Origin of the sequence: Pseudomonas sp. B20(2017) (assembly GCF_002113125.1) — a bacterium.
Taxonomy (GTDB): domain Bacteria; phylum Pseudomonadota; class Gammaproteobacteria; order Pseudomonadales; family Pseudomonadaceae; genus Aquipseudomonas.
Genome location: NZ_NEJP01000017.1, coordinates 1 through 57,503, shown reverse-complemented (window position 1 = coordinate 57,503; position 57,503 = coordinate 1). Strand labels below are relative to the sequence as shown.

General features: G+C 62.2%; 51 protein-coding genes (1 of these 51 running past the window's edge). 37 read left to right on the top strand and 14 right to left on the bottom strand.

What is annotated here, in order from left to right; all coding sequences use genetic code 11:
* Positions 1-2,219 carry the 5' portion of a winged helix-turn-helix domain-containing protein gene (locus CAF63_RS22775; protein WP_085689126.1) on the bottom strand. It extends 568 nt beyond the left edge of the window, so 2,219 of the gene's 2,787 nt are visible here — the first part of the coding sequence; the start codon lies at positions 2,217-2,219; its stop codon lies off the left edge, out of view.
* 332 nt (positions 2,220-2,551) lie between these two features.
* Between CAF63_RS22775 and CAF63_RS22770 the strand changes: the two genes are divergently transcribed.
* Entirely contained in the window at positions 2,552-3,121 is a 570-nt protein-coding gene (locus CAF63_RS22770) for a flavodoxin family protein (protein ID WP_085689124.1), read from the top strand.
* A gap of 7 nt (positions 3,122-3,128) precedes the next feature.
* Here the strand turns inward: CAF63_RS22770 and CAF63_RS22765 are convergent, their stop codons facing one another.
* The gene (locus tag CAF63_RS22765; RefSeq protein WP_085689120.1) at positions 3,129-3,530 is read right to left on the bottom strand and encodes a helix-turn-helix domain-containing protein; all 402 of its coding nucleotides are present in this window, start codon (positions 3,528-3,530) and stop codon (positions 3,129-3,131) included.
* Between the two features lie 244 nt (positions 3,531-3,774).
* Between CAF63_RS22765 and CAF63_RS22760 the strand changes: the two genes are divergently transcribed.
* The 7 genes from CAF63_RS22760 (at position 3,775) to ycaC (ending at position 10,275) form a co-directional block, all read left to right on the top strand.
* Entirely contained in the window at positions 3,775-4,758 is a 984-nt protein-coding gene (locus CAF63_RS22760; protein ID WP_085689117.1) for an MBL fold metallo-hydrolase, read from the top strand.
* A 45-nt stretch (positions 4,759-4,803) separates the two neighbouring features.
* Entirely contained in the window at positions 4,804-5,727 is a 924-nt protein-coding gene (locus CAF63_RS22755; RefSeq protein ID WP_085689114.1) for a LysR family transcriptional regulator, read from the top strand.
* A 316-nt stretch (positions 5,728-6,043) separates the two neighbouring features.
* A complete protein-coding gene (locus CAF63_RS22750) occupies positions 6,044-6,415 on the top strand; it encodes a DUF6124 family protein (RefSeq protein ID WP_085689111.1) in 372 nt (123 codons plus the stop codon).
* A gap of 245 nt (positions 6,416-6,660) precedes the next feature.
* Entirely contained in the window at positions 6,661-7,077 is a 417-nt protein-coding gene (locus CAF63_RS22745) for a DoxX family protein (protein ID WP_085689108.1), read from the top strand.
* Positions 7,070-7,696: an antibiotic biosynthesis monooxygenase gene (locus tag CAF63_RS22740; RefSeq protein ID WP_085689104.1), complete on the top strand. Its 627-nt coding sequence runs from the start codon at positions 7,070-7,072 to the stop codon at positions 7,694-7,696. The genes CAF63_RS22745 and CAF63_RS22740 overlap by 8 nt, the downstream gene beginning before the upstream one ends.
* Before the next feature lie 44 nt (positions 7,697-7,740).
* The gene (locus CAF63_RS22735) at positions 7,741-9,579 is read left to right on the top strand and encodes an amidohydrolase (protein WP_085689102.1); all 1,839 of its coding nucleotides are present in this window, start codon (positions 7,741-7,743) and stop codon (positions 9,577-9,579) included.
* 69 nt (positions 9,580-9,648) lie between these two features.
* Positions 9,649-10,275: an isochorismate family cysteine hydrolase YcaC gene (gene ycaC, locus CAF63_RS22730; protein ID WP_085612768.1), complete on the top strand. Its 627-nt coding sequence runs from the start codon at positions 9,649-9,651 to the stop codon at positions 10,273-10,275.
* Positions 10,276-10,333: 58 nt separating this feature from the next.
* Here ycaC and CAF63_RS22725 read toward each other — a convergent pair whose 3' ends face one another.
* Both CAF63_RS22725 and CAF63_RS22720 read right to left on the bottom strand, forming a co-directional pair.
* Entirely contained in the window at positions 10,334-11,761 is a 1,428-nt protein-coding gene (locus tag CAF63_RS22725; RefSeq protein WP_085689099.1) for a mechanosensitive ion channel family protein, read from the bottom strand.
* 63 nt (positions 11,762-11,824) lie between these two features.
* A complete protein-coding gene (locus tag CAF63_RS22720) occupies positions 11,825-12,841 on the bottom strand; it encodes an alpha/beta hydrolase (protein WP_085689096.1) in 1,017 nt (338 codons plus the stop codon).
* Positions 12,842-13,002: 161 nt separating this feature from the next.
* On the opposite strand from CAF63_RS22720, the gene CAF63_RS22715 reads away from it, so the two are divergent.
* Positions 13,003-13,902 (top strand): LysR family transcriptional regulator, encoded by a 900-nt coding sequence (locus CAF63_RS22715; RefSeq protein WP_085689093.1) that lies wholly within the window; start codon positions 13,003-13,005, stop codon positions 13,900-13,902.
* A 152-nt stretch (positions 13,903-14,054) separates the two neighbouring features.
* Here the strand turns inward: CAF63_RS22715 and CAF63_RS29075 are convergent, their stop codons facing one another.
* The 3 genes from CAF63_RS29075 to gspG all read right to left on the bottom strand — a co-directional run bounded on the left by CAF63_RS29075 (position 14,055) and on the right by gspG (position 16,443).
* Positions 14,055-14,735, bottom strand: coding sequence for a hypothetical protein (locus CAF63_RS29075; protein ID WP_085689090.1), 681 nt, complete (start codon positions 14,733-14,735; stop codon positions 14,055-14,057).
* Between the two features lie 77 nt (positions 14,736-14,812).
* The gene (locus CAF63_RS22705) at positions 14,813-16,000 is read right to left on the bottom strand and encodes a type II secretion system F family protein (protein ID WP_085689087.1); all 1,188 of its coding nucleotides are present in this window, start codon (positions 15,998-16,000) and stop codon (positions 14,813-14,815) included.
* A gap of 14 nt (positions 16,001-16,014) precedes the next feature.
* On the bottom strand, positions 16,015-16,443 hold the full coding sequence (gene gspG, locus CAF63_RS22700) for a type II secretion system major pseudopilin GspG (RefSeq protein ID WP_085689084.1): 429 nt from the start codon (positions 16,441-16,443) through the stop codon (positions 16,015-16,017).
* A 203-nt stretch (positions 16,444-16,646) separates the two neighbouring features.
* Here gspG and CAF63_RS22695 point away from each other — a divergent pair, with 203 nt between their 5' ends.
* The 22 genes from CAF63_RS22695 (at position 16,647) to CAF63_RS22590 (ending at position 40,651) form a co-directional block, all read left to right on the top strand.
* On the top strand, positions 16,647-17,258 hold the full coding sequence (locus tag CAF63_RS22695; RefSeq protein ID WP_085689081.1) for a lytic transglycosylase domain-containing protein: 612 nt from the start codon (positions 16,647-16,649) through the stop codon (positions 17,256-17,258).
* Between the two features lie 201 nt (positions 17,259-17,459).
* Entirely contained in the window at positions 17,460-23,294 is a 5,835-nt protein-coding gene (mnxG, locus tag CAF63_RS22690; protein WP_085689078.1) for a manganese-oxidizing multicopper oxidase MnxG, read from the top strand.
* Positions 23,295-23,454: 160 nt separating this feature from the next.
* The gene (locus CAF63_RS22685; RefSeq protein ID WP_085689075.1) at positions 23,455-25,377 is read left to right on the top strand and encodes a YncE family protein; all 1,923 of its coding nucleotides are present in this window, start codon (positions 23,455-23,457) and stop codon (positions 25,375-25,377) included.
* 13 nt (positions 25,378-25,390) lie between these two features.
* Positions 25,391-26,041, top strand: a complete 651-nt coding sequence (locus CAF63_RS22680; protein WP_085689072.1) for an SCO family protein — start codon at positions 25,391-25,393, stop codon at positions 26,039-26,041.
* Entirely contained in the window at positions 26,038-26,664 is a 627-nt protein-coding gene (locus tag CAF63_RS22675) for an SCO family protein (protein WP_085689070.1), read from the top strand. The genes CAF63_RS22680 and CAF63_RS22675 overlap by 4 nt, the downstream gene beginning before the upstream one ends.
* Before the next feature lie 9 nt (positions 26,665-26,673).
* Entirely contained in the window at positions 26,674-28,224 is a 1,551-nt protein-coding gene (locus CAF63_RS22670; RefSeq protein WP_085689067.1) for an ABC transporter substrate-binding protein, read from the top strand.
* 15 nt (positions 28,225-28,239) lie between these two features.
* Positions 28,240-29,193: a peptidylprolyl isomerase gene (locus CAF63_RS22665; protein ID WP_085689064.1), complete on the top strand. Its 954-nt coding sequence runs from the start codon at positions 28,240-28,242 to the stop codon at positions 29,191-29,193.
* A gap of 235 nt (positions 29,194-29,428) precedes the next feature.
* Positions 29,429-29,962 carry a response regulator gene (locus CAF63_RS22660; protein WP_085689062.1) on the top strand — a complete coding sequence of 178 codons (534 nt, stop codon included), beginning with the start codon at positions 29,429-29,431 and terminating at the stop codon, positions 29,960-29,962.
* Positions 29,963-30,045: 83 nt separating this feature from the next.
* Positions 30,046-31,767, top strand: coding sequence for a GspE/PulE family protein (locus tag CAF63_RS22655; protein ID WP_085689059.1), 1,722 nt, complete (start codon positions 30,046-30,048; stop codon positions 31,765-31,767).
* Positions 31,748-32,551, top strand: coding sequence for a hypothetical protein (locus tag CAF63_RS22650; RefSeq protein WP_085689056.1), 804 nt, complete (start codon positions 31,748-31,750; stop codon positions 32,549-32,551). Before CAF63_RS22655 ends, CAF63_RS22650 begins: the two co-directional genes overlap by 20 nt.
* 1 nt (position 32,552) lies before the next feature.
* The gene (locus tag CAF63_RS22645) at positions 32,553-33,098 is read left to right on the top strand and encodes a PilN domain-containing protein (protein ID WP_085689053.1); all 546 of its coding nucleotides are present in this window, start codon (positions 32,553-32,555) and stop codon (positions 33,096-33,098) included.
* Positions 33,085-33,633, top strand: coding sequence for a GspMb/PilO family protein (locus tag CAF63_RS22640; RefSeq protein ID WP_085689050.1), 549 nt, complete (start codon positions 33,085-33,087; stop codon positions 33,631-33,633). The genes CAF63_RS22645 and CAF63_RS22640 overlap by 14 nt, the downstream gene beginning before the upstream one ends.
* Entirely contained in the window at positions 33,633-34,151 is a 519-nt protein-coding gene (locus CAF63_RS22635) for a hypothetical protein (protein ID WP_085689047.1), read from the top strand. Before CAF63_RS22640 ends, CAF63_RS22635 begins: the two co-directional genes overlap by 1 nt.
* On the top strand, positions 34,148-35,998 hold the full coding sequence (locus CAF63_RS22630) for a secretin N-terminal domain-containing protein (protein ID WP_085689044.1): 1,851 nt from the start codon (positions 34,148-34,150) through the stop codon (positions 35,996-35,998). The genes CAF63_RS22635 and CAF63_RS22630 overlap by 4 nt, the downstream gene beginning before the upstream one ends.
* A gap of 2 nt (positions 35,999-36,000) precedes the next feature.
* Positions 36,001-36,474, top strand: coding sequence for a type II secretion system protein (locus CAF63_RS22625; protein ID WP_085689039.1), 474 nt, complete (start codon positions 36,001-36,003; stop codon positions 36,472-36,474).
* Positions 36,475-36,479: 5 nt separating this feature from the next.
* Positions 36,480-36,854, top strand: a complete 375-nt coding sequence (locus CAF63_RS22620) for a type II secretion system protein (RefSeq protein ID WP_085689036.1) — start codon at positions 36,480-36,482, stop codon at positions 36,852-36,854.
* Complete coding sequence (locus CAF63_RS22615; protein WP_085689034.1) at positions 36,829-37,380, top strand: type II secretion system protein; 552 nt, start codon at positions 36,829-36,831, stop codon at positions 37,378-37,380. Before CAF63_RS22620 ends, CAF63_RS22615 begins: the two co-directional genes overlap by 26 nt.
* On the top strand, positions 37,377-37,769 hold the full coding sequence (csgE, locus tag CAF63_RS22610; RefSeq protein ID WP_085689030.1) for a curli production assembly/transport protein CsgE: 393 nt from the start codon (positions 37,377-37,379) through the stop codon (positions 37,767-37,769). The genes CAF63_RS22615 and csgE overlap by 4 nt, the downstream gene beginning before the upstream one ends.
* Entirely contained in the window at positions 37,766-38,197 is a 432-nt protein-coding gene (locus CAF63_RS22605) for a curli assembly protein CsgF (protein ID WP_085689027.1), read from the top strand. The genes csgE and CAF63_RS22605 overlap by 4 nt, the downstream gene beginning before the upstream one ends.
* Before the next feature lie 29 nt (positions 38,198-38,226).
* Entirely contained in the window at positions 38,227-39,087 is an 861-nt protein-coding gene (locus tag CAF63_RS22600; RefSeq protein WP_085689024.1) for a CsgG/HfaB family protein, read from the top strand.
* Between the two features lie 881 nt (positions 39,088-39,968).
* The gene (locus CAF63_RS22595; RefSeq protein WP_085689021.1) at positions 39,969-40,349 is read left to right on the top strand and encodes a DUF6124 family protein; all 381 of its coding nucleotides are present in this window, start codon (positions 39,969-39,971) and stop codon (positions 40,347-40,349) included.
* A 74-nt stretch (positions 40,350-40,423) separates the two neighbouring features.
* Entirely contained in the window at positions 40,424-40,651 is a 228-nt protein-coding gene (locus CAF63_RS22590; protein WP_085689018.1) for an antitoxin, read from the top strand.
* A gap of 210 nt (positions 40,652-40,861) precedes the next feature.
* On the opposite strand, the gene CAF63_RS22585 is transcribed toward CAF63_RS22590, so the two are convergent.
* The 6 genes from CAF63_RS22585 to CAF63_RS22560 form a co-directional block, all read right to left on the bottom strand.
* On the bottom strand, positions 40,862-41,074 hold the full coding sequence (locus CAF63_RS22585; protein ID WP_371807422.1) for a type II toxin-antitoxin system RelE/ParE family toxin: 213 nt from the start codon (positions 41,072-41,074) through the stop codon (positions 40,862-40,864).
* Between the two features lie 45 nt (positions 41,075-41,119).
* The gene (locus tag CAF63_RS22580) at positions 41,120-41,326 is read right to left on the bottom strand and encodes an antitoxin (RefSeq protein ID WP_085689015.1); all 207 of its coding nucleotides are present in this window, start codon (positions 41,324-41,326) and stop codon (positions 41,120-41,122) included.
* Positions 41,327-41,592: 266 nt separating this feature from the next.
* Positions 41,593-43,044: a curlin gene (locus CAF63_RS22575; RefSeq protein ID WP_085689012.1), complete on the bottom strand. Its 1,452-nt coding sequence runs from the start codon at positions 43,042-43,044 to the stop codon at positions 41,593-41,595.
* Positions 43,045-43,070: 26 nt separating this feature from the next.
* Complete coding sequence (locus tag CAF63_RS22570; RefSeq protein WP_085689009.1) at positions 43,071-43,532, bottom strand: curlin; 462 nt, start codon at positions 43,530-43,532, stop codon at positions 43,071-43,073.
* 93 nt (positions 43,533-43,625) lie between these two features.
* The gene (locus tag CAF63_RS22565; protein ID WP_085689006.1) at positions 43,626-45,860 is read right to left on the bottom strand and encodes an Ig-like domain-containing protein; all 2,235 of its coding nucleotides are present in this window, start codon (positions 45,858-45,860) and stop codon (positions 43,626-43,628) included.
* Positions 45,861-45,895: 35 nt separating this feature from the next.
* Entirely contained in the window at positions 45,896-47,242 is a 1,347-nt protein-coding gene (locus tag CAF63_RS22560; protein ID WP_085689003.1) for a hypothetical protein, read from the bottom strand.
* Between the two features lie 285 nt (positions 47,243-47,527).
* Between CAF63_RS22560 and CAF63_RS22555 the strand changes: the two genes are divergently transcribed.
* The 5 genes from CAF63_RS22555 (at position 47,528) to CAF63_RS22535 (ending at position 56,028) form a co-directional block, all read left to right on the top strand.
* Positions 47,528-48,976, top strand: coding sequence for an ATP-binding protein (locus tag CAF63_RS22555; protein WP_085689000.1), 1,449 nt, complete (start codon positions 47,528-47,530; stop codon positions 48,974-48,976).
* Positions 48,977-49,135: 159 nt separating this feature from the next.
* Positions 49,136-51,943 carry a multicopper oxidase domain-containing protein gene (locus CAF63_RS22550; protein ID WP_085688997.1) on the top strand — a complete coding sequence of 936 codons (2,808 nt, stop codon included), beginning with the start codon at positions 49,136-49,138 and terminating at the stop codon, positions 51,941-51,943.
* Positions 51,944-51,960: 17 nt separating this feature from the next.
* On the top strand, positions 51,961-53,031 hold the full coding sequence (locus tag CAF63_RS22545; protein ID WP_256574542.1) for an SCO family protein: 1,071 nt from the start codon (positions 51,961-51,963) through the stop codon (positions 53,029-53,031).
* 104 nt (positions 53,032-53,135) lie between these two features.
* Positions 53,136-54,629, top strand: a complete 1,494-nt coding sequence (locus tag CAF63_RS22540; RefSeq protein WP_085688991.1) for a HAMP domain-containing sensor histidine kinase — start codon at positions 53,136-53,138, stop codon at positions 54,627-54,629.
* Positions 54,598-56,028, top strand: a complete 1,431-nt coding sequence (locus CAF63_RS22535) for a sigma-54 dependent transcriptional regulator (RefSeq protein ID WP_085688989.1) — start codon at positions 54,598-54,600, stop codon at positions 56,026-56,028. The genes CAF63_RS22540 and CAF63_RS22535 overlap by 32 nt, the downstream gene beginning before the upstream one ends.
* On the opposite strand, the gene CAF63_RS22530 is transcribed toward CAF63_RS22535, so the two are convergent.
* Positions 56,019-56,387, bottom strand: a complete 369-nt coding sequence (locus CAF63_RS22530; RefSeq protein ID WP_085688986.1) for a hypothetical protein — start codon at positions 56,385-56,387, stop codon at positions 56,019-56,021. The genes CAF63_RS22535 and CAF63_RS22530 overlap by 10 nt on opposite strands.
* 163 nt (positions 56,388-56,550) lie before the next feature.
* Here CAF63_RS22530 and CAF63_RS22525 point away from each other — a divergent pair, with 163 nt between their 5' ends.
* Positions 56,551-57,357: a class I SAM-dependent methyltransferase gene (locus tag CAF63_RS22525; RefSeq protein WP_085688983.1), complete on the top strand. Its 807-nt coding sequence runs from the start codon at positions 56,551-56,553 to the stop codon at positions 57,355-57,357.
* Positions 57,358-57,503: the final 146 nt, after the last annotated feature.

The following is a 57,503-nucleotide window of genomic DNA, read 5'->3' as shown; positions in this document are numbered from 1 at the left end:
AGTGCCAGGGTGTAACAGATCGAAGTGCCGTGGTTGATTTGCACGGCGATGTCCAGCGCCTGTCGCGCGGTGCGCCAGGCCTGCTCGGGAAAGCCTTGCAGCCACAGCACCCGGGCGAGGACGGTCAGTGACGCGACGCTCTGGTCATACTGCACGCCGAAACCATGGGTGAAGCGATTGAGATGACCGCTGTGGGCCATGCGTTGAATCACCTGCTCGGCGTGAATCCGTGCCTGATGCTGATCCCCGGCGTAATGCAGGGCAAGCACTCTCAACCGGTGCGTACTCAGCGACAATTGCGCATCACCGTGAACGCCGAGACTTTCGAATTGTTCGCTCTGCTGCAGTGCCATCTGGTAATTGCCACAACTGAGATTGACCGCCATGTGTCCCGATACCGCCCGTAGTTGTCCGGCCATGTCATTGTGCTGTTGTGCCAGCAGGCGGGCACTGACAAAGGCATCGATGGTTTCGGCAGTGCCCCCCCAGGTGTGGTAACAGGCACTGCCGAGGGCCAGTTTCAAGGCAATCTGAACTCGCGGGCAGGGTTGATCCGAGGATTCGATCAACGCCAATGCCTGGCGCACATAACCGCCGTACTCCCTCAGCAGTGACAACTCTTGCCAGAGCGGTGCCGACGTTGCGGCCAGCTGTACACCCAGGTGTCGCGAACCCTCTTCGTTCAGCGTCCAGTCCAGTGCGGCGCGCAAATCCTCCAGACCTCGGGTATAGCGCTCGATCCACAGCTCGGTCGGCGTATTTTCCCAATCGGCCTGCGCCTGATGCATCAGTGTCAGGCAGCGTTCTGCGTGACGCTCACGGGTTTCGCCGAGTTCGCCTGCGTGGTCGAGTTTTTCCAGTGCATAGCGGCGAGTGGTGTCGAGCAGTCGATAGAACACTTCCTCATCACCGACCTCGACGTTGAGCAGTGATTTTGCGACCAGTTGCGAAATCGAGGGCAACACTTCATCGGGCTCGATTGCCTGGCCAACAATGACCGCCGCCGCAGATTCCAGTGTGAAGGCCCCGCGAAACACGCCCAGTCGGCGCAGACAGGTTTGCTCGCAACTGTCGAGCAGATTGAAGCTCCAGTCGAGTGTGGCGCGCAGTGTCTCGTGCCGGCCGAGGCGGGTCTGGAGGGCTCCCGGCAATCGGCCCTGAAGCTGTGTCAGCAGACCGTCCAGCCCCAGACTGGCCACTTGGGCGGCAGCCAGTTCCAGCGCCAGGGGAATGCCATCCAGCCGCCGACAGATTTCGACTGCCAACAGCAGCTCGGCATCGTTCGGATCAAAATGTTCATGGGCCGCCGTCGCCCGCTCGACAAACAACTGCAGCGCGGAAAACTCCATCGCTTGTTTGCGATCAAGCACAGCAATCGGCGGAGGACAGTCCAGCGACTCCAGACGTTGCACGAACTCGCCTTCTGCCCGCAGGCTTTCCCGGCTGGTCGCCAGGATATGCACATGGGGTGCACCGCGCAGAATGCTTTCGCTGATCAGCGCCACGGCATCGATCAGGTGTTCGCAGTTGTCGATCACCAGCAACATCTGCCGCTCGCGCAGACTATTGACCAGACAGGTCAGTGGTTCGCTGGCGTGCAATGAAAGATCGAGCAGGCCGGCCAGGTGCGAACAGATGGACGCGGGGTCGTTGATCGGTGCCAGATCCAGCAGGCGAATGCCGTCGCGGTAGCGGCCGATCAACTGTTCGGCAACGCGCAAGGCCACGGTGGTCTTGCCGATCCCGCCAGGGCCGACGAGGGTGATGCAGCGTTGACGCGGCAGTTGCGTCAGCAGGTTTTCGACCAGCGGCTGGCGACCGATCATTCGCGTGCGACGCAGCGGCAGGTTATGCCGACCCATGTTGTCGGCGGCGGGGCGTTGTTCGATGGATTGCAGTATCAGCGGCGCGACAAAACTGTAGCCGCGCTGCGCCACGGTGACGATGTAACGCTGCCCGGCCTGACCGTCGCCGAGGGCCTTGCGCAGCGCCGCCATGTGCACCCGCAAATTGATGTCTTCCACCACGCTGTCCGGCCAGACGCCGGCCATCAGTTGCTGCTTGCTCACGACCTCGCCGGCGCTGGCCAGCAGGATCAGCAAAATGTCCATGGCGCGCTTGCCCAGACGCAAAGGCTGATCGCCTTCCAGCAACAGTCGCTGACCTGGATGGATCCGATAGGGGCCGAAACCGAGGGCCTGATTCGGGGAAAGACTCAACCGCTCACTCCTGTACTGCTTTTTTAATCCTGGCCCTTTGTCGTGAAGAACGTATGACGGGCAGGGCGGACAGCGACTTGAGGGTCACGCAAGCCGTCTGATCCGCGGTATCCGAGCATATTCCTCAGGATTGTGCTTCAAAGCAACTGGCGCGTAGGCCCGGTGTTTCGACATCCGTCAGTTCACCGTTGCAGCCCCACTGTATTCAAAGGCTGAAACCTCTGTCGATTCATCCGATAGCCGGAGAAAATTAACAACGATTAACTCGTCGTGTGACCGTGCTACCCCAAGACTTCGGGGCAATGGAATGCATACGTCCGGGGGACGCTGCAATGAGCAAGGTAGTGGTGGTCTATCACAGTGGCTACGGGCACACCCGGGTCATGGCCGACGCAGTGGCCCAGGGCGTGGAGCGCCATTCGGGCAGCACCTGCCGGTTGATAGCGGTGGAGGAAGTGGAGGCGCATTGGGAGGTTCTGCACCGCGCCGACGCGATCATTTTCGGCGCGCCGACCTACATGGGCAGCGCGTCGGCAGCCTTCAAGCAATTCATGGAGGCCACCGCACCTTTCTACCTGGCCAAGCCCTGGCGCAACAAGCTTGCGGCGGGTTTCACCAACTCCGGCAATCTGTGCGGCGACAAACTCAACACCTTGCTGCAAATGGCCGTGTTCGCCGCTCAGCACTCAATGATCTGGGTCGGTCTTGACCTGCTGCCACCACGCGCTTTCGCTGGCACGTTTGACGGTCAGTTGAACCGCCTCGGCAGCTCGCTGGGTGCCATGTCTCAATCCTGTGTCGAACAACCGCCCGGGCAATCGCCGCCCGTCGAGGATCGGCTGACCGCAGCGCACCTGGGGGAGCGCGTGGCGCAACTGGCTGAACGGCTGGTCGAGCGGTGACAGCGGCTCAGCGGTTTTTCATGACCTGACAGCGCCATGCAAACGGATTGATCCCTTCGCTGCGAGTGAAGATATGGCAGAAGTGCGCCTGATCGCAGAAGCCGCATTCCAGGCTGATCTGCGTGAGGCTGTGGTTGGTGTGCTGGATCAGCAGCTTGGCCCGGGCGATGCGCTGGGTGCGGATCCAGTCTTGCGGCGAATACCCGGTGCTGCATTTGAACGCCCGGGAAAAGTGACTGCGTGACAGTGAGCAGGCACTGGCCAGTTCGGTGACTTCCAGGCTGTCGCCCAGGCGTTCGAGGATCAATTGTTTTACCAGCCGCTCCCGCTGCGGACTGAGCCCGCCTGTGGCGGTTCTGCGTGATTCGATGGCAGGAGCGAGGGCGACGGTTTGCTGTGAATGAGCCATGGCAAGGGTCCGTGTCGGGGGGAATGCGCTGTCGAGCGTTCCCTTGGTTCAAAAAACAACGCTGCGCAGAGAGTTTCATTGTTCGGCGAGGGGCGAGGGCTGACGAGTTAAACGTTGTTAATTACGCTGGCGGAACCTGAACTCAGCACACCGCTGCAAGTCCTCGTGGCGCAGGGCAGGCAGGATGACAAGGACGGGCGGGCCATTGGGGGCCGCAGTTTCGGGCTGGACCAAGGGGATAGGCATGAAAGGATTGTTCAGCGCAGTGACGGGCCTGGCGCTTGCCGGCGTGATGAGCAGTGCCATGGCGCAGGCACCACAGATCGGTACGCAGGCACCCGGTTATTTCCGACTGGCGTTGGGCGATTATGAAGTCACGGCGCTATTCGACGGCTACAACGATCTTTCGCCAAAGCTTTTGCAGGGTATGAGCCAAAGTCAGATCCGCGCGCTGCTGGCCCGCCGCTCGATTGAAACGCCGGGTGTGCAGACGGCGTTCAATGCGTTTCTGGTCAATACCGGCAAGCAACTGATTCTGGTCGATACCGGTGCGGGGCAGTGCATCGGCGCCACCGCCGGCCAGCTCTCGGCAAACATGCAGGCCGCCGGATACAAGCCCGGACAGGTCGATGCGATTCTGCTGACCCATCTGCACCTGGATCACGTTTGTGGACTGGTCGACGGCCAGCAACAGCCGATCTTTGCCAACGCCACGGTCTACGCCGCCAAGGCTGAAGCCGACTACTGGCTCGATCCGCAGGCAATGGCCAAGGTCCCGGCCGGCGCCCGGGAATTCTTCAAGATCGCTCAGGACTCCACCGCGCCCTATAGAGCCGCCGGGCGGTTCAAGACTTTCTCCGCTGGCGAGTCGCCGCTGCCGGGGCTGGTCGAGGCCACGCTTGAAGCTGGGCACACGCCGGGCAGCACGACCTACCGCTTTACCTCGCAGAACCAGAGCATCGTGTTCATGGGCGACCTGGTGCACAACCTCGCAGTACAGTTCGATCATCCCGAAGTGTCGATCAGTTTCGACGTCAACAATCAGCAAGCGATCAAAAGCCGCAACGCGGTGTTCAGTGCAGCGGCGGCGAGCAAAACCTGGGTGACGGCCGCGCATTTGCCGTTTCCGGGTATCGGCCACATCACCACCGTGGAAAAACATTTCCAGTGGGTACCGGTGGAATACGGCCCATACAAACGCGCGGCCAAAGTGCCGCTGATCGAGTAAAGTGCCCAGCTCCCACGTCAGGCTAAAACAAGGAAAACGTGCCCAATGAACCGTAACGATCTGCGCCGCGTCGACATGAACCTGTTGGTGATTTTCGAAGCGCTGATGTTCGAAAAGAACCTGACCCGCGTCGCCGAAAAACTGTTCATGGGCCAGCCGGCGGTCAGTGCGGCGCTGGGGCGACTGCGCGACCTGTTCGACGATCCTTTGCTGCTGCGCAACGGTCGCGGCATGGAGCCGACGGCGCGGGCACTGGCGATTCTCCAGGAGTTGCAACCGGCGATGGACGTGATTTCCGGCGCGGTCAGCCGGGCGAAGGAATTCGATCCGGCCACCAGTTGCGACGTGTTTCGCATCGGCCTGTCGGACGACGCCGAGTTCGGTCTGTTTCCACCGCTGCTTCGTCAGTTGCAGGAGGAGGCGCCGGGGATTGTCGTGGTGGTACGTCGCGCCAATTACCTGTTGATGCCGGGTCTGCTGGCGTCGGGGGAAATCTCCGTCGGCGTGAGCTACACCACCGATCTGCCGGCCAACGCCAAGCGCAAGAAACTGCGCGATATTCCCTGCAAGGTTCTGCGCGGCGATAACCGCCCAGGCCCGCTGACCCTCGACGAATACTGTGAGCGGCCTCATGCGATGGTGTCGTTCTCAGGTGACCTGAGCGGCAACATCGACATGGACCTGGCCAAGGTCGGCCGCACCCGCCGTGTGGTGCTTGGCGTGCCGCAGTTCAGCGGTTTGCGCGCCTTGCTGGCGGGCACCGAGATGATCGCTACCGTCCCGGATTACGCAGCCTGCGCACTGGTCGAAGGCTGTGCGTTGCGGGCTGAAGATCCACCGTTTCCGATTGATGCGGCGCAACTGTCGATGGCCTGGAGCGGGGTGCATGACAACGACCCGGCGGAGAAATGGCTGCGGTCGCGGATCAGTCAGTTCATGTCGGTGACGCTGGACATTCCGGCAGTTTAGCGCGGTGTTGAAAGGTGTTTATGGTTACGTCCGGAGCCACAACGCCTTGCGCCTTTGCCTACGTGTACGCCAGAATCCGCCGGCTTGTGTGCCTTGTAGCTGGGTCTTATCGTTTTCGGGTCGCTGACGAATCAGCGATCGGGTCTCGCAGCCCGCGATCTCTGGACGCACAACATCCTCCGGTTTTATGGCGGCTGTACGTGGGAGACCCTCGGGTCTGCCGGTTCTAGAGTCCCGGTCTGCGACCCGCGTATGGCTGCCACCCCCTTCGTATCGCAGCGAATCGTGGCAGCTCAATGACTCTGGAGATGCGACCATGATCAAACCCACGCCAAACCCGCCTGAAACCGACACAACCTCGCCCTACGAAACCCTCGATTCAAAGAAATTCCACGAAGCCGCCGAACGCGCTCTCGATCACTACCGCAATCCGCTTCTCCCCAGAAAACCTCTGCTCAAACCCAACGCTCGCTACCTCATAGCGCCCGGTATCGACAGCGAAGAACTGCTGGCCGACGCCTGCGAAACCCTGACCTGTGCCAAAACCATGGCCACCGACTTCGCCGGGCTGGTGGACGGATCGCAGCGGCATGTGCTGTTGGGGATTGCGCAGTTGATCATGCTCGGTGAGCTGGCTGTAAACCGGGCGCTGGATGATCTGGAACTGAAGTCTGAGGCGCCGCTGTAACCTGATCCCCTAGTCACCCTGCTCACCTGCTCACCTGATCGTTCCCACGCTCTGCGTGGGAATGCCTCTATGGACGCTCTGCGTCCGCTCTTGGGGACGCGGAGCGTCCCGGGCTGCATTCCCACGCGGAGCGTGGGAACGATCACGGTTCCGGCCCTGAACACGCCAAAGAGAGCACACCCATCCAATTTCCCCCCGATCAATCGTTGCACCATTACCTGCAATGATTGATCAAGGATGGGCCCATGAACGCGGCACAACGCAATGACCAGGCGCAACACCTCGGCCTGCTGTTCCTGCGGGTCACCGGCGGATTGTTTCTGCTGTTCGTCCACGGCTTGCCCAAGCTGCTGGACTTCACCGCGCAGTTGCAACTGATCGAAGACCCGTTCCACCTCGGTGCCCACCTCACGCTCATCCTGGCGATCTTCGCCGAAGTCCTCTGTCCACTGCTGATCGTCGCCGGGTTACTGGTGAGATTGGCCTGCTTGCCTATTCTGTTTGTGCTGCTGGTGGCGCTGCTGCTTGTGCATCCGCAATGGAGTGTGGCCGAAGGGCAGTTCGGCTGGTTGCTGTTGATTCTGTTCACCACTGTTCTGATCGCCGGGCCCGGACGGCTGGCGCTCAATGTTCGTTTGCCCGGAGTGCTCCGTTATGCCTGATACCCAGTCCCTGAAAAAACCGGGAGCCGATGAAACCGTGACGTTGATCGTCAAGCATCGGGTCAAGGCCGGTTTTGAACAGCCGTACGAAGCCTGGCTGCGCAACATCGTCAGTGTGGCGGGGCGCGAAGAAGGGCATTTGGGCGTGGACGTGATGCGCAGCCAGCAGGGCGGGCTCGCGCTGTTCACCTGTGTGCTGCGTTATTGCTCGACCGACGCCATGCAGCGCTGGCTCGACTCGCCGCAGCGTCAGAAACTGATCGATGAAGCCGCGCCGATGCTCGCCGATGGCGACCAGACCGAAGTCAATACCGCCAGCGAATTCTGGTTCACGCCGACGGCCGAGGCCGGTTCGCCACCACCGCGCTGGAAGCAGGCCGTGGTGACGCTGCTGGTTATCCTGCCGCACACCTTGCTGGTGCCGTTGATCTGGGGCCCGCTGCTGCAACTCAACGCGTTTCTGTCCAACTACGTGGTGGCCACGTTCCTGATCACGCTGACCATCGTGCTGTCGGTGGTCTACGTGTTCATGCCACCCGTGACCCGACTGTTCGCGCCGTGGCTTGAAGCCGGTCAGTCACACAAACACCTTGAATCCAATGCCAACCCGCCGCGCTGAGCGGCGCGTCCGGGCTCCGTTTCACTTATCTCGAAGGAACTGCGATGAACGCCGATCTGATTCTTTTCAATGGCCAATTTCATACGGTAGACCGCGAAAAACCGCTCGCCAGCGCCGTGGCGATCAAGGACGGGCGCTTCGTCGCCGTCGGTAACGATGCCGAGGCAATGGCGCTCAAAGGTGCCGGCACTCAAGTGGTCGACCTCAAGGGCCGCTGCGTGATTCCCGGTCTCAACGACTCGCACTTGCACCTGATTCGTGGCGGTCTGAACTACAACCTCGAACTGCGTTGGGAAGGCGTGCCGTCGCTGGCCGATGCGCTGCGCATGCTCAAGGATCAGGCCGACCGTACACCGACCCCGCAATGGGTGCGCGTGGTGGGTGGCTGGAACGAATTCCAGTTCGCCGAAAAGCGCATGCCGACTCTCGAAGAAATCAACCAGGCGGCGCCGGATACCCCGGTGTTCATCCTGCACCTGTATGACCGCGCGCTGCTCAACCGCGCCGCACTGCGCGTGGCTGGCTACACTCGCGACACGCCAAACCCGCCGGGCGGCGAGATCGTGCGTGATGCCAACGGCAACCCGACCGGCATGCTGGTGGCGCGGCCGAACGCGATGATTCTGTACTCGACCCTGGCCAAGGGGCCGAAGCTGCCGCTGGAATATCAGGTCAACTCGACCCGTCAGTTCATGCGCGAACTCAATCGCCTCGGCCTGACCAGCGCCATCGATGCCGGCGGCGGTTTCCAGAACTACCCGGACGATTATCAGGTGATCGAACAACTGGCAAAAGACGACCAGTTGACCGTGCGCATCGCCTACAACCTGTTCACCCAGAAGCCGAAAGAAGAGCTGACCGATTTCCAGAACTGGACCGGCAGCGTCAAGTTGCATCAGGGCGATGACTTCCTGCGTCACAACGGCGCCGGCGAGATGCTGGTGTTCTCGGCAGCGGACTTCGAAGACTTCCTCGAACCGCGCCCGGACCTGCCGCAGACCATGGAACAGGAACTGGAGCCGGTGGTGCGTCACCTGGTCGAGCAGCGCTGGCCGTTCCGTCTGCACGCCACCTACAACGAATCCATCAGCCGTATGCTGGATGTGTTCGAGAAGGTCAACCGCGACATCCCGTTCAACGGTTTGCCATGGTTCTTTGACCACGCCGAAACCATCACCCCGCAGAACATCGAGCGGGTGAGGGCGCTGGGTGGCGGTATCGCGATTCAGGACCGGATGGCGTTCCAGGGCGAATACTTCGTCGACCGCTACGGCAAGCAAGCCGCTGAAGCCACGCCACCGATCAAACGCATGCTTGCTGAAGGCGTACCGGTCGGCGCCGGCACCGACGCTACCCGGGTCTCCAGCTACAATCCATGGACGTCACTGTACTGGATGGTCAGTGGCCGCACCGTGGGCGGCCTGGCGTTGTATGAAGAAGGCTTGCCGCGTACCACCGCGCTGGAACTGTTCACCCACGGCAGCGCCTGGTTCTCGTCCGAGCAGGGCAAGAAGGGCCAGATCAGGGTCGGCCAACTGGCGGACCTGGCGGCACTGAGCGCGGACTTCTTCAGTGTCGAGGAAGAAGCGATCAAGTGGATCGAGTCGGTACTGACCGTGGTCGGCGGCAAGATCGTGTACGCCGCCGGCGACTTCGAAAAACTCGGCCCGGCCAGTGTGCCGGTACTGCCGGACTGGTCTCCGGTGGTGAAAGTCCCGGGTCACTGGCGCCCGAACTCGCCGTTGCAGGCGCAGGTTCACCAATGCAGCGGTCCGTGCGCGGTGCATACCCACAGCCATGAAAAGGCCCGTCTGTCGAACGCACCGGTCAGCGACTTCGCCGGTTTCTGGGGCGCGTTCGGCTGTTCCTGCTTCGCTTTCTGATTCCGTTGAAAAAGCGCCGGTCGTCGTGACCGGCGCTCCCCGCAAAACCCATCCATCGAGGAGTTTCACATGAGCAACGTTCCTTACAGCCGCCTGAACAAAGACGATGCCGTTGTGCTGTTGGTCGACCACCAGACCGGTCTGATCTCGCTGGTGCAGGATTTCTCGCCGAACGAGTTCAAGAACAACGTGCTGGCACTGGGCGACATCGCCAAGTTCTTCAACCTGCCAACCATCCTCACCACCAGCTTCGACAGCGGCCCTAACGGCCCGATCGTGCCTGAGCTGAAAGAGCAATTCCCGGACGCACCGTTCATTGCTCGTCCAGGCCAGATCAACGCCTGGGACAACGAAGACTTCGTCAAGGCCATCAAGGCCACCGGCCGCAAGCAACTGATCATCGCCGGTGTGGTGACTGACGTGTGCGTAGCGTTCCCGACCCTGTCGGCCATCGCTGAAGGTTTTGAAGTGTTCGTGGTGACCGACGCTTCCGGCACCTTCAACACCACCGTGCAACAAGCCGCTTGGGCGCGTATGTCCGCTGCCGGCGCACACCTGCTGAACTGGTTCGCCGTGGCTTGCGAGCTGCAAGTCGATTGGCGCAACGACATGGAAGGCCTGGCGAATCTGCTGTCCCAGCGTCTGCCGAACTACCGCAACCTGATCAACAGCTATACCAAGTTCACTGCCAAGTAAGCTTGTAACGAAGAGGCCCGCCAAAGTGGCGGGCCTCTTTTTGTCTTCTGAAAAGGGCTCAGCGTTTTTGCAACCAGCCCAGGAATCCACCTTTCCTCACTGGCGCAGGCTTGGCCATCAACGCCAACCGGCTGTTCTGCTGCCGTACCGCCTGCAGTTTATTCAACGCCCGACCCACTTCACTGCGCTGCTCCATGCACTGACGAGTCAGGTTCTTGTCGAGGCGGTAAATGATCGAAGACGTCAGCGCGGTAAACGTTGCCTGCGAAGGCGTATCCGCCAGAATGCTCTGCTCACCCATCACCTCACTCGGCCCCATGCGCCCGGCCTCGGTGAATCCGTTGCCGTCCGGCACGCTAGCGCTGACCACGCCAGTGGCGATCACGAACAGACTGTCTGGGACTTCCTCCAGATTGAGCACCACCTGCCCGGCGCTGTACTGCTGCGCGACCATCGATTCGGCAAGACGATCGCGTTCCTCATGGCTCAGCGAACGGAAGATTTTCACTTCATCGAGCAACGCGCGAGCGCGGCTCGAAGGTTCGATCACGCCGTCCGGGTGCCGCGAGATGCCGGCGGCTTCGAGATGGCGGTGGGCGAGGTCGAACAGTTGATTGCGTACTTCGCTTTTCTTGCCCAGTTCGGCGATGAAACCGCTGGCTACGTATTCCGACATTTCTTCGCCGGCCTCTTTCAGCACCACTTTAGGCGCAGGCGAGAGCAACAGGCTGCTGCTGCCTTGCAGGGTGCGGTCGAGGGCGTCGAGTACCCGGCGCGGACGGATGTGGTTCGGCACCTTGATGCTGATCGACACGCCGTGCAGGTTGTTCGGTCGGCTGAGGTTGACGATCTTGGCCTTGGCCGCCACCGAGTTCGGCACCACGGCCAGGGTGCCGGTGCTGGTCAGCAGGTGCGTGGCGCGCCAGTTGATGTCGAGCACCTTGCCTTCGACGCCGTCGATGACCACCAGATCATCCACCTGATACGGCTTGGTGGTGTTGAGCACGATGCCGGAAAACACGTCGGCCAAGGTGCTTTGCAGCGCCAGACCGATGACGATGGCCACCACGCCGGAGGTCGCAAGCAGGCCTTTGACCGGCAGATCCAGCACATAACCGGCGGCGGCAACGATGGCCGCCAGAAACACCAGCGCGCCGATCACGTCCTGCAGCAGACGGCCGCTGTGGCCGATGCGGCGCATCAGAATCAGGCCGAACACTTCGGTCACCACTCGCGCGGCGTACAGCCACCACAGAATCCCCAGTGCCGTCGCCCCGAGTTGCGCCACCGGGTCATCGGCAAACAAAGGTGCCTGCAGCGGGCTGACGCCAGCGTTGATGACCAGTGCACTGAACGCCAGAAACAGCACCAGTCGCACACCGACCCGTGGGGCGCGGTGCTTGAATGGCGCGAGATGCCAGAGCAGGGCGTCGAGCACCAGCAACAGGGCACTCCAGGACAGCAGGTGGGCAGAAAAAAGGCTCATGAGGTGAACTCCGGCGGACACAAAAGAAAACGCCACACCCGAAGGTGTGGCGATTGGTTTCACTCAGTTCAGGTGGGTCTTGAGTTCCGCCGCTGCCTGGCGCACGGCGGCTTTCACTTCAGGAATCCTGTTCAGCGGGTTGAGCAGGCCGAAGTCGTGAATCATCCCGTTGTAGCGCACCGAGGTCACCGGCACACCGGCCGCATCAAGGTGGCGGGCGTAGCCTTCGCCTTCGTCACGCAGCACGTCGAACTCGGCGGTCTGCACCAGCGCAGCGGGCAGGCCCTTGAGCTGTTCGGCGCTGGCGTTGAGCGGAGACGCATGGATCTGTGCACGCTCGGCCGGGTTGGTGGTGTAGTTGTCCCAGAACCACTGCATCATGCCCTTGGTCAGGAAGTGGCCCTCGGCGAATTGCTGGTACGAGCCATTATCGAACCCGGCGTTGGTCACCGGCCACATCAGCAACTGGAAGCGCAGGGCCGGGGTTTTCTGTTCCTTGGCCATCAACGCCACGACCGCCGCCATGTTGCCGCCGACGCTGTTGCCGGCCACTGCCAGACGCTTGCCGTCGACACCGATTTGCTTGCCGTGTTCAGCCACCCATTTGGTTGCCGCGTAGGCCTGATTGATCGCGGTCGGGTACTGCGCTTCCGGCGACGGCGTGTAATCGACATACACCGCGACTGCGCCAGAACCCACCACCAGATCACGAATCAGGCGTTGGTGCGTCGGGAAGTCCCCCAGCACCCAGCCGCCACCGTGGAAGAACATGAACACCGGCAGCTCGCCTTTGACCTTGGCCGGACGCACCACTTTCAGGTTGATCGTCTGGCCATCGACCTTGATCGCCTTGTCGCTGACTTCAACGCCGGACAGGTCAACCTTCACCGAAGCCTGGGCGCCGGTCAGCACCGCACGGGCGTCTTTCGGGCTCAGTTGCTCGAGCGGTTTGCCACCGCCGGCGGCGAGGGCGTCGAGGAAGGCCTGGGTGTTGTGTTCGACCCCAGTGCCTTCAGCGGCGAACGCGTTGCCGATCGACAGGGCGAGGAGGGAAGCAGCGAGGGTTTTCTTGATGTTCATGTGCAATTCCTTTTTAAGTCGTTTGAGTTTTGTATGCCTTGGGATCGGGCTGCTGTGGCGCTGGGCTTCAGGCCTCAGCAACACCGTGAGCACAGATTAAAGAGGTGCCGGAAAGTGAAAAAGCGGCTATAAAGCGTTTAACTGTCAACCAGAGAGTGACAATGAACCCGTTCGAAGACATGCGTATTTTTTGCCAGGTGATGGACTCCGGCAGTTTCACGGCGGCGGCCGATCAGTTGGGCCTGTCCAAGCAGTTCGTCAGCCGACGCTTGATGCAACTGGAGGAGCGTCTCGGCGTGCGATTGCTCAACCGCTCGACCCGACGGCTGGACGTGACACCGCTGGGCCAGAGCTATTACGAGTCGGCGCTGCGCTTGCTTGGCGAAGTGGAATCGGTGGAGCAGGGCATTGCCGGACAGACTGCCGAGCCGCGCGGGGCGATTCGCGTGAGTGCGCCGCTGTCGTTTGCGCTGGCGCATCTGGGCTGTCTGCTGCCGCCGTTTCTGCAGCGTTATCGCGAGGTCACGGTGGAAGTGGACTTGAGCGACCGTCCGGTGGATCTGCTGGGCGAGGGCTACGACCTGGCGCTGCGCATCGGTGTGTTGGAGGACTCGACGCTGATCGCCCGACGCATCGCGTCCATCGAACGGGTTTACTGCGCCAGTCCCGCGTATCTGTCCGAACGCGGTACACCGCTGAAACCGGAAGATTTGCTTGATCACGATTGTCTGCCATACGGGCACGGCCGTTCGGTGCAATGGCGGTTCAACGCGGGGCAGGGCAAGCCGCTGCTGGTGAACGTCACCGGGCGGATGCGCGTCAACAACGGTGAGTTGCTGCGGGATGCGGCGGTGGCGGGGATGGGGATTACCTATCTGCCGACGTTCATCGTTGGCGCGGCGTTGAAGGATGGGCGGCTGGTGCCGGTGCTGGACGAGTTTCGGCCGGAGCCGCTGACGTTGTCGGCGGTGTATCCGCAGCATCGTCAGGCGTCGCGGCCGGTGCAGGCGTTGATCGAGTTTTTGCGGGAGCGGCTGGATAAGGCAGACGCGATTCTATAGCCGCAGAAAGCTTCAGTAGCCGATAACTGTGGGAGCGAGCTTGCTCCGGGCGGCGTTCCGACGAAAGCTCTCTGTCTGCCTGCGAAGAGGTTGTGTGTACCGACGCCTTCGCGAGCAAGCTCGCTCCCACAGGTGGTGCGTTTCAAAGTGAGTCAGTTTGCGCGCTTGTCATCGCCAGGCTCGCCACCGACATGTACGCCGCGATCATCACCGGGCTCGCCCGCGGCATGCAGGCCTCGGTCATCACCGATTTCGCCGGCACGGTGTACGCCATGGTCGTCACCGATTTCACCAGCGCGATGTACGCCGTGGTCGTCACCGATTTCGCCAGCGCGATGTACGCCATGGTCATCACCGATTTCGCCGGCACGATGTACGCCGTGGTCGTCACCTGGTTCGGAGTGAGTGCCGCTGCGGCCCGAAGACGCCGTGTTGCCGGAATGGCCCGAACCGTGGTCGCTGCCGCTGTGGCCACTGTTGCCGCCGCCACTGCCGCTGTTGCCGCCACTGCCGCTGCCACCGTGACTGCCGCCGTTACCGCCGCTGCCGCTGCCACCGTGTCCGCCACTGCCTCCGTTGCCGCCACCGCCTCCATTACCACCGCCACCACCTCCGTTGCCTCCACCGCCTCCATTACCGCCACCACCGCCTCCATTGCCGCCACCACCGCCCCCGTTGCCACCACCACCGCCGCCACCACTGCCGCCCCCGCCGCTTCCTCCTTCCTTGGCCTGTACGCTGGACACGCCTGACAGGTTGTCCGGGATCAGTACGGTAGACGCCGACAGGACTGCGCCGATGGCCATTGCGAGCATGAGCTTTTGAATGTGCATATCGTTCTCCGTCTTTGTTGTCTTGGTGGGGAACATGAATCTGCATTGCTGCGGTTGATCCGACCCGTTCCCCGGGGTCAGTGGATACTCGAAGCCAGTTCGAAGATCGGGATGTACATCAGGATCACGATCACCCCGATCAACAGGCCGATGAAGGTCATGAGCAGTGGTTCGAACAGACGCACGAACCACTCGATCCAGCGGCTGATTTCCTCGTCATAGAAATCGGCGCTGCGTTCCATCATTTGTCCGAGGTTGCCGGACTGCTCACCCGCGCGCAGCAGGCGCAGGGACACCGGTGTCACCAGGTGGTTGAGCTCGAGCGCCGTGGACAGCGATTGACCCTCGCGCACCCGCTCGCAAGCCTGGTCCAGTCGCGCCCGTGATGCCACGGTGAGCAGGCCGCGAACCATGCCCATGGCCGTCACCAGCGGAATCCCGCCTTGCAGCAGAATCCCCAGTGAACGGTAAAACCGCGCCAGCTCGTACATGAAAATCCGTTGGTGCACGGCGGGCAGTTTTTCGACGAGCCGATCCAGTCCTCGACGAAACGCCGGTTGTTTCTGCAGCACGGCGAGGGCGATGACGATCGCCGCCAGTGCGCCGAAAAACTCACCCTGATGGGCATGCAGGAACATGCCGCTGCTCATCAATATCTGTGACAGCCACGGCAGGTTCGAGCCCAGTCCTTCGAACACCAGACTGAAGCGCGGCACCACGTAACCCATCAAAAACAGCACCACACCACCGCCGACCACCAGCAGCAGCAATGGATAAATCGAGGCACTGATGATCTTTTGCCGCACCTCGTCCATGCGCTGGCGATAGCTCACGTAACGGCCCAGCGCATCGCCGACCGCGCCGGTTTTCTCGCTGGACTGTACCAGCGCCACGTACAAGGGCGGGAAAACCGCCGACAGCTGGCCCAATGCCTGGGAAAAGGATTTGCCTTCGTACAGCAGGCGAACCAGCTCGTTCAAGGTCTTGCGGGCAGCGGGTGCGGTTTCTTTTTCCGCGAGGCTTTCCAGCGCATCAATCAAGGGTAGACCGGCATTGAGCAACGTGGTCAGTTCCTGGCTGAACAGCACGAGATTGAAGGTCTCGCGCTTGCTCATGCGCAGCGAACGCCAATGCCGCTCGGCGTGCAGGCTGACCACGCGCAAGCCCTGCTCTTCAGCAATGCGTCGCGCCTCGCTTTGGCCCGGCGCCTCTACACTTAGCGACACCACGCCGGCCTTGCCGACGGCCTTCAGATGAAAACGCATGCGCTGTGCTCCGCTTATTGCCAGTTGGTGACTTCGGCGTTTTCACCTTCACCGCCGGGCTGGCCGTCCTTGCCCATCGACAGCAGGTCGTATTCGCTGTTCTCACCGGGATAGCGGTAGGTGTAGTTACGACCCCACGGATCCTGCGGCAGCTTTTTCTGCAAGTACGGGCCGGTCCATTTCGCTTCGTCACTGGGTGCTGTCACCAGTGCCTGCAAGCCTTGTTCTGTAGACGGGTAGTGGCCGACTTCCAGCCGGTACAGATCCAGTGCCTTGCTCAGTCCTTCGATCTGCGCCTTGGCGACCTTCACTTCGGAACGCCCCAACTGGGCGAAGTATTTGGGGGCGACGATCCCGGCCAGCAGACCGAGCACCACCAGCACCACCAGCAATTCCAGCAGGGTGAAACCGCGTTGGGTACGCGGACGAAAATGCAGCTTCATGATGACCTCCCGTGAGTGGCAGCCGTGTCGCCACAAGGGCTTATGCAATTGCCATGCTCAGCCCCCCGATAAATTCCGCCTTCGGGCTGCAGGCCCCGTATTACGGGCTTTTCAAGAATCGGCACAGTGCTTGCGTACGGCTGATTCACGACGGGTCAGTGGGGCATTTCCCCCAATTTTTCGGGCCTGTCAGGGGAGGTCCAATGATCCACACATTCACTGCAGGACTGCTCGGCTGTTTGCTGCTGAGCGGTGTCGCCGAGGCGGATGTCTTCGTTTCCATGGACGCCAAGGGTGACTACGTACTGTCCAACGTGCATCGCCCGGGACGCACCTACGAACGGGTCATCCGCGAACCCGATGCCCCGCTGGCCAGCCTTGACCGGCAACCGCAAATGATCGCCGACCAGCCCTACGCGGAACTGGTCTCGGCGGCAGCCAGCGCCAATCACTTGCCCGAGGCGTTGTTGCACGCGGTGATCAAGTCCGAATCCAATTACAACCCCGGCGCCACGTCGCCCAAAGGCGCCGGCGGTCTGATGCAGTTGATGCCTGACACTGCGCGGGAACTGGGGGTGAAAAACGTCTACGACCCCAAGGCCAACATCCAGGGCGGCGCCAAGTACCTCAAACGCCTGATGACCCTGTTCGACAACGACATCGCCTTGGCGGTGGCGGCCTACAACGCCGGGCCCGACGCGGTGCTCAGTCGTGGTCGGGTGATCCCGCCGTTCGCCGAAACCCAGCGTTATGTGCCCAGCGTGCTGCGTCAGTACCGGCGTTTGCAGGGCCTGGCGGCGGACGCGCCGTTGTAACTCTAAGCCCGGTTTTCCCCACTATCGGGGCAAGACCGTCGGCCCGGAAAAGTGGGGAAACGGGTGGGGAATATCCCCCGGATCCTCAAGTGACTTGTGTAACTGGCTGAACTGGAAAGCAATTTTTTGTGGCACGCGGATTGCTCCAGGGGGTTTGTCGAGAATCATTCCCTGTGAGCACCCACTACGAGGTTTCCGATCATGGTTGGCATTCACCACGCACCGTCCCTGTTGAACTGGCTGCTGTTGCTGGTCTCGATGCTCAGTGTCGAACTGGCCAGCGCCACCGTGCGCTGTGAGCGCAATCTGGTGGCCAACGTCGTCGCCTTCGATCAACCGCTGATGTTCAACCGCCTCGGTGCGCAGAATGCCAACGGGATGATGTACGCGCTGCGCCGCGATGTGGTGGATGAGCATGACGTTTCGCTGGCCAGTGGCGGCAGCGCGGTGCCGGGCAAAGTCTCGCTGCGGCCGGACAAACGCCCGCGGCCGCTGGTGCTACGGGTGGCCGCCGGTGATTGCCTGACGATCAACCTGCAGAACCTGCTCGATTATCAGGCCAACCCGAACAAGCATTTCGAAGGCCCTGAAGGCGAGGAGGGCGCCGAGAACGCCAACGGCGCCGATGCTTTCAAAGTCGACGAGCAGGTCGCCGACCGCCATGTCGGTTTCCAGGTCAACGGCCTGCAAGCGGTGAACAGCATCGACGACATTTCCTCCTACACCGGGCGCAACGCCAACACCCTGGTGCCGCCGGGCGCGAGCCGTTCGTACGTGCTGTACGCCGAGCGCGAAGGGGCGTTTGCCGTCAGCAGTCGCGGCGCGACATTTGGCGGGGAGGGCGCGGCCGGAAATACGGCCAATGGCCTGTTCGGCCAGGTCGTGGTGGTGCCGAAGTCGGGACGCACCTATCGCAACACCCTCACCGAAGAAGAAATGCGTCTGGCCACCACCGGCCGCACACCGGCCGGTCACCCCATTGTCGATTACCAGGCCCGCTACCCGCAGCGCGAACCGTGGGTGCGCGAAGGCAAGGCCGGCACGCCGATCATCAGCATGGTCGACGGCAACGAAATCATCTCCAGCGAAAGCGATGCGATTGTCATGGGCAGCAATGCCGACGGCAGTTTCCCGGCCAGCACCTATCCGTTGGAGTCGGTGGGCAAACGCAACCCGGCGATCCCCAACCGCCTCGAGCCGTTTCGCGATTTCGCCTCGCAGTTCCAGGACGAAACCGCCGCCACCCAGGCATTCCCCGCCTACTGGGCCGACCCGGTCATGGCCCATGTGCTGGAGCCGACCCGCGACTCGTTCATGATCAACTACGGTTCCGGCGGCATGGGCGCGGAAGTGGTCGCCAACCGCTTGGGCGTGGGGCCGATGCACGACTGCCTGTCGTGCGCCTACGAAGAATTCTTCCTCAGCTCGCACACCGTCGGTGACGTGGCGATGCTGGTGGACGTGCCGGCCAACACCGGGCTCGAGAACATCGCCCCCGGCCAGACACCGAGCGCCGATCAGGTCGGCGTCAAAGCCACCATGGCCCTGTATCCGTCAGAGCCTTCGAACGTCAACCACAGCTACATCGGTGACTTCGTCAAATTCCGCAACACCCACAACGGCCACGAACAGCACATCTTCCACTTGCACGGCCATCAGTGGTTGTTCAACCCCAACGACGACAACTCCGATTACGTCGATGCCCAAGGCATCGGTCCGGGGGCCGGCTATACCTACGAGATCGCCAATGGCGGCTCCGGCAACCGCAACCGGGTGGCCGGCGATGCGATCTATCACTGCCACTTCTATCCGCATTTCGCCCAGGGCATGTGGTCGATGTGGCGGGTGCACGATGTGTTCGAAGAAGGCACCCGGCTGGAAGTTTCGCAACAGGGCGCCGATGGTTATCACAGCGAGCCCTTCGCACTGCGCAGCGGTAAACCCGCCGCGGGTGCCCGGGCCTTGCCGGATGGCGAGATCATTGCCGGCACGCCGATTCCGGCCGTCGTGCCGCTGCCCGGCAAAGCCATGGCCCCGATGCCTGGCAAAGTGGTGGTGGTGCCGAAAATCGGCGAAACCCTGGTCGCCGGTAACGATGACGACGATGAGGAAGCGGAGGGCGATGACGACGGCGAACAACACGGCGGCAACGGTGGATCGCAGGCCATCGGTTCCCTGGCACTGGTCGATCGCAGCGAAGCCAACCGCAACCCCGACGGCAGCCTGAAAAACCCTGGCTATCCATTCTGGATCGGCGGCATGGAAAGTTCGGTGGGGCAACGTCCGCCAACCCCACCGCTGGACATGCTCGACGCCGCCACCGCGCAATCCTTGAAAGCCAGCGGCAAAGCGCTGTGGGCCAACCTCGACCCGAATCAGTCCGGCGGCTGGGACGGCGGATTGCAGCGGCACGCCCTCGATGGGGTGTCCGCTGGAGGCGAGGCACACACCGTGACCACGTCGCTGGATTTCTCCAAGGAAGTCACCCGCGCCAAACCGATTTACCTGCCCGAAGAGGGCACAGAAGTGGAACAGGCCGCGATGGCGTTCCACGCGAAAAAGGATCACCCAAGCTTTGCCTTGCTGCCCGGCAATCAGATCGTAGCCAAGGCCTTCCGCACCAACGGCGCCTTGCCGATTGCCGGCGCGCCGTACTACGAACCGTGCATGGACGACCGGCAAAAGCGCCTGACCAGCAGCGCCGGCACCGGTGAATTCGCCAGCGGCGATCGGCTGGACGGCATGTCCTTCGTCGGCGCCTCGACCTTCACCGCCGACCGCCCGCGCATCTACAAGGCTGCCAACATTCAGTTCGACGCGGTCTACAACAAGGTCGGTTACCACTTCCCGCAAGCCCGGATTCTGGCGCTGTGGGAAGACGCCTGGCCGGTGATCACCAAGCAGCGTCCGCCAGAACCTCTGGTGATGCGCATGAACACCTTCGACTGCGTGCAATACCAGCAAACCAACCTGGTGCCCGCCACCTACGAGATGGATGACTATCAGGTGCGCACGCCGACCGACGTGATCGGCCAGCATATTCACCTGCCTAAGTGGGACCTGACGTCCGCCGACGGTTCCTCCAACGGCTGGAACTACGAGGACGGCGTGCTCTCCCCGGGCGCTGTTCAGGAACGCATTCACGCGATCCGCGAATTCAACCAGTGCGAAGGCACCGATCCGCGCGACGGCACCCAGGCGTGCCCGAAAGCCAAGGCGCATCCGTTCTTCGGCCAGTTCGGGCGCAGTGACTGGATGGGCGCGCGCACGGCCATGCAACGCTGGTTCGTCGACCCGGTAGTCAATGCCAAGGGCGTGGATCGGGGGCTGGGCACCATCTTCACCCACGACCACCTCGGCCCATCGACTCACCAGCAGATCGGGCTGTATGCCACGGTGCTGGCGGAACCGGCCGGTTCCACCTGGTTCCACGCCGAAACCGGCGAGCCTCTGTACAGCGGCGCGCGGCAGGACGGCGGACCGACCTCATGGCAGGCGGTGATCAACACCGGCGACCTCGATGGCGACGGCAAGAACGACAGCTTCCGTGAGTTCTTCCTCGAATACAGCGACTTCCAGCACGCCTATGAAGCCGGTGTGTACGTGGGGGCCGGTCCCAACGGCGTGCCGAATCCGCAAGCGTTCCCGGCCACCGCCGACAGCTTCCGTTACGCGATCAACCCGCCGGTGCGCAACAACGCCAGCACCCTGCTCGAAGGTGTGCTGGAAGTGCAGGGCGGTCAGGTGCCGGGCTGCCCGAGCCGGCCTTGCCCCCAAGCGATCTCCGTGGATGACCCCGGCATGTTCGTCGTCAACTATCGCAACGAGCCGCTGGCCCTGCGGGTCTACGACCCGAACAAGGTCGGCCCGGACGGCAAGCGCGGCATGCAGGCCGACGGCCTCGGCGGCGATCTGGCCTACGCCATGCAAAGCCGCATCGACCGCGCGATCCCGGCGATGAACCTGGCGCCGAACCTGGTCACGGCCGCCACCGGACCGACCGGCGGCACCACCCTGTTCCCGCCGCACATCAACAAGGGCGGCAGCGAGCCGGGCGATCCGTTCACCCCGATGTTGCGCACCTACACCGGTGACAACGTACGTCTGCGGGTGCATGCCGGCGGCCACGAGGAAGAGCACAACGTCACCCTGCACGGCGTGAAATGGCTGCAGAGCGGTTCCGGTTTCGGCAACAGCTCCAACTCTGGCTGGCGCGCCTCGCAGATGATCGGCATCTCTGAACAGATGGGCTTCATCGCACCCGTTTCGATGCTGTCCAGTTCCGCCGCGACCACCGGTGATTATCTGTACTCGATGGACGCTTCGATCGAAGGCTACTGGAGCGGGATCTGGGGCGTGATGCGCAACTACACGGCCAAACGCAATGACCTGTTCGCCATCCCCAACAACCCGAACCCGGCCGGCATGCGCAACACCGTGGCGTTTGAAGGCAGCTGCCCAAGGATCAGCGCCAACCCCAACGGCATCGGCACCCGGCCGACGGTGCAGCGCAACTATGAAGTGGTGGCGGCGCTGGCCAACGACATCCTCGGCAATTCGCTGGGCCTGAGCATCGGCGACTCTGCCGGCCTCGGTCAGCATGTCGGCGGGCCGCTGAATCCGGCGGGTGGCACCCTGGTGCTGAACTCGCGCACGGTGAGCATCCCGCAGGTCACGGTGACTGATCCTGAGGACGGCGAGACCATCACCATCGGTGGCCAGAGCGGGCCGCTGCATGATCCGACGGCGATCCTGTACGTGCGCAAATCCGACCTCGATCCGGTCAGCGGCAAGCTCAAGCCCGGCATTCCGGTCGAACCGCTGGTGCTGCGTGCAGCGGCCGGGGACTGCATCAATATCACCCTGGAAAACCGTCTGCCGAGCGTGATGCCCGACCTGACGCAAACCGCCGTGATGCAAGGTATCGTCAAGCGCGATCGCAACAGCGGTCTGGGTTCGACCACCTTCAGCAACAACCTGATGCGGCCGTCCAGCCATGTCGGTCTGCACGCGCAGTTGCTGGCCTACGACATCACCAAGTCGGACGGTGCCAACGTCGGCGCCAACCCGATCCAGACCGTGCCGCCACGGGTTGGCAACAGCGGCGCCTACCCGACCCGTACCTATCAGTACTACGCCGGGCACCTGGAGCGTGAAGGCAAACCGGTCACGCAACTGGGCCGCAGTGTCGACAACATCAACGCCACGGCCGTGGAGTTCGGTGGCCTGAACATCACCCCGGCGGATGTGATCAAGCAACCGCAAAAAGGTCTGGGTGGTGCGATGAGCATCCTGCCGATCGGCGCGACCTGGGTCGACGATGCACGCAAGGTCAACGCCACGGTCACCGCACCGGGGCAGACGACCTACCGCGACTTCGCGATGGTCTGGCACAAGGCGCTGAACACCCGCTGGGCCAATGGCCGGCCGGTCGAAGGCATCGCTGCCGAGGGCTTCGGCGTGCCGACCGATCCGCAGGACAACTCGAGCATGACCATCAACTACAAGACCGAGCCGCTGTGGTATCGCTTCGGCCTCGCTCCGGATGCGCCGTTCGGCCATGCCGATGGCGCGGGTTACGGCGACATGACCAACGCGCACATGGCCTACAGCAATGCGCTGGTCGGGAGCGATCCGCAGACGCCGGTGCTGTATGCCAAACCGGGTCAGCCGTTCCGTACGCACATTCTGATGCCGAGCGGCGGCAGTCGCGGCACGACGTTCCAGCTCGACGGACACGTCTGGTCGCTCAACCCGTTCCTGGCCGAGAAGAGCGACACCGGCGGTTACCCGATGGGCACGCCGGGCGTGGGTTCGGTGCGCTTCGGCTACAACCCGATGTCGATGTACATCGGCGCTCACGAGAGCGTCCTGCCGGCGGCGCACTTCAGCTTCATGATCCCGAGCGCCGGGGGCAGCAACGCGATACCGGGGGACTACCTGTTCCGCGATTACGCCGCCTATGGCAACACCTCGGGGCTGTGGGGATTGCTGCGGGTGACCAATGAGCCGGAGCCGGCGCCGCCTGCTCAGTAGCTGGAATGCGATGGATCGGTGGATGCAAAAACTGTGGGAGCGAGCTTGCTCGCGAATGAAAGCAACTCGGTTTCGAGGGGTGAGGCGTCTGACGCCTTCGCGAGCAAGCTCGCTCCCACAGGGCGGTGGTGTTTCGGACAATGTGTCAGGGGAGAGCGACATGAACAGGATCATCAACATCATCGGCGTCTGCCTGCTGGCGATGGCCGGCGCGCTGCTCACGCTGAGTGAGATTGCTCTGGCGCAAACCGGCGCCGGGCAGGTGCTGACCCGCGACGGTGTGTCGATCGCCTTCGATCTGAAGCCGCTGGCCAGCGACGGCCAGTTGCGTGAGGGTGAGTTCGCCGACGTGCAGTTTCGTGTCACCGATGGCGCGACCGGCCAGCCGTTGTCCGGTGTAGCACCGGGGGCCTGGATCGATCCGCAAACCCTTGCTGCCGATCAGGCCCAGGGCCGCGATCAGAGCTGCAAGTCGCGGGTAGGCACGTTCCTGAAATCCAATATCGGCGCGCGGCCGCTGCTCGACCTCAACAGCTATTTCCTGTTGGTGATGAACCGCGATGCCAGCGTTTCGGTGGTCGATCCGTCAGTCTCGGTGGGAGGCATCACCAGCACTTTGGCGCGGATCGAACTCAAGCAATCACCGATGGACTGGGTCACGCCCAAGGACAACAAAAAGGTCTTCGTGTCGATGCCGACGGCGGGGGAAGTGGCGGTGATCGACAGCGAGCAATTCAAGGTCCTCGACTCGGTGGCCGCCGGCAGCCAACCGGTGCGTGTGGCGCTGCAACCGGATGAGCGCCTGCTGTGGGTCGGCAACAACGCGAGCAAGACTGAAGAGTCCGGCGTCACGGTGATCGACACCCAGAGCCTCAAACCGCTGAAACACCTGGCGACCGGTCGCGGCCATCACGAAATCACCTTCAGCAAGGACAGCCGTTTCGCCTTCGTCAGCAACCGCGACGACGGCACCCTCAGTGTCATCGACATCGCCAGCCTGAGCCTGCTGCAACAGGTCAAGACCGGTTCCAGCCCGTTGTCGGTGGCCTACTCGCCGTTGTCCGGCGCGGTGTACGTGGCCGATGGCAAGGACGGCACCGTCACCGTGATCGACAGCAACAGCCGCGCCGTACGCCGGGTGATCAAGCTGCAACAGGGCCTCGGCCCGATGGGCTTCAGTGGCGACGGTCGTTTCGGCGTGGTGCTGAACACGGTGGAGAACCGCGCTTCGGTCATCGACGCGGCCAACGATTCGGCGATCCATGATCTGGAAGTCTCGGCCGAACCCTATCAAGTGGTGTTCACCCAGGCCTACGCCTATGTGCGTGGACTGGCCTCGCCGAAAGTCACCATGATCAACCTGTCATCGCTGGGCGAAGGGCGTCAGCCGATTACCCAGGGTTTTGAAGCCGGGCCGCAGCCGCCACGGCTGGCCGGGGATCTGCCGCTGGCCTCGAGCCTCGCCGTATCGCGCGATGACAACGCGGTGTTCGTGGTGAATCCGGTGGACAACACCACCTACTTCTACGCCGAAGGCATGAACGCGCCGATGTCCGGTTACCCCAACCGGGGGCAAATCGCCCGCGCCGCGCTGGTCATCGACCGCAGCCTGCGCGAAGTGTCGCCGGGGCTCTACAGCGCCCGGGTGAAACTGCCGGCGGCGGGGCGCTTCGACGTGGCGTTCCTGCTCAACCAGCCGAACATCATTCATTGCTTCACCGCGCTGGTGGCGCCCGACGGCGCGACCGAAAAACACGTGGGTGCACCAAAAGTCGAGTTCCTGCTGGACAAGACCGCCGTGGCCCTCAACGACCCTTACGTGGTGCGCTTCCGCATCGTCCAGGGCAAACAGAAGATTCAACGCAGCGGCGTGAAGGACGTGCAGTTGCGCTACTTCCTCGCGCCGACTTCCCGGCCCCGTGAAGTGGCCGCACTGGAAGTCGCCGACGGCGTGTACGAAGCGCCGGTGACCCTCGACCGCAGCGGCGCCTGGTACCTGCATGTGCGCGCGGCATCGTTGGGCGCCGGTTTCGACGACAAGACATTTGCCAGTGTCCGGGTGCTGCCCGGCCAGACTCAGTGACGAGGAAAAGAACATGAACCGATTTGCATCCCGTGGTGTGTTGACCCTTTGCCTGTTGGCCGTCGGCATCCATCAAGCCCAGGCCCATTCGGCGGACGAGCATGCCGGGCACAAGGCGCCCGCCGCCAGTACGCAAGAGCACGCCCAGGTCAAATTCGCCGACGTGCCGTTGCTCGACCAGAACGGCAAGACCGTGCGTCTGGAGCAGGATCTGGTGCGCAACAAAATCGTCGTCATGAGTTTCATCTACACCAGTTGCACCACGGTGTGCCCGGTGGTCTCGTCGATCATGGGCAAGGTGCAGAAACAGCTTGGCTCCCGCGTGGGCGGCGAAGTGCAACTGGTATCGATCAGCATCGACCCGCAGCGCGACGACCCGAAACGTCTGCAGGATTACGCCCGCACCTTCCAGAAAGGCCCGGGCTGGAGCTGGCTCACCGGTTCGCCGCAATCGATCACGGCCACCCTCAAGGGCCTCGGCAGTTTCAGCGGTGACTTCAAGAATCATCAGCCGCTGATCCTCGTCGGTGACGGCAACAGTCGCCACTGGACGCGCTATTACGGCTTCACCGACCCGGCACTGCTGGCCAAGGAAGTCGAGAAACTCAGCGGCCTGCGCACCCACGCCAAACACACCGCGATTGCCATGGAGCAACAACCATGAGAACCCTGGACTGGGTCACCCTGACGGTTTGTTTCTGGATTTTCAGCGCCATGGCCCTGGCTCACGAAGGCCACGAGCAGCCCGCACCGGCAACGGCCAGCGCTGCGCCTGCACCGGCGAAAGGTACTCACGACGCGAAAACCTGGTTCACCGACACGCCGCTGCTGGATCAGCACGGCGATGTCCAGCGTTTCTACAGCGATGCGCTGCACAACCGCGTGGTGCTGCTCAATGTGATCTTCACCAGTTGTAACGACGCCTGCCCGCTGATTACCCGCAAGCTCAAGGAAGTCCGCGAGCTGCTGGGCGACAAGGCCGACGGCATCACCTTCATTTCCCTTACCAGTGATCCGCTGCGCGACACGCCGGCGGTGCTCAAGGCTTACACCTTGAAGCAGGGCGCCGATGACCCTCACTGGCTTTTTCTCACCGGCGACAAGGCGCAGATGGACCTGGTGCTGGGCCGCATCGGGCAGATCGTACCGACGCCCGAGCAGCACTCGACCCAGCTGATCGTCGGCGACGTCGCCAACAAACGCTGGAGCAAAATCCGTCCCGATGCCCCGGCTGCCGCCATTGCCCAGCGCTTGCAGTTGCTGACAATGCCCGTGGCCGGCCGCTGAGTCCGCGCCATGAACCTGCGCCGCGTCCTCGCCCTGATCCTGCTCGCTGGCGTCAGTCTCGGCGCGGCCGCGTTGCCGCTGACTGATGAAGAAAGCGCCGGCAAGCGCCTGTACCGCGAAGGCTTGTCTGCCAGCGGTGAGCCGATCATGGCGCGGGTCGGCGCGGCGGATGTGTTGCTGCCGGCCACCAGCCTGCCGTGCGCCAATTGCCACGGCGCCGACGGCCTCGGCCGGCCCGAAGGCGGGGTGCGTCCGCCGGAATTGAACTGGTCGCGGCTGACCAGCATCCACGGTCAGCAGCAGGTCAACGGCCGCAATTACCCGGCCTACACCGACAGCAGTCTGGCGCGGGTGATCCAGCAGGGCCGCGACCCCGGCAACAATCGCCTCGACCCGAGCATGCCGCGCTTTCTGCTGTCGATGAAGGATCAGCGCAACCTCACGGCGTACCTCAAACGCCTGGCCGAAGATCGCGATCCTGGGCTCGATGATCAGACCTTGCACTTGGGCACCTTGCTGCCCAGCCAGGGGCCGCTGGCCGAGGAGGGCGCAACCATCGCGGCGGTGCTCAACGGCAGCGTCGCGCGGATCAATCAGGCCGGTGGCATTCACGGCCGGCAGTTGCGCCTGACCGTGGCCGATCCCGGCCCGGATCGCGCCAGCGCTGAACAGGCCCTGCAACGGCTGATCGAGGAGGAGAAAGTCTTTGCCTTGATCGCACCGCTGGCCCCGGCACTGGACAGCGAACTGGCGCCACGTCTGGAACAGTCCGGTGTGCCGCTGATCGGCGCCATGTCGCTGCTCGGCCCGGTGCAGGCCAGCCCGCAGATTTTCGAACCGCTGCCGGGTCTGCGCGAACAGTTGATCGCGCTGGCGGACTACGCCGCCGCCAGTCTGCGGGTGCTGCAAGGACCGACGCTGATTGCTTATCCCGACGACCCCGCGCAGGTGCAGGCGGCGCAGGCGCTGGGCGGTTATCTAAAGGATCACGGCTGGCAAAAAATCCATCTGCAAACTTACGACTCTGCAACGGACAGCTTGCCGCTGGGGTCGCGTTCGGTGTTTTACCTGGGCAGCGGCGGTGGTTTCAGTCGTCTGGCGACCGGTTTGCAGAACGCCGGTCAGGTGCCGTACCTGTTCGCTGCATCCAGCCAGGTGGCAGGGGACCTGCTGCAAGTGCCGGAAGGTTTTTCCCGACGGGTGTTTCTGGCTTATCCATTCGTGCCCAGCGACTGGACCCAGGCCGGGCGGATGGCGTTGACATTGTTGCGCGAACATCAGGGCCTCGGCGCCCAGCATGCGGTGCTGCAAGTCGGCGCCTACGCCTCGATGCTGTTGTTCAGCGAAGGCATGAAGCAGGCCGGCCGCGATGCCAGCCGCGAAAAACTGGTGGCGGCGCTCGAAGGTCTGCACGACTTCGACACCGGCCTGACCCCGCGGCTCAGCTTCGGCCCCGGCCGACGATTGGGTCTCAGCGGGGCGCATGTGGTTACCGTCGACTTGCCCGACCAGCACTTTTATCTGGTCGCTCCTTACAAACCGATTATTGCCACACCCTGACCGGAGGCCCTGATCATGAAGCTCAAAACCCTGTGTTTGCTGCTGACATGCTGGTTGCCGGTGGCGCTGGCGAACAATGAGCCGGTGGCCGCCCGGGTCAATGGCGAGGCGATTTCCGAGTTCCGCCTGGAACGCTTTTTCGCCGAGTACCTGGAGGATCAGGGCCGCGCCGTGGCGAGCATCCGCAACCCCAAAGCCTATAAACAACTGCGTCAGGCCGCGCTGGACACGCTGATCGACAAGGAACTGCTCTGGCAGGAATCGCGCAAGCGCGGGGTGAAAATCGATGAGCAAGCCGTGCGTGAACAGGTCGAACAGACCCGCACCGCCATCGGCGGCACCGATAAATTCCTCCAGCGTTTGCAGGATGCCGGTTTCGATGAGGCCTCGTTCACCGAATACACCCGCCGCGAACTCGCGGCGCAGCAGATCTTCGCCGAGCTGACCAAAATCGATGGGCCGAGCGAGCAGCAAGTGCGCGCATTTTATGAGGAACACCGGGCTGAAATGGGCACGCCAGAGCAGGTGCAGGCCCGGCACATCCTGATCAAGGTCGCGGCGGATGCCGATGCCGCCACGGTTGAAGCTGCACGGCTACGCTTGATGGAGTTGCGTGCCGCTATCGCTGAGGGGCAAACCTTTGCTAGCGTCGCTAAATCGGGTTCGCAAGACGTCACCGCCAGCCAGGGCGGCGACCTGGGGTATTTCGCCCGTGGGCAAATGGTGCCGGCCTTCGAAGCGGCGGCGTTTGCCCTCAAACCTGGCCAGGTCAGCGAGGCGGTACGATCACCGTTCGGCTGGCATTTGATTTTTGTCGAGAACCACAAGGAGGCGGCCGATGTCCCAGAGGAGCAAGGGCTGGAATCAGTCAGGGCGTACCTCGCCCGACAGCAACAGTCCGAGGCTCGTCGTCAGGTGCTCGCGCAATTGCGGGCGCAGAACAGGATCGAACGAATTGACGACGAATGAAGGTTCCCCCCAAAAGTGGGGAATGGCTTCGATGCCCATTCAGGTGCTTCCCCGTTTCTGGGGAACGGGGGATCAGGACGAGCGGGCATTTCCAATCAATTCAAGGACATGAAGACAAAAATTTACCGGCACTCAGCCTGGCATGAAGTGTGCGTTACCTCTTGCGAGGGGCACTTCAGCAGGTTCGGGTCATTGAATTTCAATTGCCGGCACTTGCGGTTTCAGGGAGTACACCTTGGTTAACAAAGTACTGGTTGTCGAAGACGAACAGCTGCTTGCACAGAACCTTCAGGATTATCTGTCGGCGCAAGGGCTGGAAGTCCGGATTGCACATGACGGCGCAGAGGGAATCGGCCAGGCCGAGACTTTCGCCCCCGACGTGCTGGTGTTCGATTACCGCTTGCCCGATATGGAAGGGTTCGAGGTGCTCGACGCGGTTCGCCAGAACAGGACGTGTCATTTCGTGCTGATAACGGGTCACCCGACCGCTGAAGTCTGTGAGCGGGCGCGGCAACTGGGAGTCAGTCACATCCTGTTCAAACCGTTTCCACTGGCGGAACTGGCCCGAGCTGTCTGCGACCTTCTGGGGGTTCAGCGCGAAGCGAAACCCGGTGCGAGCCCTTCAGAGGGGTTCGTCGAACGACGCCAGAGCAGGACCGAGAGCTTCCCGTTGCAGTTGTACGATGGCAGTTGGGTGCTGGCGGATCGCCGACGGACCAGGTCGGAGGTCATGGCACCGGACGACGATCAAATGCTCACCGGGGAGTAATGGCGCGATAGACGTTCCGGCACTCGCCGAATTCGCCTCCCGCGCCGTCAGGGCCTCAAGCCCCGGGTGTTGGAGAGCAAGCCATGGATCGTCTGTCCGTTGTCGTCGAACCGCTGTCGGTCAGTTCCCTGTCGCAAGAGCAGGCCCCGCTGCGTTTTTCCAGTGAGCAACTGGCCCAGGCCCGCGCACGGGCCGGCACCTCCGGGGAGCGGGTGCTGGATGCGCTGGCCGTGCTGTGTGAACTGGCGCCGATGCCGTTCATTGCCAGCCTCGGTGCCACCCTGCATTACCCGGTGCTCGACACCGACACGCTGTTCCAGGCGACCCCGGTGTTCGACCGGGTCACCCTCGCGCAATGCCTCAAACGTGAATTCATCCTGCTGCGGCACAACGATCAGGTCATCGGCGTGTTTGCCGACCCGTTCGACAGCGCACGCCTGGCCTGGATCGATGAATGCCTGCACGGCGCGCCGCTGTACCTGGTGCATGCCGACGACCTCAAGGCCTATCTGGCCCGCCACGAAGAAAGCTTCCACGCCGTCGAATCGCTGAACGCCCAGGCCGACGCCGGCAGTGAGACCGACACCCTGCAAAGCCTGTCGCTGACCAGCATCAGCGAAGACTCGAGCGTGGTGGTGAAACTGGTCAACTCCACCCTGTACGACGCGCTGAAAATGCACGCCAGCGACATCCACCTCGGCACTACCGGCCAGGGCCTGGTAATCAAATACCGGATCGATGGCGTGCTGAACAACATCGGCAAGATCCAGGGCAGCGAGTTCGCCGAACAAGTGATTTCCCGGGTCAAGGTCATGGCCGAACTGGACATCGGCGAAAAACGCGTGCCTCAGGACGGTCGCTTCAAAATCGGTATCAGTGGCCGGCAGATCGACTTCCGGGTATCGATCATGCCGAGCATCTTCGGCGAAGACGCGGTACTGCGGGTGCTGGACAAACAGGACTTGGCCGACAAGGTTTGCGGCGTGCAGCTGCAAGCGCTGGGCTTCGAAGACGAAACCCTGCGCCAGTTGCGGCGCCTGGCGGCCGAACCCTACGGCATGGTGCTGGTGACCGGCCCCACCGGTAGCGGCAAGACCACCACGCTGTACGCGATGATCACCGAGATCAACCACGGTGTGGACAAGATCATCACCATCGAAGACCCGGTGGAATATCAGCTGCCGGGGGTATTGCAAATCCCGGTCAACGAGAAAAAAGGCCTGACGTTTGCCCGTGGCCTGCGCTCGATCCTGCGCCACGACCCGGACAAGATCATGGTCGGCGAAATCCGCGACCCGGACACCGCACAGATCGCCGTGCAGTCGGCGCTCACCGGGCACCTGGTGTTCACCACCATCCACGCCAACAACGTGTTCGACGTGATCGGCCGCTTCACCCAGATGGAAATCGACCCCTACAGCCTGGTCTCGGCGCTCAACGCAATTCTCGCCCAGCGCCTGATCCGGCTGGTGTGCAGCAGTTGCAGCACGCCGGTCAACCCGAGCGATGAAGAGCTGCGCGCCTCGGGTCTCGATCCACACAACGTCGATCACTACCACTTCGTCCACGGCAAGGGCTGCGGCCACTGCCGGGGCAGCGGCTATCGCGGGCGCACGGCGATTGCCGAGTTGCTGCACCTGGACGACGAACTGCGGCAGATGATCGTCGAGCGCCAACCCATCACCCAGATCAAAGCCCTGGCTTGTGCCCGTGGTTTGCGCCTGTTGCGCGAATCGGCGCTGGAGCTGGTGGAGCACGGTCGGACCACGCTGGAGGAGATCAATCGTGTCACTTTTATCGCGTGATCATTTTATCGCCGTGCTCGGCGCCAGCGGTGTCGGCCTCGGCCAGCGCCGCGGCAGCGACACCCTGTGGCTGGGCAGCGTCGGCTACATCGACGAAGGCTTCCAGAGCTACGCGGTGGCGCTCGACACCCTCGACCGTCTGCTTGGCGAACACACCCGCGCCGGTGCGGAGCTGAGTGTGGTGATCTCCGGGCACTTCAGCCGCTTCTGCCTGGTGCCGTGGAGCGAGCAGATCAGCAGCCCTGAAGAACTGCGCGGCTTCGCCCAACTGTGCTTCGAAGACCTGTTTGGCGCACCGACCCAACCCTGGAGTCTGGTGTTGTCCGCCGAGCCGGCCGGTTACGACCGTGTCGCCAGTGCGCTGCCGCAAGACTTGCTCGAACGCCTGCGCACATTGGTCAAAGATCGCGGCCTGCGTCTGCGTTCGGTGCAGCCGTACCTGATGACGGCGTTCAACCGCTTCGACAAAAGCCTGGACGCCGGTGACTTCCTGTTCGTGGTCGCCGAACCGCAACGCAGCGTCTTGCTGCTGGCTAGGGAAGGGCGCTGGGCGTCGGTGCGTTCGGTGGGCGGCAGTGACAGCGATGCGGCGCTCAGCGCACTGATCGGTCGTGAACGGCAACTGCAAGCCTCCACCAGCGACCGCGCCTTCAACGTTTACTTGCACGCCCCGGCGCGCCTCGATGCACATCCGGACATTCCCGAAGTGCACCTGCGCACCCTCGAAGACGACTCGATGACCGTGCGTGACGGCTTGTACGTCATGTCCCGGGCGGTGGCCTGACATGCGCGCCTTGAACCTCGACTTCCAGCCACGTCCGCGTTCCGGCCCGCTGGGCTGGAGCCTGCTCGGCGGCGGTGTGTTGCTCGCGCTGGTGTGCTTCGGTGTGCAGCAGCACCTCGGCGATCAGGCCGAACAACAGCAGGGTCACTTGCAGCACACCCAGCGTCAGCTCACTGGCGACAGTAGCACCAAGACCAGTCTGAGCCCGGCTGAAACCCGCGAGCAGGCGCAGAACCTCGCTGAAATGCGCAAGGTCTCGCAGCAACTGCGTCGCCCGTGGGAACGCCTGTTCGCCATGCTCGAAGCCATGCCGCGCGACGACATCGCCTTGCTGACCCTGACCCCGGATGCACGCAAGGGCCAGGTGCGGATCAGCGCCGAGGCGCGGGATCTGCAAGCGATGCTCGATTTTCACAAACGGCTGGAAGCCAGCGACGAGCTCTCCGATGTATCGCTGCTGAGCCACGAGATCGTCGTCAAATCGCCGGAACAACCGGTGCAATTCACGCTGTCGGCGACCTGGGAGATGGGCGATGCGAATCCCTAGACTGATCGTTCACGAATACCTGCAAGGTCTCGGTGTTCCGGGCCTGGCCGGGCTGGCGCTGCTGATCGCGGCATTGGTCTGGGCACTGGGCGGTTTGTTGCCGGGTTGGCAATCGCTGCAACAGCTGAGTCAGCAAACCCGGGAAGCTACCGAGTATCTGGCCAAGGTCGAGGACGGCAGCATTGCGCCGCCGGTAGTACCACAGCGTCAGCTCGATGATTTTCGTAACAAGTTGCCGGCCCAGCCGCAAGCCACCGTCGCCATCGACCGCATCTACGCCTTGGCCGCGCAGGAACACATCACCCTGGCGCGCGGTGAATACGCCCTCGGCGTCGATCCCAAGACCCATCTGGCGCGCTACCAGATCCTGCTCCCGGTGCGCGGCAGCTATCCGCAACTGCGCCGCTTCCTTCATGCCTTGCTCGGCCAGTTGCCGGCCGTGGTGGTGGAAGACCTCGAATTGCAACGCAAGAAGATTGCCGACACCGACCTCAACGGCCGGATCCGTATGACCCTCTACCTGTCGAGGTCGTGATGAACACCAAGCGCGTAACCGGCTGGGTAGCGTTCTTCGGCGTGGCGGCGGCGCTGGCCTGGTTGCCGGAATATTTCTCGCCGAGCGACGAAGCGGATTCGACCGAAGTTGCCGTGGCCAGCCCGGCGAAAGCCACCGCCCGTGGCGCCTTGCCCGCCAGCAGCGCCAAGACGAATGCGGCGCCGATCAAGGATCTGAGCCCGGCCGGCGACCTGTTCGCAAGCAAATCCTGGAAGGCCGCACCGACCCTGGCCACGGTCACCGAACAAGCTGTCAACCCGACCCCGGTGGTGCAAGCCCCGAGCCTGCCACCGGTGCCGTTCCAGTTCGTCGGCAGGCTGCATGACCGCAGCGACCTGCAAGTGTTTTTGCAGGACGGCGAGAAAATCTACGTCGTGCGCAACGGGGATGTAATCGACAACACCTGGAAGATCGCGGCGATTTCCGATGTGGAACTGAGCCTGGTCTACCTGCCTTTGCATTTGTCGCAGACCTTGTCTGTGGGGAGTACGCAATGAACAGATCCCGTTTGCTGATGAGCCTCGGCCTGTGCGCCGGGCTGGCCGCGTGCAGTTCCGCGCAGGTCGCCAACAAGGAGGCTTCCGACCTGATCGAGCAGGGGCAGTACGAGGCGGGCCTGGCCCGGATCGAAGAAGGCTTGCGGGAGAATCCTCGCGACACCGAGCTGCATCTTTTGCTCAACAGCGGCCGGGCCAAGGCCATTACCGCGCTGCTGACCTCCGGCGACACCGATCGCTCGCGGCGCGACTTTGCTTCGGCGCGTACCGCCTACAACCGCGTGCTGACCATCGAGCCGAACAACCGCCGCGCCCAGGACGCACTGCGCCAGCTCGAATACCTGCGCAGCATGGACGAGAAAATCGAACTGGCCCGTGGCGACCTGCGTCGCGGTGACATCTACGGCGCCGACCGTCAGGTGAAACAGGTACTCGAACTCGATCCGACCAACGAAGGCGCGCTGGAGCTGCAAGGCAATATCCGTCTGGTGCAGAGCCGTAACGTCATCCAGTACCCGCAACTGCGCACCCGGCTCGACCGCCCGGTGACCCTGGAGTTTCGCGACGCCAACCTCAAAACCATTTTCGAAGTGCTGTCGCAGGTCGCCGGCCTGAATTTCATCTTCGACAAGGATCTGCGTCCGGACATGAAAGCCACGATCTTCGTGCGTGACGTGCGCATCGAAGACGCCGTGCAACTGCTGCTGCAACAGAACCAGTTGCACCAGAAAGTGGTGAACGAAAACACCTTGCTGATCTTTCCGGACTCGCCGCAGAAGCTGAAGGATTATCAAGAGCTGGTGATGCGTACCTTCTACCTGACCAGCATCGACGCCAACACCGCGCTGAACATGATCAAGACCATGCTCAAGACCCGCGATGTGTTCGTCGACGAACGCCTCAATACCCTGACCATGCGCGACACCGAAGACGCGATCCGCATGGCCGAAAAGCTTCTGCAATCGCAAGACCAGTCCAACCCGGAAGTGGTGCTGGAAGTGGAAGTGATGGAAGTCGCCACTCAGCGCATTCTCGATCTGGGCCTGCAATGGCCGAACACCTTCGGTGTGGTCAACAGCGACGGCTCGGCGGTGACCATTCTCGATCAACTCAAAGGCATCAACTCCAGCCGGATTTCGATCTCGCCGTCGCCGCAAGCCAAGATCAACGCACAGGACAACGACATCAACACCCTGGCCAGCCCGGTGATCCGCGTCAGCAACCGCGAACAGGCGCGCATCCACATCGGTCAGCGCGTGCCGATCATCAGTGCTACCTCGGTGCCGTCCACCCAAGGCCCGGTGATCACCGAAAGCGTCACCTACCTCGACGTCGGTCTGAAGCTTGAAGTGCAACCGACCGTGCACCTGAACAACGAAGTGGCGATCAAGATCGCTCTGGAAGTGAGTAACGCCACGCCGCTGGAACCGACTCGCCAGGGCACGATCCCCGTGCAGGTCGATACCCGAAATGCCCAGACCTCACTGCGCCTGCATGACGGCGAAACCCAGATCCTCGCCGGCCTGATGCGCAACGACCATGGCGCCACAGGCAACAAGATTCCAGGGCTGGGCGACATCCCCGGACTGGGCCGGTTGTTCGGCAGCAACAAGGACACCATCGGCAAGTCGGAACTGGTGCTGTCGATCACTCCACGGATCGTGCGCAACCTGCCTTATCAGAGCCCGTCGGACATGGAATTCCCGACCGGTACCGAAACCAGCATGCACATTCAGGCACCGAATCGTTCGCTGCAGTCTTCGTCGAGCCCGGCCCCGTCGGTACAGCCTCGCGCCGTCGGTGAAGCCGCTGTGGCAACCACGCACGTCACCATCGAGAAGCCTTGATCATGAACGCCTCGCAACGCGGTTTTACCTTGATCGAAGTCGTGGTGACGCTGGCCCTGATCGGCCTGCTGGCCGGCATGGCCGCGCCGCTGACCGAGACCCTGGTACGGCGCGGCAAGGAGCAGGAGCTGCGCACCGCGCTGTATCAGATTCGCGATGGCATCGACGCCTACAAGCGGGCGTTCGATGCCGGTTACATCGAGAAATCCCTGAACAGCAGCGGCTATCCACCGAACCTCAAAGTGCTGGTCGAAGGCGTGCGCGACGTGCGCAGTGCCAAAGGTGCGAAGTTCTACTTTCTGCGCCGGATACCGCGGGATCCGCTGGTGCCGGCCAAACGTGACGACGACGGCGGTTGGGGCCTGCGCGCCTACAACAGCTCGGCCCAGAACCCGCGCGATGGCGAGGACGTGTTCGACGTCTACTCCCACGCCAAGGGCCGTGGCCTCAACGGCATCGCTTACCGCGAGTGGTGACTCTCATGCGCCGGGAAAAAGGTTTTACCTTGCTGGAGCTGATGGTGGTGATGGCGATCATCGCGACCCTGATGACCATCGCCTTGCCGCGCTACTTCAACAGCCTCGAAACCTCGAAAGAGACCACGTTGCACCAGAGTCTGTCGGCCATGCGCGAGGCGCTGGACCATTACTACGGCGACACCGGGCGTTACCCCGATTCGATCGAGCAACTGGTGGAGATGCGTTATCTGCGCAATGCGCCGGTAGATCCGATCACCGAGCGCAGCGATCAATGGGTACTGATCGCGCCGCCGGACGGCGTGGCGGGCGGCGTCGCCGACATCAAGAGCGGAGCTACCGGGAGGGCGCGTGATGGCAGCCAGTATTCCGAGTGGTAAGCGCGCGGAGCAGGGCGGGTTCACCTACCTGGGCGTGCTGTTCCTGATCGTGATCATGGGCATGGGCCTGGCGAGTGCCGGCGAGTTGTGGTCCACCGTGTCGCGGCGTGATCGCGAGAAGCAATTGCTCTGGGTCGGCACTCAATACGCCCAGGCCTTGCGCAGCTACTACCGCAGTTCGCCGGGGCTGGCGCAGTACCCGAAAGAACTCGTGGAGCTGCTCGATGACGAGCGTTTCCCCGAGGCGCGTCACCATATCCGCCAGCTCTATCCGGACCCGATCGGTGGCGGTGAGTGGGCACTGCAACGCGGCTTCGACGGGCGCATCACCGGCATCAACAGTCCGTCGACCGAGTTGCCTTTGAAGCAGGCGGACTTCCCGGCGCAGTGGTCGGATTTCGAAGGCATGCAGCGTTATTCGGACTGGCAGTTCGTGGCCGAGAAAGCCTTCCTTGAAGGTACCGGCTCTGGCAGCGGGGGCCCGGCCAGAGGCCAGTCGGCCCTGCCGCAGGCATTGCAGCCATGAGCGGGAAATGGTGGTGCGCGTTGATCCTCTCGCTGGCGGTGTCCTGCGCCATGGCCGCAGAGGAAGACGAAATGATGGGCTTCATCGTCGACGACACGATTTCGCACATCGGCCACGACTTTTACTACTCGTTCAGCGAACGCCTGCGCGACACCAGCCGCATGGATTTCAACCTGGTGGTGCGCGAGCGCCCCGACGCGCGCTGGGGCAGCCTGGTAACCGTGGAATATCAACAACGCCTGGTGTATCGGCGCTTCCTGCCGCCGAACACCGTGGAACTGAAGGACGAGGCTTACGAGGCCGCCGACTCGGTTCGACTGGAGGTCGTCCGGCGCAAGCTGGAAGCCTTGTTGCAGGACACCACCGACCTTGAGAAGGACGAACTATGAACACGACAACGTTCTCACGGCGCAGCGGATTCTGGATCTCGGGTTTTCTGATCGGGCTTGCCAGCACTGCGGCCGTCCAGGCCACCGAACTGGTCTACACGCCGGTCAACCCGTCGTTCGGCGGCAACCCGCTCAACGGCACGTGGCTGCTCAACAACGCCCAGGCGCAAAACGACCACGACGATCCGGATCTCAAGAAACGCTCGACGGTGGCCGGCACTTCGGCACTCGAGCGCTTCACCAGTCAATTGCAGTCGCGGTTGCTAGGGCAACTGCTGGACAACATCTCCACCGGCAACACGGGGAGCCTGTCCACCGACGCTTTTATCGTCAACGTCGTTGATGACTCGGGGGCTCTCACGATCGAGGTGACCGACCGAGCGAGCGGTGAAGTTTCTGAAATTCAGGTGAACGGCCTCAACCCATGACGGGATGACGGTTCCGGGGAGTGATGGACATGAAAAAAATAATAGCGCTAGGGCTGATGTTGGCAGCATTACAAGGGTGCAGTCTGCGCGAGCCGATGCCGGCCGAGCAGGACACCAAGACCCCGACCCTGACCCCCAGGGCCTCGACCTACTACGATTTGCTGAACATGCCACGACCCAAGGGCCGGTTGATGGCGGTGGTGTATGGCTTCCGTGACCAGACCGGACAGTACAAGCCGACGCCGGCCAGTTCGTTCTCCACCAGCGTCACCCAAGGCGCGGCGTCGATGTTGATGGACGCGATGCAGGCCAGCGGCTGGTTTGTGGTGCTCGAACGTGAAGGGCTGCAGAACCTGTTGACCGAGCGCAAGATCATTCGCGCCTCGCAGAAGAAGCCGAATACGCCGGTGAACATTCAGGGTGAGCTGCCACCGTTGCAGGCGGCGAACATGATGCTCGAGGGCGGGATCATCGCTTACGACACCAACGTGCGCAGCGGTGGGGAAGGGGCGCGGTATCTGGGGATCGATATTTCCCGGGAGTATCGCGTTGACCAGGTGACTGTGAACCTGCGTGCGGTGGATGTGCGTAGCGGGCAGGTGCTGGCGAATGTGATGACCAGCAAGACGATTTATTCGGTGGCGCGCAGTGCGGGGATTTTCAAGTTTATCGAGTTCAAGAAGTTGCTCGAGGCTGAGGTGGGTTATACGACTAATGAGCCGGCGCAGTTGTGTGTGCTTTCGGCGATTGAGGCTGCGGTGGGGCATATGGTGGCGCAGGGGATCGAGCGGCGGTTGTGGCAGGTGGCGGGGGATAGTTCTACGCCTTCGCAGGATGATGTTTTGAATCGGTACCTGACTCAGAACAAGGTGGATCCGGAGGCTGAGTGAACGTGGCGGCCTTCGGGCCGACCAGGTTCTTGTTGGGTTGGGTGAATATCCGTTTCTTCGGGTGTTGCCGCTGGCGGTTCCGCTCTTACAGCGGCTCACTTTTTCAAACGCCAAAAAGTAAGCAAAAGGCTTGGCCCCGGCGTTCGGCCCCTCGCTGGGGCTCGGGGTTCCTTCGCTCCGGGATTCATCCGGGGGCATCGCCTCCGGTTTGCTTCGCTGCACCTCCTCTCGATGCATGCGGCTTCGCCGCACGGTCGCTGCGCTCCCACCCCCGGATAAATCCCTCCACTCAGCCTTCCGAAGGGGCCGGCACGGCAAGAGCGGTACTCGAGCTAACGCTCATTGTGTTGAGTGGTGAGAAGCAAAAGCTGGAGCTGGGTTGTTTGGCTCCTGCTTTTCTGTGGGAGCGAGCTTGCTCGCGATGGCGGCCTGACAGCCGACCGATCACTTTCGGGTGTACGTGAGGCTTGTGTGGTAGCGAGCGTCCGCACTCGATTGATCGTTCCCACGCTCCGCGTGGGAATGCAGCCCGGGACGCTCCGCGTTCCATTCTTGAATGTTTAAAAGTTGTTTCGGTTTTGCCGATCCTTCCCACAAGGTTTTCAGGTTGTCCGTCGGAAGCGTGGGCTCTAGCCTGTTTCGGTCGCTGCCAATTCAGCGATCGGGATTGGAAACCCCGACTAGAACCGAGCGCACAAGCGCTTTTCATAACGTATGCTTGCGCACCTTGAAAAGTGTGCACTCCGTTATGGCGGCTGTGCGCGGGAGACCTTCGGGTCAACCGGGTTCTCCGTTCCCCGGGTTTCCAGCCTGCGTACAGCTGCCACCCATTCGTTCGGAAACCGAATGGGCCAGCTTCATTTCAGGATCGGAGATTCACCATGTTCAAACCAACACCAAACCCACCCGAAAACGAAGCCAACCTCGAAACCGACCCAACCTCCCCATACACCTCCACCACCTCCAGAAAACTCCACGAAGCCGCCGAACGCGCCCTCGATCATTACCTCTGCCCCGGCGCCCACATCATGGGCAGCGTCAACGAACCCGCCCCGATGTACCTCGCCAACCCGGCCTACAACACCGAATCCTTGCTCGCCAACGCCAGCGAATCCCTGGGCTCGGCCAGCGAAATGCTCAACAACTTCGCCGCCACCCTCGACCCCGCCCACCGCAAGACTGCCCTGGGCATCGCGCAGATCCTCATGTTGGGTGAACTTGCCGTAAATCAGGCCTTGGATCACGTCGAGCTGAAAGACTGATCAAGCACCGTCCCCAATAAAAAAACGCGACCCGGCAATGGGGTCGCGTTTTTCACATTCAAACTGGAGTCACCATGGATCCGCTGATTTCAGAAGTCGTTTCAGACTTCGAAAGCGAAGAGCAGGCCGCCAGCTACGACCGCTGGTTCCGTGCCGAAGTCCAAGCGTCAATCGATGACCCGCGTCCAAGTATTCCGCATGAGCAAGTGATGGCTGAAATACAGGTATTGATGGAAGAGGCTCAACGCAGGTACGAGGCACTTGAGGCGTCGAACAAGGACTGCACCGCAGCACCAGATTGATCGTTCCAACGCTCTGCGTGGGAATGCAGCCCCTGACGCTCCGCGTCAAATTCGCGAGCTGGAACGCGGTGCGTCCCTTGAGGCATTTCCCGAGTCGGTTCGACGTGGGAACGATCAACGACTCAAGCACCAGCGAAAAAAAAAACGCCCCCAAAAGGGAGCGCATTTTTTGCTTCAGTGAGGTTATTCATTCTGTGACCGAGCGCCACATCACGGATATTCCTGACGTGCGTGCACAACGCCCAGAATATTTATCCGGCCCACCGCTTGGTAAATGAGCAGGTAGTTGGGATGTACGACCATCTCACGAGTGCCGGGAGTTCGCCCCACTCGATAGAGGTGTGGATGTTTGGTAAGGGTAACCGTGGCGGCTTCGATAGCGTTTGAAAGCTTGTTAGCCGCTTTGAAATTACGGTCACTGATGTAGTCAAGAATGTGCAGGAGTCAGCCCGAGCTTCGGGCTGCCACTCAACCTGCATCGTATTTTTTACGCTTTGCTTCCATCAGGGCATGCATTTCGGCCATCACCTGATCATTAGGAATGCTCGGACGTGGGTCATTCATGGAAGCTTGTATTTTGGCGATCAACCAACGGTCATAACTCGCAGCCTGCTCCTCAGGATCAATATCCGAAACAACCGGGCACAGTGGGTCGATCAAAGACGGGTCGATCATGGAACCTCCGGGTTGGGTGCCTGGAAGTCTATTCGTTAACGGTATCGCTGTCGTCGCTGTCTGGATGAATTGCATGTAGGCCAAGCTCCATGGGATCAAGTTGTCCCGGCAAATCCTAGAGCCTGCACTTCCGACGGCCAACCGCCAGAATTCGTCAGAAAACTCCTCGAATTTCTGAAAACGTTCCGTTTTCCGTAGGACGCCACTCAAGCGTCAGCGCAAAAAAAACCGCGACCTCAAGATCGCGGTTTTCCAACACCCAACACTTACTGCTGCAAAACCGTCGCCTGGTTAGCCGACCCGAACTGTTGAATATTCGCGGTCTGCGTCATCCCGCTCTGATCCACATTGGCAATGTTCCCGGTGCCGCCCTGGGTCACGTACGCCACGTTCATGGTGTCAGCCTGTTTCACGGTGATCATGTTGTCGCTGCCATACAACTGCGCGGTGTACGCCTGGTTGCCGGTGCCGGATTGATCGAATTCGGCGCTGTTGCCCGAGCCGTTCGACGAGCCCTGAACCAGGTTGGTGGTGCCGCGTTGGTCGGCGATGAGGATGTTGTCGCTGCCGTTCTGATCGAAGTACAGCTCGTTGTAGGAATCCGCCTGGCTGACCGTCGTCTTGTTGCCAGTGCCGGTCTGATTGGTGGTCATGATCTGGCCGATGCCGTCCTGGGTGAAGCTGGCGATGTTGCCGTTGCCGGTCTGATTGACCGTGGCGCGCTGGTTGCTGCCGAACTGGCCGCCATGTTGCGGGCCTTTCCAGTTGCTGGCGTAGACCTTGTTGTTGTCACCCGCCGAGGTGGCGTTGAGCACGTGGCCGTCGCCGTTCTGGTAGGTGAAGTGCACGTTGCCGTTGCCGACTTGATACAGCGCAAGCGTCGAGTTGACCGATTCGAACTGGTCGGCGTAGATGGCGTTGGTGTTGCCGACCTGGGTGACGGCGGCGGTGTTGTTTTCGCCGAAGCTCTGGTCGACCACGGTTTCGTTGCTGTCGCCGTATTGGTTGACGGTGGCCTGGCTTGCCAGTTGCGAGTCTTGCCAGATTTCGGTGCCGTTGAGGTTGCCGAACTGGTTGATGGTGATGTTGCCGCCGGTGCCGTTGCGCTGGTCGCCGTAGGCGTAGTTGGTTGCGCCGGCCTGGTTGATGCCGATCTGCCCGCCGTTGTGCAGCACTTGTTCGGCGGTGCCGTAGTTGGCGGTGCCGTACTGGGTGATCACCGAGCTGTTGCCGGTGCCTTCGTACAGTTGCTCGATGTTGGCTTCGTTGCTGTCGCCGAACTGGAAGGTCTTGCCTTCGCTGCCGTTCTGCGAGTCCTGGTAGACGAACGAGAAGTTGCCGGTGCCTTGCTGTAGTTGCAGCGCCTGGTTGCCGGCGCCGAAGCCCAGGGACTGGCTGGCGTGGGCGGTGTTGAAGGCGCCGGTCTGTTGCTGGGTGATGGTGCTGTTGTCTTCGAACAACTGTTCGGCGTAACCGGCGTTGTAGTCGCCGACAGCGTCTTGGGTGATGACGCTGGTGGCGGTGTCCTGCACGGCGGCCGCGTTGTTGCCTTCCCCCAGTTGGGTCTGGGTGGCGGTGCTGAATGAGGACTGGGTCTGTTTCACATCGGCGATGTTGGCAGTCCCGAACTGGTTCTGGGTTGAAACACTGTCATCGGCCATGGCCTGGGCACTGATCATGACCAGGATCGCGGCGGTGAGGGGCGTCAGTTTGAACATGATGAACTCTCCAAGGTTGCAGGGCTTTAGCGGTATTGCTTGACCGAGACGCTCATTCCGTTGCCCGACTGGGTCACGGCGCTCTGCAGCCCCGTGCCGGCCTGCTCGATGCTGGCGTCGTTGTTGTTGCCGTTTTGCGAAATCTGCGCGCGGTTGTGGCTGCCGTTTTGTGTGATGGATGCGGCGTTGCCGGAACCGTTTTGCGTGATCAAGGCCATCAGGTCGCTGCCTTGTTGCAGGATGTACGCCTCCTGATTGCTGCCCGACTGCACGATCCGCCCGAGCAGCGACTGACCGTTTTGTTCAAGCAAGGCAACGTTGACCTGGCCGTTCTGGTCGATCAGCGCTTGCTGGCCCACCGGGGCCGGCAGTTCACCGAGGTCGGTGGAGGGCGCCAGGTCATCGTTTTCCATCAGGTCGTCGGCGCGCACGCCCGCACTGCCGCACAAGGCGAGCAGGCAAAGCAGGGCGGCGGTCGGCGTGTTCATGGCGTTGTCCTGTGTTGTCCTGAAGCTGGAATCCGGGCTGAGCGGGCCCCACCCACTCCGCTTTGAACGGTGTGGGGTGGGTGGGGCGTGGGCTCAGAGGGTGGTTACCGACACCGTGCGCACGGTGCCTTGGGACGAACGGATGGTGGCGGTCGGGTTGGCCGATGGCACTACCAGCGTGTTGTTCAGCGTCAGCCGCCAGCGTCCGGTCACCGGCACCGTGGTTGTGCCCAGCGTCACCAATCCGCTCGGGGTGGTGACCTGCACGGTGATGGTATTGCCGGTGGTCACCGACGAGGTGCCGGCGAAGTCCCAGTTGAAGCGGCCGCCGGATCTCGCCTGCACCGTCGAGGTGGTGATCGTGAAGGTTTCCGCCGCTGGCCGTGGCGACACTTGCACCGTGACGGTCGCCGGCGTCGACTGGGCGTTGAAGCTGTCCCGGGCGATGTAGGTGAAGGTCGTGGTGAAGGCCGTGGTCACGGTGGCCGGTGGGGTGTAGGTGATCACCGTGCCGTCAGTGCTGACCGTGCCGCGTCCTGCCGGCGGTTGGGTCAGGCTGGCGACGCCCAGCGGTGTGTTGCCTTCCGGATCGGTGTCGTTGGCCAGCACGTTGATCGGAATCGCGACACCCAGCGTGGCAACGCTGTCGGCGACGGCGGTCGGTGGCCGGTTGGGCGCGACGGTCACCGTCACGGTCGCCGGGTTCACCGAGGCCAGGCCTTTGCTGTCCTGGGCCTTGTAGGTGAAGGTTGTGGTCAGCGGCGCGTTGACCACGGCGGGCGGGGTGTAGACCACCGATGTGGTGCCGTTCAGGGCGACGGTGCCCTGGCCTGCGGCCGGTTGAGTCAGCGCAGTGATGGTCAGCGGTACGTTGCCATCCGGGTCGCTGTCGTTGGTCAACAGGCTGAGGGTGATCGGCACGCCGAAGCTGGTGCTGCCGGTGTCGGCGACGGACAGCGGTGCCTGGTTTTCACCGGTGTCAGGCGCGGTGCCGACGACTACGACCGCCTCGGTATCGCTGCCGCCGGCAGCGGATTTCACCGTAACGGTGGCGGGTGGTTGGGTCAGGTCGGCGACGGTGATGCGTTGCAGGGTGCCGGACTTGGACAGACGTCCGTAACCCTGCGCAACCATGTCCGGCACCGCGACTTCATCCGTCGAAGTCGCTTCGATCAACAGGCTGTGGTTGGCCCAGCTGTAGCGCGCGGTCTGGATTTTCACCACGTCGGTGAGCTTGGCCGAGACGGCCGTCGGACGGGTAGTGCCGGCCGGGTTGGTGGCGGTCACGACCACCACCGACGGCAGGGTACCGGTACCCAGACGCTGGCCGAAGAACAACCCGTTGTTGTCGCCCAGCAGGCTGGTCTGGCACGGCGTCGGCGGTGGGCCGGGCAGCAACGCCACGGTTTCGCGGAAGCACAGGGTCGAGCTGCTGTCGGCCTTGGCGAACACCTCGGCGCGCACACCGGCCGAGGTCCGGCGATAGGTGGCGCGGTCGATGGCGACTTGGGTTTGCTGACGATTGTCGAGGACCTTGCCGGCAACGGTGAACAGATTGGTCTGAATCGAGCCAACGCCGGAAGGACCATCGATCCGCAGGAAGTTGGTGTCGAACGGGCTGCCGGTCACCGCTTCGGTGAGGTTCGGATCGCCGACGAAGGTTTCGATGCCGCCGGTGTCCGGGTTCACTTCGGTGTACGGGCCGTTAATGCTGCGCAGGAATGGGCCGATGGCGCCGTTGAGCGCTCCGCTGAAGTTGCCCGGCGCGCCGATGCCGACGTCCTTGGTGATGTTGATCGCCCGCCGGCCCGGTGTGGTGACGTTGACCGTTTCAACACCGTACGGGTGGGTGATGGTGTAGGTGCCGGCCACCGGTACGTTCACCCGGATGCGGATCCGCGCGAAGCTTTGCTGATCGCCATCGACCGGATTCTCCGAGGCGAACGCCGCTTCGATGCCTGCGACGTAGGCGTCGACACCGAAACCGGCGCCGTTGTTGGGGATCGCGGTTTCAGCCAGGAACCAGAACGCTTCCGGCGGCCAGTTATCAGGGAACACCATCGGCAGGCTGTCATCGAAGATGCCCGGTTCCGGCAGCAGGGTGCACATGTACGCCGGTGGGGTGCTGACCGGCACCCGCGAGCTCGCTGCGCGCGACTGGCAGAGCTCCATCGACAGTTGATTGTTGTCCTGATACCACATCGGGAATTTCCCGGTGGCGAAGGTGTAGGGGCCGGGATCGACGGCGGCCAGTTGCGCGAACGCACTGCCGGTCAGCGAGATTGTCAGCCCGAGCGCGTTGAGCGCGAAACGTGGCCACTTGTTCATGATGCCTCCTGATGCGGATCTGGGCATGTGAGCGTTCATTGCACGATGACCACTTCTTCGGTATCGCTGCCGCCGTTGGACGACGTCACCCGAACCCTGGCCGGTGGAATCGGCGAGATGCCGGTCGTCAGGCTTTTCACCGCGCCGTCGCCGCCCAGGGCGCCGATGGCGGCGCCGCCGTCGGACGTGACGGTGAGTACCGGTGGCGAGGTTTCGTCACTGGTCGACGCGATCACGGTCAATTGCCCGGAGTTCAGGCTGTACTCGGCCCGCTGGATCACCACCAGGTCGGTCAGGTTCATGGGCAGGGTGGTGGGCGAACTCGTGGCGATGGCCAGGTGGTTGTCGGCGGTCACTTGCAGCACGGTCGGCAAGGTCGGGTTGACCGACGATTGCGCGTACCAGCTGCCGGTGCTGTCGGCTTCTGTCATGTTCACCACGGGCGTGCTGCTGGTGATGGCGGCGGTGCCCGGCGCGGGCGGGGCTTTGACGAACACGTCTTGTTGGGCCACTGGTGCGCTTTCGCCGGGCTTGCGCGAGTAGGTGCTGCGCTCGGTGATCAGAGGCGTTGGCCGCACTACTGTCGACAACTTGCCGGACACGGCGAAAGTCGTGCTGCGCAGGTCGATGCCGCCCGGGCCTTCGATGCGTACGTAGTTGGTGTTGAACGGGCTGCCGGTGACCGCTTCGTTGAGGTTCGGATCGCCAACAAACTGTTCGGCCGCGCCGGTCAACGGATTGGTCTCGGTGTACGGCCCGTTGACGCTGCGCAGGAACGGACCGATGTCACCCTTGAGCGCGCCGTCGTAGGTTTGCGGGGTGCCGATGCCGATGTCGCGGGTCATGTTGATCGCGCGCCGGCCGGGGGTATCGACGGTGAATACATCGACGCCGTACGGGTGGGTGATGACGTAGGTGCCGGCGGTGGGCACGTCGACCCGGATGCGGATCCGCGCGAAGCTGACCTGATCGCCTTCCACCGGTTCTTCGGCGGCGAACGCGGCTTCGATGGCGCTGACGTAAGTCAGGTCGATTCCGCGTGCTGCATCGACGATGGTGGTTTCGCCGGTGAACCAGAACGCTTCATCGGGGAAGTTGGTGGGGAACACGATCGGCTGCGCGTCATCGAACACGCCGGGGGTCGGCAGCAGCGAGCACATGTACGACGGGGCGCCGGGTGTGCTCGGTACGCGGGAGCTGAGTGCTTTGGACAGGCACAGATCCAGCGTGCGACCGTGGCTGTCCTGATACCAGCTGGCGAAACCGCCATTGGCCGGTGTGTAGGGACCTGGGTCGACGGCGAACAGAGCGGCCTGGGCAATGCCCTGGGCCAGAGCGCTCACGACCAGCACGGTCGCGGTTTTGGACAGTAAAGGGTGCATGAGTTAATCCCTCTATCGAAGTACCTGCCCCGTGGGGTTGGGTCAGTTGCTGAGGGCTTTACAACTTCCATACCAACGATTGGCCAACCGGCGGCAAAGGCCCGTGGCAAAGGGGTTTTACGCTGGCGGGGGCGCTCGCATGCGTCGTATCGATAGGGCGACAGTCCCCAGGATTGGGGGTTTTGGGGTATGGGTGTGGAGGTCGCAATTGTGGGGAACCCGTTTGCGGGCAAATCCCCAATCGTGGGCTATAAAAAAAGAGGGACGTATCGGGAAGTCGCCGCCATGAACATGCAGTCAGAATCGCTACCTATAGAGGACGGCAGCCAGCGGCTGAACTCGCGCAAGCAGCCGTTCAACCTGTTGCGCTGGTTTTCATTGATCAGCATGGCGGTGATCGGCACCGTGGCGGTGGCGCTCGGGGCGGTGTCGACACGGTTCGTGATCGAAGAAAGCGTGCAGCGCGATGCCTTGCTGACCGCGCAGTTCATTCAGGCGATTGCGTCGGCGGAAGTGCGCCATGTCTCGATCCCCAATATCCGCACCATGGGCGAGTTGCTCGACCCTCGTCAGGACAACGATTTTCCCGATGTCGACCCGGAAGCCCGAGCCAGCGCCAGAGGTGAGTTTCTCGATCACATCGAGCATTTGCCGGATGTGATCCTCGCCAACATTTATGCGCCGGACCGTACCGTGATCTGGTCGACCAACCCGGCGCTGATCAACACCCGGATTCATGCCGATGAAGACCTCGACCGGGCCTTCGATGAAAAGATCCCGGTCTCGGCCAGCTATCACGACGTCGACAAGGCCCGTGAAGAACAAAAGTTCGTGGTGCCGCCGGAATACATCTTCATCGAAAACTACATCCCGCTGTTCGACGCCGAGGGCAAGAACGTCACCGCGATGGTCGAGATTTATAAAGAGCCCAAGGACCTGATCGCCCGCATGGAGCGCGGTCTGACGCTGATCTGGCTGGCCACCGCGCTGGGCGGCGGGCTGATTTACCTGGGGCTGTACTGGATCGTGCGGCGGGCGGCGATTCTGCTGGCGGCCCAGCAAAAACAACTGATCGCCAACGAAACCTTTGTCGCGCTGGGCGAGATGTCTTCGGCGGTGGCCCACAGTCTGCGCAACCCGCTGGCGACCATTCGCTCGAGCGCCGAGCTGGCGCTGGAGTTCGACGCGGGGCCGGCACAGAAGAACATCAAGGACATCATCGGCCAGGTCGACCGCATGTCGAAGTGGGTGCGCGAACTGCTGCAATCGTTGCGACCGCTCAATGACGACCCGGAACCGGTGAACCTGGTGGCGGCGCTGCACGACAGCCTGATGGCGTACGAGCAGCAGATTGCCAAGGCCGGCGTGCAGGTGGTGTTTCAACCTCAGCAGACGCCGATGGTGCTGAGCCAGCCGGTGCAACTCACGCAAATCCTCAACAGCCTGCTGGCCAATGCGCTGGAGGCGATGGACAAGGGCGGCACGCTGACCATCACCCTCGAACCGAGCGACAGCCGTGGCGTGAGCGTCATGCTCAGCGACACCGGCAAAGGCATGAACGAGGAGCAGCGCAGCATGGCGTTCCGGCCGTTCTTCACCACCAAACAGGGCGGCCTCGGCGTGGGGCTGGTGCTGGTCAAACGGATCATGGAGCGCTTCGGCGGCGGGGTGAGCCTGGACAGCCGCGAAGGCGAGGGCACCACCGTTCGTCTGGCGTTTCAGCTCATTCAGTAAATTGGGGTGAACTTTCCCCCAGCAGTGGGTGTCAGGCCCCGGTCACCGGGGAGTGGGGAATGCAACAGCGCGTCCAAGTCCCTGTTACAACTGGAAATGATTTTTTGGCGAGGTAATTGCAAAACACCATCACCCCTTCCTTAGATGAGGCGGCTGGTGATGGACAGAACAACGCGTTACCCCAACAAGGTATTTCTGCTGACGCCTTTGAGCGTCTTTCTGGCTTTGACCCTCGGCACCATGACCGTGGTTCGAGCGAGTCCGATCGATGACGAAAGCCAGCCGGAAACTACCGACCCATCGGCGTATTACGACGAACCGGCGGATGAGCCGGCGGCGTTGAATGCCATCCTGACGATGCCCGAGGCCAACGAAGATTCCTTCGATTTGCCCGACGGGGTCAAAGGCACGCGGGACACGACGCGCACGGAAAACATCCTGCCGCCAGCCGCGCAAACCAGTTTCAACTACCCCACCAACGGCAAGCCAAGCCCACTGTTCGGAGCGCTGCCGTTCACCCAGCAACTGGTTCTGTTCGAAGAGTTCGGCCCGGAAAAACTCGACCCGACCACCCCAGCCGCTCCACTGAGCTTCCCGCCAGCGGCCATCGGCCCGGCCCCGGCCCAGGACCCCAACAATGTCGCCCGCAGCGCTCCACCCGGCACCGCGCTGGATGCGTTCCTGCGTCAACCGGGACTGACACCGTTTCCGAGTCAGTTTGCCAACGTGGTCGACCGCAACCCGTGGCAGGCTCAGATCGAACTGTTCCTCAACCGCCATATCGGCTCGTCCGCCGAAGGGCGGCCACCGGGAAAAGGCTGGGCTCATCAGCGCTGGAACGAGTTCTACCCGCAAGTCGCCTACAAGACCGTGCAGACCGGTGCGCGGCTGAACGGCGGCCTGCGTGACAGTCGGCAGATGCACGGTTACGCGGTCGGCGAATTCGGCCCCGGCGGTCTGTACCACAACGTCGCGGGCGTGCCGGCGACCGATGGCACGGCCAAGGGTGTCGATGCGCGATTCCACCCGGCGATGCCGGTGCAGGACCACAATTCGGTGTGGACCTTCGACGGCACGCTGCCGCCAAAACTGTTGATGGTGCGTTACGGCCAACCGGTGCTGATGCGTCATTACAACGGCTTGCCGATCGATCCATCGGCCAACCGTGGTTTCGGTCTGCATACCATCACCACCCACGAGCACAACGGCCATGCGCCAGCGGAAAGCGACGGTTATGCCAACGCGTTCTTCTTCCCCGGCCAGTTTTACGACTATCGCTGGCCGATCCAGCTTGCCGGTTACGACAGCATCAACACCAAGGCTGAAGATCCTCGCGCGGCGTTCCCTTGCGCGCCGGGGGAAACCCTCTGGGTCAACGATCTGCAACCCTCGAAGAAGACCTGCGATAACGGCACCATCAAGATCCGTGGCGACTACCGGGAAACCATGAGCACCCACTGGTTCCACGACCACATGCTCGATTTCACCGCGCAGAACGTCTACAAGGGCAACGCGGCGATGATGAACTACTACAGCGCCCTGGACCGTGGCAACGAATCGGTGAACGACGGCGTCAACCTGCGTTTTCCCAGCGGCAGCGCCTTGCCGTGGGGCAACCGCGACTATGACGTCAACCTGGTGTTCGCCGACAAAGCCTGGGATCAGCAGGGTCAGCTGTGGTTCAACCCGTTCAACACCGACGGCTTCATCGGCGATCAGGTGCTGGTCAACTGGCAATGGAAACCGACCCTCGACGTGCGGGCGCGCAGCTATCGCTTCCGCCTCCTCAACGGTTCGGTGTCGCGCTACTTCAAGCTTGCGCTGGTGCGTGAAGTCAAGGGCACCAGTGGTGAGTTCCAGGGGCCGAGAAACTCCGGTGTGTCCTACAGCCGGGTGCCGTTCCACATGATCGCCAACGACGGCAACATCATGGAACACAGCGTGCCGTTCGACGGCTCGATGGACCTGGATGCCGACGGCGACAAGCAGAACCACAACGCGATCCTGCCAACCCAGGGCATCGCCGAGCGCTTCGACATCATCGTCAACTTCGCGAAAAACGGCATCAAACCGGGCGACAAGCTGTTCTTCGTCAACCTCCAGGCCCAGGACGATGGCAAAGGCCCGAAAGAGGTGATTCCGCTGGCTGATGTGCTGTCCGAAAAATACCTGGCGGTCATCAAACAAACCAGCAAGGGACCGCAATGGGATCGCGGCGATCCGGTGGTAGGCAAGGTGTTGCAGCTCAACGTCAAGGCCTACACCGGCCAGGATCTGGCCATGGACCCGGCAGCCTACGAACCGGCCAAACCGGGCAAGGCTGAAGGCAAGGTGATGATCCCGCTGAAGATTCACCGCGACAACGCTGCCGACAAAGCGCTGCTGGCCAAGGCCCTGCACCGGACCTTCACTTTCGGTCGCGCCGACGGCACCGATGAAGCTCCATGGACGATCAAGACCGATGGTGGTTTCGGCTTCCACATGGACCCACGCCGGTTGAACGCGTCGACCAAACTGGCCAGCGGCCCGACCGACGCTGGAGTCAGCGGCATCGGCACTCTGGAAGTGTGGAACATCAAGGCTGGCGGCACAGGCTGGAGCCATCCGGTACATGTGCACTTCGAGGAAGGGATCATTCTCAGCCGTGGCGGCAAGGCACCACCAGAGTGGGAAAAATGGGCGCGCAAGGATGTCTACCGCATCGGTTCGGAAGCCGACGGGCTGGCCAACGTCGAAATGGCGATCAACTTCCGCGAGTTTGCCGGGACCTACATGGAGCACTGTCACAACACCCAGCATGAGGACAACTCGATGCTGCTGCGTTGGGACCTGGAAAAACCCGGGCAACTGCAGTTGATGCCGACACCGCTGCCGAGCTGGGATGGCGTGCGCTACGTCAACTCCGCCGCACTGCCAACCTTCCGCACTGGCGACGGCTTCGGCCCGCAAGTGACCGTGAAACCATGAAAAGGGAGGGAGCCGACATGACCCAGCCAACGCCGCGCTCCCGCGCCCTGGGCATGCATTTGATTCTGGTGCTGGTCACCTGCCTGCTCGGCAGTCAGGTGCTCATCGCCCATCAGGCGCAGCCCGACGGCGCCAGTGAATCCGCCACCCCGTGGGGTGGCGACTATTTCCCCAACACCCTGCTGACCGATCAGGACGGCAAGCAGGTGCGTTTTTTCGATGACCTGATCAAAGACAAAGTGGTGGTGATCAACTTCATCTTCACCTCGTGCAGCGACTCCTGCCCGCTGGAAACCGCACGCCTGCGCCAGGTGCAGAAACTGCTGGGGGACCGGGTCGGGAAAGACATCTTTTTCTACTCGATCACCATCGATCCGCTGAGCGACACCCCCGCAGTGCTCAAAGCTTATGCGCAACGCTTCAAGGTCGGCCCCGGCTGGAAATTTCTCACCGGCGAGTTCGAAGACGTCACCGAGCTGCGCAAGAAGCTCGGGCTGTTTATCGAAGGCGTCGACAACGGCCGCACCAAGGATCACAACCTGAGCCTGATCGTCGGTAACCAGAGCACCGGGCGCTGGATGAAAGCCTCGCCGTTCGAGAACCCGTGGATCCTCGCCGACCAACTGGCCAACACGCTGCAAAACTGGAAACAGGCCAGCACCGAAGAAAGCTACGCCGACGCCCCGCAGATCCGGCCGCCGAGCAATGGCGAAGAACTGTTCCGCACCCGCTGCGCTTCGTGCCACAGCCTCGGCCCGCAGGATGGCGAAGGCATCGGCATGCGCAACATCGGCCCGGACCTGATCGGCGTGACCCGCCAGCGTGATCCGGCCTGGCTCAATCGCTGGATCCGCGAACCGGATCGTGTGCTGGCGGAGAAAGACCCGATCGCAGTGCAACTGTTCGAGCAATACGAGCGTATTCCGATGCCCAATCTGCGCCTGGACGAGGCCTCGGCGCAGTCGATCATTGATTTTTTGAGTGCCGAAACCGAGCGTCAGCATCCGTCCGTGCAGCCCTTGGCCGACGGGGCATTGACGCCAGTAGAACCGGGTTCTGCGAGCGAAGCGGTGAGTCGTATGCAGTAGCGGCTAAATAGCATCATTGAACCGTGTGTCACGGTCATTGCCACCTACACTCATTCGAGAAGGCGGCTGTAACGGGCTCGACACAAAAAAGCCAGGGCAATCCCATGCAGCAACTGGAAGAACAAAAAACAGCAGCGCCGAACATAGCGTTGGCAGCCATCAAGAGTTGGGGCGGGCAGTTCAATCTGCTGCGCTGGTTCTCGCTGGCCAGTTTTTTCATCATCGCGGCCGTGGCGCTGGGGCTGGGGTATATCTCCACGCGCTTCGTGGTCACCGAAAGCGTGGAGCGCGATGCGCTGCTCACCGCGCAATTCGTGCAGGCCATCGGCGATGCGGAAATGCGCCACGCCAACATCACGCCGCAACGGACCATGGGCGAGATGCTCGACTCGCGCCAGGACGGGAACTACCCCGACGTCGATCCGCTGTCCCATGCAATGGCCCGTGCCGAGTTTCTCGATCACGTCGAACACTTGCCGGATGTTCTGCTGGCCACGGTGTACGCCCTGGACCGCACGGTCATCTGGTCGACCAACCCCGAACTGATCAACGTCAAGTTCGAAGACGACGACGAGCTGGATGAGTCGTTCGAGATGAAAGTCCCGGTGTCTTCCAGTTATCACAAGATCGACGATGAAAAACCCGAGCAGCGGCTGTCTCGCGAACCCAAATACCTGTTCATCGAAAACTATATTCCGATGTTCAACGCCGACAAAAGCAAAGTGGTCGCCATGGTCGAGATCTACAAGGAACCGGCGGATCTGGTCGACCGTATCGACCGAGGGTTCGCCTCGATCTGGGCTGCGACGATCCTCGGCGGCGCGGCGATTTACCTCGGCTTGTTCTGGATCGTGCGGCGCGCCTCGACGCTGCTGCAGAGCCAGCAGCAGCAACTGATCAGCAATGAAACCTTTGTCGCTCTGGGCGAGATGTCTTCGGCGGTGGCCCACAGCCTGCGCAACCCGCTGGCGACCATTCGTTCCAGCGCCGAACTGGCCCAGGAAATCGCCAGCCCGGGCGCACAGCGCAACATCGGCGACATCATCAGCCAGGTCGACCGCATGTCGCGCTGGGTTCGCGAACTGCTGGTGTCGTTGCGCCCGATGAGTGACGACGGCGAGGCGGTGGACCTGCTGGCGGCGGTCGAGGACACCCTGGGGGCGTTTGATGCGTTGATCCGGCGCAATGGCGTCGAAGTGCGATTCGCACCACAAGATTGCCCGCCGGTGGTCAGTCAACAGGTGCTGCTCACGCAAATTCTCAATAGCCTGTTTGCCAATGCCCTGGAAGCGATGCCCAGAGGCGGCGTACTCAGTGTCGAGATTGAAACGGCGCAGACCGGTCAGGTGCGCATGACCCTGAGCGACACTGGCAAAGGCATGAGTGCGCAGCAGCAACAACTGGTGTTCAAACCGTTTTTCACCACCAAGCAGGGCGGTCTCGGCGTCGGCCTGGCGTTGGTCAAAAGAATCATGGAGCGTTTTCAGGGTTCGGTCGTGCTGACCAGCCGCGAGCAGGAAGGAACCCGCGTCAGTCTCAACTTTAGAGTGGCATCGGGAGGGGAATATGGAACACAGCATTCTGCTGGTCGAGGATGACGAACTGCTGGCCGAGAATATCCAGACCTACCTTGAGCGCAAAGACTTCGAGGTCACGGTCTGCCACTCGGCCGAGGACGCGTTGGAGCAATTGGGCCGCTTTAACCCGGACGTGGTGCTGACCGACAACTCGCTGCCGGGCATGAGCGGTCATGATCTGATCCAGAAGCTGCGCATCAGCGCGCCGGATCTGAAAGTGATCATGATGACCGGCTACGGCAACGTTGAAGATGCGGTGGTCGCGATGAAGGAGGGCGCCTTTCATTACGTCACCAAACCGGTCGCGCTGCCGGAACTCAAACTGCTGCTGGACAAGGCCCTGGCCACCGAACGGATGGAGCGCACGCTGTCGTTCTATCAGGAGCGTGAGGCGCAAAAGTCCGGCGTACAGGCATTGATCGGCGAATCGGCGCCGATGCTGCATTTGAAGAACACCATCGGTCAGTTGCTCGAAGCCGAGCGGCGCATGACCAACGGCGATCTGCCGCCGGTGCTGGTGGAGGGCGAAACCGGTACCGGCAAGGAACTGGTCGCCCGTGCGCTGCATTTCGACGGTGCGCGCAGCAAAGGCCCGTTCATTGAATTCAACTGCGCGTCGATTCCGGCCAACCTGGTGGAGTCGGAGCTGTTCGGTCACGAGAAAGGCGCGTTCACCGATGCCAAGGACCGCCGGGTCGGGCTGGTGGAAGCCGCTGATGGCGGCACGCTGTTTCTCGATGAAATCGGTGAAATGGATCTGGTGCTCCAGGCCAAACTGCTGAAACTGCTGGAGGATCGCACCATTCGCCGGGTCGGCTCGGTGAAGGAGCGCAAGGTCAACCTGCGGGTGATCAGCGCCACCAATTGCAACCTTGAACAGATGGTCCAGCAGGGCAAGTTCCGCCGCGATCTGTTTTTCCGGCTGCGGATCATCTCGATCAAGGTGCCGCGTCTGTATGCCCGTGGTGAAGACATCCTGCTGCTGGCCCGGCACTTCCTCGCCAGTCACGGCAAGCGATATGGCAAACCGAACCTGCATTTCAGCGATCAGGCCGAAGAACTGCTGCTCAGTTACACCTGGCCGGGCAACGTGCGCGAGCTACGCAACATGCTCGAACAGACTGTGCTGCTGGCGCCGGGCGACACCATCGCCGCGCACCAGTTGAATGTGTGCATGAGCCTGTGCGACGAGTTGCCACCGCAGCTTCAGCATGAAATGCCGCACTTTGAAAATCGCCCGGCGAGCAACACCGAATCGATGAACCTGCCGGAGGTCGAGCGCGACATGGTGCGCAAGATGCTCGACAAGACCGACTGGAACGTCACCAAATCGGCGCGCCTGCTGGGTTTGAGCCGCGACATGCTGCGCTATCGCATCGAAAAACTCGGCCTTGCCCGCCCGGACAAACGTCAGTGGTAGACCGCGTTGCTGCGAGGATTCGGCGGGTTGAGGCATTCCAGCACGCACGTCGGATCCAGCACTTCGTCGTTGACGTAGATGCCGCGCTCGGCATCGTAGGTGCGGATAAATACCCGCACCGTCGCATCGGCTACGGTGGGCAGCTGCGAATCGTGGAACACATGGCGATCCGGGATGACGATGAAGTCCTGCGGCGGCGCGTCATCGAACGGCCGGGGCGGCGTTGCATAGAGCGATGGCGGAGCAGGGTGGGCGAACGGCTGATCCGGCCCGTAGTAATTGAAGTTGCTGTCCAGCGCCTGCGCCTGCGTGGCGGTGAGCAGGCAGGCGGATAACAGTAGCCGGTTGAACGTTTGCATGGCGGCACCTGTGGAAGCGGTTTTCCCCAAGGCTATTAACTATAGCTGCCCGCGGTGCAGGCGTTGGTGCAGGCGTTGTCGGCTTACAAGTTCGCAACAACCTGTCGCGTGAGGCTGAACTAGACTCGGGCCGCTCAATTGTGAGCATCGCCCGGAGGGCGCCATGGAAGTGCCAAACAATAAAAATGCCGTCGAGAGCAATCGTCAGGCGTGGAACGATTCCGCCCGTCATCACCAGGACTCGCCCGACTGGCAGGCCTTGCTGACCGAAGTCGCAGAGGCTGATTTTTCCTGCCTCGACGACACGCTTCAGGGTTTGCTCGAGCAGGTCGGTGTCGATGGCAAAGACGTCGTGCAGCTGTGTTGCAACAACGGCCGCGAAAGCCTGTCGCTGTTTGCCCTCGGCGCACGGAGCGTGGTCGGTATCGATCAGTCGCGCGCGTTTCTCGAACAGGCCCGCGAACTGAACAAGCGTTCGCCGCACAACGCCGAGTTCATCGAAGCCGATATTCATCATTTGCCCGAATCATTGCGCGCCCGTTTCGACGTCGCGCTGATCACCATCGGCGTCTTTGGCTGGATGCCCGACATCGGCGAGTTCTTTCGCCACGTCGCCTCGGTCCTCAAGCCGGGCGGGCGGCTGGTGATTTACGAAACCCACCCGTTCCTGGAAATGGTCGACCCCGAGGCCGAAGACCCGTTTCGCCTCGCCACCTCGTACTTTCGCGAAGAACCGTTCGTGCAGGAAGAACCGATCGTCTACGTCGGCAAGGTCGAACAGCCGGCGGCGAAGTCCTACTGGTTCGTGCACACCCTGGGCGCGATCTTCACCGCCGCCATCGAGGCCGGCCTGGACATCACGCACTTCAAGGAATACCCGCACTCGAACCGGGAAGACGTGTATGACCAGTACCAGAACCGCGAGGCGCAGATGCCGATGTGTTTTACGTTGGTAGTCATTAAAAGCTGAAGTTCTGGCGAACCGGTGTGTTGAGCTTAGAGCCCCTTCGCGAGCAAGCTCGCTTGTATGCTGGTACTTGAAGGGAGGAGGAGGGACAAGGCTCGATTCTGACTGTTGGCGCAGTACAGATCCGTGGGAGATTTCGCCCCTCCTCC

What these genes read in the sequence shown, in the direction of transcription:
- CAF63_RS22770 (WP_085689124.1), top strand. Translation starts at nt 2,552, where the DNA reads ATGAGCAAGGTAGTGGTGGTCTATCACAGTGGCTACGGGCACACCCGG.
- CAF63_RS22765 (WP_085689120.1), bottom strand. Translation starts at nt 3,530, where the DNA reads ATGGCTCATTCACAGCAAACCGTCGCCCTCGCTCCTGCCATCGAATCA.
- CAF63_RS22760 (WP_085689117.1), top strand. Translation starts at nt 3,775, where the DNA reads ATGAAAGGATTGTTCAGCGCAGTGACGGGCCTGGCGCTTGCCGGCGTG.
- CAF63_RS22755 (WP_085689114.1), top strand. Translation starts at nt 4,804, where the DNA reads ATGAACCGTAACGATCTGCGCCGCGTCGACATGAACCTGTTGGTGATT.
- CAF63_RS22750 (WP_085689111.1), top strand. Translation starts at nt 6,044, where the DNA reads ATGATCAAACCCACGCCAAACCCGCCTGAAACCGACACAACCTCGCCC.
- CAF63_RS22745 (WP_085689108.1), top strand. Translation starts at nt 6,661, where the DNA reads ATGAACGCGGCACAACGCAATGACCAGGCGCAACACCTCGGCCTGCTG.
- CAF63_RS22740 (WP_085689104.1), top strand. Translation starts at nt 7,070, where the DNA reads ATGCCTGATACCCAGTCCCTGAAAAAACCGGGAGCCGATGAAACCGTG.
- CAF63_RS22735 (WP_085689102.1), top strand. Translation starts at nt 7,741, where the DNA reads ATGAACGCCGATCTGATTCTTTTCAATGGCCAATTTCATACGGTAGAC.
- ycaC (WP_085612768.1), top strand. Translation starts at nt 9,649, where the DNA reads ATGAGCAACGTTCCTTACAGCCGCCTGAACAAAGACGATGCCGTTGTG.
- CAF63_RS22725 (WP_085689099.1), bottom strand. Translation starts at nt 11,761, where the DNA reads ATGAGCCTTTTTTCTGCCCACCTGCTGTCCTGGAGTGCCCTGTTGCTG.
- CAF63_RS22720 (WP_085689096.1), bottom strand. Translation starts at nt 12,841, where the DNA reads ATGAACATCAAGAAAACCCTCGCTGCTTCCCTCCTCGCCCTGTCGATC.
- CAF63_RS22715 (WP_085689093.1), top strand. Translation starts at nt 13,003, where the DNA reads ATGAACCCGTTCGAAGACATGCGTATTTTTTGCCAGGTGATGGACTCC.
- CAF63_RS29075 (WP_085689090.1), bottom strand. Translation starts at nt 14,735, where the DNA reads ATGCACATTCAAAAGCTCATGCTCGCAATGGCCATCGGCGCAGTCCTG.
- CAF63_RS22705 (WP_085689087.1), bottom strand. Translation starts at nt 16,000, where the DNA reads ATGCGTTTTCATCTGAAGGCCGTCGGCAAGGCCGGCGTGGTGTCGCTA.
- gspG (WP_085689084.1), bottom strand. Translation starts at nt 16,443, where the DNA reads ATGAAGCTGCATTTTCGTCCGCGTACCCAACGCGGTTTCACCCTGCTG.
- CAF63_RS22695 (WP_085689081.1), top strand. Translation starts at nt 16,647, where the DNA reads ATGATCCACACATTCACTGCAGGACTGCTCGGCTGTTTGCTGCTGAGC.
- mnxG (WP_085689078.1), top strand. Translation starts at nt 17,460, where the DNA reads ATGGTTGGCATTCACCACGCACCGTCCCTGTTGAACTGGCTGCTGTTG.
- CAF63_RS22685 (WP_085689075.1), top strand. Translation starts at nt 23,455, where the DNA reads ATGAACAGGATCATCAACATCATCGGCGTCTGCCTGCTGGCGATGGCC.
- CAF63_RS22680 (WP_085689072.1), top strand. Translation starts at nt 25,391, where the DNA reads ATGAACCGATTTGCATCCCGTGGTGTGTTGACCCTTTGCCTGTTGGCC.
- CAF63_RS22675 (WP_085689070.1), top strand. Translation starts at nt 26,038, where the DNA reads ATGAGAACCCTGGACTGGGTCACCCTGACGGTTTGTTTCTGGATTTTC.
- CAF63_RS22670 (WP_085689067.1), top strand. Translation starts at nt 26,674, where the DNA reads ATGAACCTGCGCCGCGTCCTCGCCCTGATCCTGCTCGCTGGCGTCAGT.
- CAF63_RS22665 (WP_085689064.1), top strand. Translation starts at nt 28,240, where the DNA reads ATGAAGCTCAAAACCCTGTGTTTGCTGCTGACATGCTGGTTGCCGGTG.
- CAF63_RS22655 (WP_085689059.1), top strand. Translation starts at nt 30,046, where the DNA reads ATGGATCGTCTGTCCGTTGTCGTCGAACCGCTGTCGGTCAGTTCCCTG.
- CAF63_RS22645 (WP_085689053.1), top strand. Translation starts at nt 32,553, where the DNA reads ATGCGCGCCTTGAACCTCGACTTCCAGCCACGTCCGCGTTCCGGCCCG.
- CAF63_RS22640 (WP_085689050.1), top strand. Translation starts at nt 33,085, where the DNA reads ATGCGAATCCCTAGACTGATCGTTCACGAATACCTGCAAGGTCTCGGT.
- CAF63_RS22635 (WP_085689047.1), top strand. Translation starts at nt 33,633, where the DNA reads ATGAACACCAAGCGCGTAACCGGCTGGGTAGCGTTCTTCGGCGTGGCG.
- CAF63_RS22630 (WP_085689044.1), top strand. Translation starts at nt 34,148, where the DNA reads ATGAACAGATCCCGTTTGCTGATGAGCCTCGGCCTGTGCGCCGGGCTG.
- CAF63_RS22625 (WP_085689039.1), top strand. Translation starts at nt 36,001, where the DNA reads ATGAACGCCTCGCAACGCGGTTTTACCTTGATCGAAGTCGTGGTGACG.
- CAF63_RS22620 (WP_085689036.1), top strand. Translation starts at nt 36,480, where the DNA reads ATGCGCCGGGAAAAAGGTTTTACCTTGCTGGAGCTGATGGTGGTGATG.
- CAF63_RS22615 (WP_085689034.1), top strand. Translation starts at nt 36,829, where the DNA reads ATGGCAGCCAGTATTCCGAGTGGTAAGCGCGCGGAGCAGGGCGGGTTC.
- csgE (WP_085689030.1), top strand. Translation starts at nt 37,377, where the DNA reads ATGAGCGGGAAATGGTGGTGCGCGTTGATCCTCTCGCTGGCGGTGTCC.
- CAF63_RS22605 (WP_085689027.1), top strand. Translation starts at nt 37,766, where the DNA reads ATGAACACGACAACGTTCTCACGGCGCAGCGGATTCTGGATCTCGGGT.
- CAF63_RS22600 (WP_085689024.1), top strand. Translation starts at nt 38,227, where the DNA reads ATGAAAAAAATAATAGCGCTAGGGCTGATGTTGGCAGCATTACAAGGG.
- CAF63_RS22595 (WP_085689021.1), top strand. Translation starts at nt 39,969, where the DNA reads ATGTTCAAACCAACACCAAACCCACCCGAAAACGAAGCCAACCTCGAA.
- CAF63_RS22590 (WP_085689018.1), top strand. Translation starts at nt 40,424, where the DNA reads ATGGATCCGCTGATTTCAGAAGTCGTTTCAGACTTCGAAAGCGAAGAG.
- CAF63_RS22580 (WP_085689015.1), bottom strand. Translation starts at nt 41,326, where the DNA reads ATGATCGACCCGTCTTTGATCGACCCACTGTGCCCGGTTGTTTCGGAT.
- CAF63_RS22575 (WP_085689012.1), bottom strand. Translation starts at nt 43,044, where the DNA reads ATGTTCAAACTGACGCCCCTCACCGCCGCGATCCTGGTCATGATCAGT.
- CAF63_RS22570 (WP_085689009.1), bottom strand. Translation starts at nt 43,532, where the DNA reads ATGAACACGCCGACCGCCGCCCTGCTTTGCCTGCTCGCCTTGTGCGGC.
- CAF63_RS22565 (WP_085689006.1), bottom strand. Translation starts at nt 45,860, where the DNA reads ATGAACAAGTGGCCACGTTTCGCGCTCAACGCGCTCGGGCTGACAATC.
- CAF63_RS22560 (WP_085689003.1), bottom strand. Translation starts at nt 47,242, where the DNA reads ATGCACCCTTTACTGTCCAAAACCGCGACCGTGCTGGTCGTGAGCGCT.
- CAF63_RS22555 (WP_085689000.1), top strand. Translation starts at nt 47,528, where the DNA reads ATGAACATGCAGTCAGAATCGCTACCTATAGAGGACGGCAGCCAGCGG.
- CAF63_RS22550 (WP_085688997.1), top strand. Translation starts at nt 49,136, where the DNA reads ATGGACAGAACAACGCGTTACCCCAACAAGGTATTTCTGCTGACGCCT.
- CAF63_RS22545 (WP_256574542.1), top strand. Translation starts at nt 51,961, where the DNA reads ATGACCCAGCCAACGCCGCGCTCCCGCGCCCTGGGCATGCATTTGATT.
- CAF63_RS22540 (WP_085688991.1), top strand. Translation starts at nt 53,136, where the DNA reads ATGCAGCAACTGGAAGAACAAAAAACAGCAGCGCCGAACATAGCGTTG.
- CAF63_RS22535 (WP_085688989.1), top strand. Translation starts at nt 54,598, where the DNA reads ATGGAACACAGCATTCTGCTGGTCGAGGATGACGAACTGCTGGCCGAG.
- CAF63_RS22530 (WP_085688986.1), bottom strand. Translation starts at nt 56,387, where the DNA reads ATGCAAACGTTCAACCGGCTACTGTTATCCGCCTGCCTGCTCACCGCC.
- CAF63_RS22525 (WP_085688983.1), top strand. Translation starts at nt 56,551, where the DNA reads ATGGAAGTGCCAAACAATAAAAATGCCGTCGAGAGCAATCGTCAGGCG.